59 protein-coding genes (1 of these 59 cut by a window edge) are annotated in these 57237 nt (G+C 47.3%); 25 read left to right on the top strand and 34 right to left on the bottom strand.

Annotation, left to right across the window (positions count from 1 at the left end):
* Positions 1-80: 80 nt before the first annotated feature.
* The 7 genes from V6B33_RS06680 to V6B33_RS06710 form a co-directional block, all read right to left on the bottom strand.
* Positions 81-1220, bottom strand: a complete 1140-nt coding sequence (locus V6B33_RS06680; RefSeq protein ID WP_334216957.1) for an acyl-CoA dehydrogenase — start codon at positions 1218-1220, stop codon at positions 81-83.
* A 45-nt stretch (positions 1221-1265) separates the two neighbouring features.
* On the bottom strand, positions 1266-2402 hold the full coding sequence (locus V6B33_RS06685) for an acyl-CoA dehydrogenase (RefSeq protein ID WP_334216958.1): 1137 nt from the start codon (positions 2400-2402) through the stop codon (positions 1266-1268).
* 49 nt (positions 2403-2451) lie between these two features.
* Positions 2452-3303, bottom strand: coding sequence for a 3-hydroxybutyryl-CoA dehydrogenase (locus tag V6B33_RS06690; RefSeq protein ID WP_334216959.1), 852 nt, complete (start codon positions 3301-3303; stop codon positions 2452-2454).
* Positions 3304-3663: 360 nt separating this feature from the next.
* Entirely contained in the window at positions 3664-4851 is a 1188-nt protein-coding gene (locus V6B33_RS06695; RefSeq protein WP_334216960.1) for an acetyl-CoA C-acetyltransferase, read from the bottom strand.
* Between the two features lie 362 nt (positions 4852-5213).
* Positions 5214-7328 (bottom strand): 4Fe-4S dicluster domain-containing protein, encoded by a 2115-nt coding sequence (locus V6B33_RS06700; protein ID WP_334216961.1) that lies wholly within the window; start codon positions 7326-7328, stop codon positions 5214-5216.
* 268 nt (positions 7329-7596) lie between these two features.
* Positions 7597-7956, bottom strand: coding sequence for a hypothetical protein (locus V6B33_RS06705; RefSeq protein ID WP_334216962.1), 360 nt, complete (start codon positions 7954-7956; stop codon positions 7597-7599).
* Between the two features lie 95 nt (positions 7957-8051).
* Positions 8052-8414 (bottom strand): hypothetical protein, encoded by a 363-nt coding sequence (locus V6B33_RS06710; RefSeq protein ID WP_442915480.1) that lies wholly within the window; start codon positions 8412-8414, stop codon positions 8052-8054.
* Positions 8415-8654: 240 nt separating this feature from the next.
* Here V6B33_RS06710 and cls point away from each other — a divergent pair, with 240 nt between their 5' ends.
* Both cls and uvsE read left to right on the top strand, forming a co-directional pair.
* Complete coding sequence (cls, locus tag V6B33_RS06715) at positions 8655-9860, top strand: cardiolipin synthase (RefSeq protein ID WP_334216964.1); 1206 nt, start codon at positions 8655-8657, stop codon at positions 9858-9860.
* 12 nt (positions 9861-9872) lie between these two features.
* Positions 9873-10826 carry a UV DNA damage repair endonuclease UvsE gene (uvsE, locus tag V6B33_RS06720; RefSeq protein WP_334216965.1) on the top strand — a complete coding sequence of 318 codons (954 nt, stop codon included), beginning with the start codon at positions 9873-9875 and terminating at the stop codon, positions 10824-10826.
* A gap of 184 nt (positions 10827-11010) precedes the next feature.
* Here the strand turns inward: uvsE and V6B33_RS06725 are convergent, their stop codons facing one another.
* The 6 genes from V6B33_RS06725 to speE form a co-directional block, all read right to left on the bottom strand.
* Positions 11011-11190 carry a XapX domain-containing protein gene (locus tag V6B33_RS06725; protein WP_334216966.1) on the bottom strand — a complete coding sequence of 60 codons (180 nt, stop codon included), beginning with the start codon at positions 11188-11190 and terminating at the stop codon, positions 11011-11013.
* Between the two features lie 118 nt (positions 11191-11308).
* Positions 11309-12979: an arginine--tRNA ligase gene (gene argS, locus V6B33_RS06730; RefSeq protein ID WP_334216967.1), complete on the bottom strand. Its 1671-nt coding sequence runs from the start codon at positions 12977-12979 to the stop codon at positions 11309-11311.
* A gap of 4 nt (positions 12980-12983) precedes the next feature.
* Complete coding sequence (locus V6B33_RS06735) at positions 12984-13433, bottom strand: DUF1934 domain-containing protein (RefSeq protein ID WP_442915482.1); 450 nt, start codon at positions 13431-13433, stop codon at positions 12984-12986.
* 402 nt (positions 13434-13835) lie between these two features.
* Positions 13836-13982, bottom strand: coding sequence for a hypothetical protein (locus V6B33_RS06740; RefSeq protein ID WP_334216969.1), 147 nt, complete (start codon positions 13980-13982; stop codon positions 13836-13838).
* 5 nt (positions 13983-13987) lie between these two features.
* Positions 13988-14860 carry an agmatinase gene (gene speB / locus V6B33_RS06745; RefSeq protein WP_334217076.1) on the bottom strand — a complete coding sequence of 291 codons (873 nt, stop codon included), beginning with the start codon at positions 14858-14860 and terminating at the stop codon, positions 13988-13990.
* Between the two features lie 86 nt (positions 14861-14946).
* Positions 14947-15777 (bottom strand): spermidine synthase, encoded by an 831-nt coding sequence (gene speE, locus V6B33_RS06750; RefSeq protein WP_334216970.1) that lies wholly within the window; start codon positions 15775-15777, stop codon positions 14947-14949.
* Positions 15778-16429: 652 nt separating this feature from the next.
* Here speE and V6B33_RS06755 point away from each other — a divergent pair.
* Positions 16430-18502, top strand: coding sequence for a transglycosylase domain-containing protein (locus tag V6B33_RS06755; protein WP_334216971.1), 2073 nt, complete (start codon positions 16430-16432; stop codon positions 18500-18502).
* Positions 18503-18563: 61 nt separating this feature from the next.
* Here the strand turns inward: V6B33_RS06755 and V6B33_RS06760 are convergent, their stop codons facing one another.
* From V6B33_RS06760 to V6B33_RS06770, 3 genes are all read right to left on the bottom strand, one after another.
* On the bottom strand, positions 18564-19025 hold the full coding sequence (locus V6B33_RS06760) for a GNAT family N-acetyltransferase (RefSeq protein ID WP_334216972.1): 462 nt from the start codon (positions 19023-19025) through the stop codon (positions 18564-18566).
* Between the two features lie 527 nt (positions 19026-19552).
* Complete coding sequence (locus V6B33_RS06765; RefSeq protein WP_334216973.1) at positions 19553-20059, bottom strand: YwhD family protein; 507 nt, start codon at positions 20057-20059, stop codon at positions 19553-19555.
* Positions 20060-20252: 193 nt separating this feature from the next.
* On the bottom strand, positions 20253-20936 hold the full coding sequence (locus V6B33_RS06770) for a site-2 protease family protein (RefSeq protein ID WP_334216974.1): 684 nt from the start codon (positions 20934-20936) through the stop codon (positions 20253-20255).
* 172 nt (positions 20937-21108) lie between these two features.
* Here V6B33_RS06770 and V6B33_RS06775 point away from each other — a divergent pair, with 172 nt between their 5' ends.
* A complete protein-coding gene (locus tag V6B33_RS06775; RefSeq protein WP_334216975.1) occupies positions 21109-21294 on the top strand; it encodes a 2-hydroxymuconate tautomerase in 186 nt (61 codons plus the stop codon).
* A gap of 328 nt (positions 21295-21622) precedes the next feature.
* Here V6B33_RS06775 and V6B33_RS06780 read toward each other — a convergent pair whose 3' ends face one another.
* The 3 genes from V6B33_RS06780 to V6B33_RS06790 form a co-directional block, all read right to left on the bottom strand.
* Entirely contained in the window at positions 21623-22132 is a 510-nt protein-coding gene (locus tag V6B33_RS06780; protein WP_334216976.1) for a YwgA family protein, read from the bottom strand.
* 90 nt (positions 22133-22222) lie between these two features.
* Entirely contained in the window at positions 22223-23524 is a 1302-nt protein-coding gene (locus tag V6B33_RS06785) for an HD domain-containing protein (protein WP_334217077.1), read from the bottom strand.
* A gap of 330 nt (positions 23525-23854) precedes the next feature.
* The gene (locus V6B33_RS06790; protein WP_334216977.1) at positions 23855-24079 is read right to left on the bottom strand and encodes a DUF1450 domain-containing protein; all 225 of its coding nucleotides are present in this window, start codon (positions 24077-24079) and stop codon (positions 23855-23857) included.
* Positions 24080-24535: 456 nt separating this feature from the next.
* Here V6B33_RS06790 and V6B33_RS06795 point away from each other — a divergent pair, with 456 nt between their 5' ends.
* Positions 24536-25345 (top strand): RsfA family transcriptional regulator, encoded by an 810-nt coding sequence (locus V6B33_RS06795; RefSeq protein ID WP_334217078.1) that lies wholly within the window; start codon positions 24536-24538, stop codon positions 25343-25345.
* 462 nt (positions 25346-25807) lie between these two features.
* Here V6B33_RS06795 and V6B33_RS06800 read toward each other — a convergent pair whose 3' ends face one another.
* Positions 25808-26650: a lipoate--protein ligase family protein gene (locus tag V6B33_RS06800; protein WP_334216978.1), complete on the bottom strand. Its 843-nt coding sequence runs from the start codon at positions 26648-26650 to the stop codon at positions 25808-25810.
* 335 nt (positions 26651-26985) lie between these two features.
* Positions 26986-27957, bottom strand: coding sequence for a phosphate acetyltransferase (pta, locus tag V6B33_RS06805; protein ID WP_334216979.1), 972 nt, complete (start codon positions 27955-27957; stop codon positions 26986-26988).
* A gap of 317 nt (positions 27958-28274) precedes the next feature.
* Between pta and hemQ the strand changes: the two genes are divergently transcribed.
* Positions 28275-29018 (top strand): hydrogen peroxide-dependent heme synthase, encoded by a 744-nt coding sequence (gene hemQ / locus V6B33_RS06810; protein WP_334216980.1) that lies wholly within the window; start codon positions 28275-28277, stop codon positions 29016-29018.
* 73 nt (positions 29019-29091) lie between these two features.
* Here hemQ and V6B33_RS06815 read toward each other — a convergent pair whose 3' ends face one another.
* Positions 29092-30012, bottom strand: a complete 921-nt coding sequence (locus tag V6B33_RS06815) for a LysM peptidoglycan-binding domain-containing protein (RefSeq protein WP_334216981.1) — start codon at positions 30010-30012, stop codon at positions 29092-29094.
* A gap of 300 nt (positions 30013-30312) precedes the next feature.
* Between V6B33_RS06815 and V6B33_RS06820 the strand changes: the two genes are divergently transcribed.
* Positions 30313-30735 (top strand): cell wall hydrolase, encoded by a 423-nt coding sequence (locus tag V6B33_RS06820; RefSeq protein WP_334216982.1) that lies wholly within the window; start codon positions 30313-30315, stop codon positions 30733-30735.
* Positions 30736-30771: 36 nt separating this feature from the next.
* Complete coding sequence (gene gerQ, locus V6B33_RS06825) at positions 30772-31284, top strand: spore coat protein GerQ (protein ID WP_442915483.1); 513 nt, start codon at positions 30772-30774, stop codon at positions 31282-31284.
* A 121-nt stretch (positions 31285-31405) separates the two neighbouring features.
* Here gerQ and V6B33_RS06830 read toward each other — a convergent pair whose 3' ends face one another.
* The 5 genes from V6B33_RS06830 to V6B33_RS06850 form a co-directional block, all read right to left on the bottom strand.
* Positions 31406-31777, bottom strand: coding sequence for a DUF423 domain-containing protein (locus tag V6B33_RS06830; RefSeq protein WP_334216984.1), 372 nt, complete (start codon positions 31775-31777; stop codon positions 31406-31408).
* A gap of 21 nt (positions 31778-31798) precedes the next feature.
* Entirely contained in the window at positions 31799-32092 is a 294-nt protein-coding gene (locus V6B33_RS06835; RefSeq protein ID WP_334216985.1) for a YwdI family protein, read from the bottom strand.
* Between the two features lie 227 nt (positions 32093-32319).
* A complete protein-coding gene (locus tag V6B33_RS06840) occupies positions 32320-32496 on the bottom strand; it encodes a uracil-DNA glycosylase (RefSeq protein ID WP_334216986.1) in 177 nt (58 codons plus the stop codon).
* Between the two features lie 86 nt (positions 32497-32582).
* Positions 32583-33257, bottom strand: a complete 675-nt coding sequence (locus V6B33_RS06845) for a uracil-DNA glycosylase (protein WP_334216987.1) — start codon at positions 33255-33257, stop codon at positions 32583-32585.
* 15 nt (positions 33258-33272) lie between these two features.
* A complete protein-coding gene (locus V6B33_RS06850) occupies positions 33273-34040 on the bottom strand; it encodes a DUF4230 domain-containing protein (protein WP_442915484.1) in 768 nt (255 codons plus the stop codon).
* Between the two features lie 148 nt (positions 34041-34188).
* On the opposite strand from V6B33_RS06850, the gene V6B33_RS06855 reads away from it, so the two are divergent.
* From V6B33_RS06855 to V6B33_RS06920, 14 genes are all read left to right on the top strand, one after another.
* Positions 34189-34539, top strand: coding sequence for a general stress protein (locus V6B33_RS06855; protein ID WP_334216989.1), 351 nt, complete (start codon positions 34189-34191; stop codon positions 34537-34539).
* 145 nt (positions 34540-34684) lie between these two features.
* On the top strand, positions 34685-35494 hold the full coding sequence (pdxK, locus tag V6B33_RS06860; protein ID WP_334216990.1) for a pyridoxine/pyridoxal/pyridoxamine kinase: 810 nt from the start codon (positions 34685-34687) through the stop codon (positions 35492-35494).
* A gap of 545 nt (positions 35495-36039) precedes the next feature.
* Positions 36040-36387, top strand: coding sequence for a YojF family protein (locus V6B33_RS06865; RefSeq protein ID WP_334216991.1), 348 nt, complete (start codon positions 36040-36042; stop codon positions 36385-36387).
* 16 nt (positions 36388-36403) lie between these two features.
* The gene (gene bshB2, locus V6B33_RS06870; protein ID WP_334216992.1) at positions 36404-37087 is read left to right on the top strand and encodes a bacillithiol biosynthesis deacetylase BshB2; all 684 of its coding nucleotides are present in this window, start codon (positions 36404-36406) and stop codon (positions 37085-37087) included.
* Between the two features lie 303 nt (positions 37088-37390).
* Positions 37391-38119: an ABC transporter ATP-binding protein gene (locus V6B33_RS06875; protein WP_334216993.1), complete on the top strand. Its 729-nt coding sequence runs from the start codon at positions 37391-37393 to the stop codon at positions 38117-38119.
* Entirely contained in the window at positions 38109-39125 is a 1017-nt protein-coding gene (locus tag V6B33_RS06880) for an ABC transporter permease (protein ID WP_334216994.1), read from the top strand. The genes V6B33_RS06875 and V6B33_RS06880 overlap by 11 nt, the downstream gene beginning before the upstream one ends.
* 29 nt (positions 39126-39154) lie before the next feature.
* Positions 39155-39802 carry a TetR/AcrR family transcriptional regulator gene (locus tag V6B33_RS06885; RefSeq protein WP_334216995.1) on the top strand — a complete coding sequence of 216 codons (648 nt, stop codon included), beginning with the start codon at positions 39155-39157 and terminating at the stop codon, positions 39800-39802.
* 161 nt (positions 39803-39963) lie between these two features.
* Complete coding sequence (locus tag V6B33_RS06890; protein ID WP_334216996.1) at positions 39964-40755, top strand: SDR family NAD(P)-dependent oxidoreductase; 792 nt, start codon at positions 39964-39966, stop codon at positions 40753-40755.
* Between the two features lie 525 nt (positions 40756-41280).
* Entirely contained in the window at positions 41281-41850 is a 570-nt protein-coding gene (locus V6B33_RS06895) for a sigma-70 family RNA polymerase sigma factor (protein WP_334216997.1), read from the top strand.
* A 2-nt stretch (positions 41851-41852) separates the two neighbouring features.
* Positions 41853-42071, top strand: a complete 219-nt coding sequence (locus V6B33_RS06900; protein WP_334216998.1) for a hypothetical protein — start codon at positions 41853-41855, stop codon at positions 42069-42071.
* 311 nt (positions 42072-42382) lie between these two features.
* Entirely contained in the window at positions 42383-43015 is a 633-nt protein-coding gene (locus V6B33_RS06905) for a D-Ala-D-Ala carboxypeptidase family metallohydrolase (protein ID WP_334216999.1), read from the top strand.
* Positions 43016-43033: 18 nt separating this feature from the next.
* Positions 43034-43582: an N-acetylmuramoyl-L-alanine amidase family protein gene (locus tag V6B33_RS06910; RefSeq protein ID WP_334217000.1), complete on the top strand. Its 549-nt coding sequence runs from the start codon at positions 43034-43036 to the stop codon at positions 43580-43582.
* A 48-nt stretch (positions 43583-43630) separates the two neighbouring features.
* On the top strand, positions 43631-43795 hold the full coding sequence (locus tag V6B33_RS06915) for a YvrJ family protein (protein ID WP_334217001.1): 165 nt from the start codon (positions 43631-43633) through the stop codon (positions 43793-43795).
* Between the two features lie 212 nt (positions 43796-44007).
* On the top strand, positions 44008-44958 hold the full coding sequence (locus V6B33_RS06920; protein ID WP_334217002.1) for a nucleoside hydrolase: 951 nt from the start codon (positions 44008-44010) through the stop codon (positions 44956-44958).
* A 195-nt stretch (positions 44959-45153) separates the two neighbouring features.
* On the opposite strand, the gene V6B33_RS06925 is transcribed toward V6B33_RS06920, so the two are convergent.
* Positions 45154-46248, bottom strand: coding sequence for a PQQ-dependent sugar dehydrogenase (locus V6B33_RS06925; protein ID WP_334217003.1), 1095 nt, complete (start codon positions 46246-46248; stop codon positions 45154-45156).
* A 59-nt stretch (positions 46249-46307) separates the two neighbouring features.
* The gene (locus V6B33_RS06930) at positions 46308-47177 is read right to left on the bottom strand and encodes an HAD family hydrolase (protein ID WP_334217004.1); all 870 of its coding nucleotides are present in this window, start codon (positions 47175-47177) and stop codon (positions 46308-46310) included.
* Between the two features lie 262 nt (positions 47178-47439).
* On the opposite strand from V6B33_RS06930, the gene V6B33_RS06935 reads away from it, so the two are divergent.
* The 3 genes from V6B33_RS06935 (at position 47440) to V6B33_RS06945 (ending at position 52131) form a co-directional block, all read left to right on the top strand.
* Entirely contained in the window at positions 47440-48960 is a 1521-nt protein-coding gene (locus V6B33_RS06935) for a BCCT family transporter (protein ID WP_334217005.1), read from the top strand.
* A gap of 245 nt (positions 48961-49205) precedes the next feature.
* Complete coding sequence (locus tag V6B33_RS06940) at positions 49206-50519, top strand: short-chain fatty acid transporter (protein WP_334217006.1); 1314 nt, start codon at positions 49206-49208, stop codon at positions 50517-50519.
* Between the two features lie 247 nt (positions 50520-50766).
* Entirely contained in the window at positions 50767-52131 is a 1365-nt protein-coding gene (locus V6B33_RS06945; protein ID WP_334217007.1) for a YjiH family protein, read from the top strand.
* Between the two features lie 311 nt (positions 52132-52442).
* On the opposite strand, the gene V6B33_RS06950 is transcribed toward V6B33_RS06945, so the two are convergent.
* From V6B33_RS06950 to V6B33_RS06970, 5 genes are all read right to left on the bottom strand, one after another.
* Positions 52443-53714: an ATP-binding protein gene (locus tag V6B33_RS06950; protein ID WP_334217008.1), complete on the bottom strand. Its 1272-nt coding sequence runs from the start codon at positions 53712-53714 to the stop codon at positions 52443-52445.
* Between the two features lie 232 nt (positions 53715-53946).
* The gene (locus tag V6B33_RS06955; RefSeq protein WP_334217009.1) at positions 53947-54888 is read right to left on the bottom strand and encodes an L-threonine 3-dehydrogenase; all 942 of its coding nucleotides are present in this window, start codon (positions 54886-54888) and stop codon (positions 53947-53949) included.
* Positions 54889-54975: 87 nt separating this feature from the next.
* Positions 54976-56166 carry a glycine C-acetyltransferase gene (locus tag V6B33_RS06960; RefSeq protein WP_334217010.1) on the bottom strand — a complete coding sequence of 397 codons (1191 nt, stop codon included), beginning with the start codon at positions 56164-56166 and terminating at the stop codon, positions 54976-54978.
* Between the two features lie 325 nt (positions 56167-56491).
* On the bottom strand, positions 56492-56839 hold the full coding sequence (locus tag V6B33_RS06965; protein ID WP_334217011.1) for a VOC family protein: 348 nt from the start codon (positions 56837-56839) through the stop codon (positions 56492-56494).
* Between the two features lie 218 nt (positions 56840-57057).
* Positions 57058-57237, bottom strand: partial view of an AhpC/TSA family protein gene (locus tag V6B33_RS06970; protein ID WP_334217012.1) — the 3' portion only. Its footprint extends 246 nt past the window's final position; 180 of the gene's 426 nt are visible here — the last part of the coding sequence; its start codon lies beyond the right edge, outside the window; its stop codon occupies positions 57058-57060.

The raw sequence follows: 57237 nt of genomic DNA on the forward strand, positions 1-57237 counted from the left end.
TGCTTCCGCCTGCCCCGTCCCCCAACGGAGCGGACGGATTATATGTGGTAACATACCCCGTTAATACTTCAATTCTATCTTTATTTCGTCACCATCCGGGAAATAACCAGACGCTGGATTTCCTGTGTGCCTTCATAGATCTGAGTGATCTTCGCATCACGCATGTAGCGCTCCACCGGATAATCCTTCGTGTAGCCATAGCCGCCGAAGATCTGGACTGCTTCCGTCGTCACCTTCATCGCCGTGTCCCCTGCCATCAGCTTCGACATGGCCGATTCTTTTCCGTATGGAAGACCTTCAGACTCAAGCCACGCCGCTTGGTAGGTTAATAGACGGGAAGCTTCGATCGATGTCGCCATATCAGCGATTTTAAAAGAGATCCCCTGATTCGCAGCAATCGGCTTGCCGAATTGCTCGCGCTCTTTCGCATAGTCGACGGACGCATCAAGCGCTCCCTGTGCAATTCCGACAGCTTGTGCCGCGATGCCGTTACGGCCGCCGTCCAGTGTCATCATCGCAATCTTGAAGCCTCCTCCTTCTTCACCAAGAAGATTTTCTTTCGGCACCTTGCACTCTTCGAACACGATTTCCGTCGTTGGTGACGAACGGATCCCGAGTTTCTTCTCTTTTTTACCGACCGAGAAGCCTTCGAAATCCTTCTCGACGATGAATGCACTCGTTCCGCGCTGGCGTGAAGAAGGATCAGTGAGTGCAAATACGATATAAGTATCCGCGATTCCGCCGTTCGTGATGAAAATCTTTGAGCCGTTCAATACGTAATGGTCGCCTTCCAAGCGCGCCGTCGTCTTCATTCCGCCTGCATCCGATCCTGAACCCGGCTCCGTCAACCCGTAAGCACCGATCTTTTCCCCTTGCGCCATCGGACGAAGATACTTCTGCTTCTGTTCTTCCGTACCGAATTTGTATACCGGCCAGCCTGCCAATGAAGTGTGGGCAGATAAGGTTACACCTGTTGACGCGCACACTCTTGAAAGTTCCTCGACCGCGATGCAGTAAGCAAGATAGTCGCTCCCGATCCCGCCGTATTCTTCCGGCCAGGGAATCCCTGTCAAACCAAGCTCCGCCATCTTATTGAAAATTTCCATATCGAAGCGTTCTTCCTCATCGCGCTCTGCAGCAGTCGGCGCCACCTCGTTACGTGCAAAATCGCGCACCATCTTGCGAATCATTTCATGTTCTTCAGACAACTTAAAATTCATGATCTCTTCTCCCATCTATGTTGGAATCTATTTATATAATTTTATTTAAACAAGCAGGTTCTTCCCGATAACCATTCTTTGGATCTCGCTTGTGCCTTCGTAGATTTCGGTCACTTTGGCGTCGCGGAAGTATCGCTCTACCGGGTATTCCTTCGAATAGCCATAGCCTCCGTATACCTGGATCGCTTCGGTTGCCACTTCGACCGCCGTTTTCGATGCGAACAGTTTGGCCATGGAGGCTTCTTTTCCGCAGGAAATCCCTTGAGAACGCAGGCTTGCTGCTCTGTACACCAATAATTTAGAACCTTCAACGGCAGTTGCCATGTCGGCGAGCTTGAATCCGATTCCCTGCTGGGCAGCGATCGGCTTTCCGAACTGAACGCGCTCTTTGGCATAAGCGGTTGCGTAGTCGAACGCTCCTTCCGCGATCCCAAGTGCCTGTGCTGCAATTCCGATGCGGCCGACATCAAGGTTCGCCATCGCGATTTTAAAACCTTCTCCTTCCTGCCCAAGAAGATTTTCTGCCGGCACTTTCATGTCTTCAAATGTAAGCTGAACCGTTCTTGATCCGTGAAGACCCATTTTGTGTTCGTCTTTCCCGATGATCAAACCCGGCGTTCCTTTATCAACTATGAATGCCGATACCCCGCGGCTTGCCTTCGTTGGATCGGTGACAGCGAAGACGATATATGTATCCGCTTCGCCCCCATTTGTGATGAACACCTTCGAACCGTTCAGTACGTAGTGATCACCGCGCTTTTCAGCTTTTGATTTCAAGCTCTTTGCGTCAGATCCCGCACTCGGTTCCGTCAAACAGAATGACCCTAAATATTCGCCGGATGCCAGCTTCGGAAGATACTTCTGTTTCTGTTCTTCATTTCCGAAATAAAGAATCGGATTGGTCCCCACCGATGTATGGACAGACAGGATGACCCCGATGGTTGCGCTTACTTTCGACAGCTCGTGAATGGCAATGATGTAAGAGGTGAAATCCATTTCCGAACCGCCGTATTTCTCAGGCGTCGTAATTCCCATCAGGCCAAGCTCTGCCATCTTATTTAAGATCTCCCGCGGAAAATGCCCCTCTTCCATCTTTTCCACAAAAGGCTGTATCTCTGTTTCAGCAAAATCCCGCACCATCTTGCGCATCATCTGCTGTTCTTCCGTGAATCGTAAATTCATGATTGTTCCCCTCCCGGCTGTTCGTATGCATGTATGTCGTTCCGCTGCCTTATTCGTAGGAATAGAAGCCTCTGCCCGTTTTGCGGCCGAGCCAGCCTGCTTTCACGTATTTTCTAAGAAGCGGGCATGGGCGGTATTTATCATCGCCGAATCCTTCGTGCAGTGTTTCCATGATGTAGAGGCAAGTATCAAGACCGATGAAATCAGCAAGCGTCAGCGGTCCCATCGGATGATTCATCCCGAGCTTCATCACTTCATCGATCGCTTCCTTGCTTGCTACACCTTCATATAGAGTGTAGACCGCTTCGTTGATCATCGGCATCAGAATCCGGTTCGATACGAAGCCCGGGAAGTCTTCCACCTCGACCGGCACTTTACTCAGTGATTTCGTCATATCCTCGATCGTTTGATATACTTCATCCGTCGTCGCAAGCCCGCGGATGATTTCAACAAGTTTCATCACCGGCACCGGATTCATGAAATGCATCCCGATTACCTGATGGGGACGCTTCGTCGCCGCTGCAATCTCCGTTATCGGAAGTGAAGACGTATTGGAAGCCAGAATCGCATGATCCGGCGCGATTTCATCCAGCTGGGCGAAGATCTTCGTTTTGATCTCCATGTTCTCAACCGCAGCTTCAATCACGATGTCAACATCCTTCGCATCGTTGATATCCGTCGAACCCGTCAGCCTGTTCAGTGCAGCTTCTTTATCCTCTTCGGACATTCTCCCTTTTTCCACGGAACGTGAAAGGTTCTTCGTAATGACGCCAATCCCTTTTTGAACAAATTCCTCTTTTAAATCATTTAAAAATACTTCAAACCCAGCCTGTGCACATACCTGGGCGATCCCGGAGCCCATCTGTCCCGCTCCGATGACCATGACTTTATTTATATTCATTGCTCTCTCCCCTTTGTTTGAAAAATTGCTTGTTTATGTTGGTTGGTTGTTGGTTGGTGTACCTGGTACAATTGTGGTTATTTGTACCAGGTACATCAGCCGCTGGTTGTACCTGGTACAAAACCGTTGAAATGCCGGGTGTGATGCTTTGTGCCAGGCACAGAAACCGTGGTTTGTTCCTGGCACAATGAGCCCCATTTGTTCCTGGCACAGACTAAACGTTCAAAATGGTGCCTGGCTCAGATGACCCGATTTGAGCCTGGCTCAATCACCCATTTCCGAGCCTGGTTCAAAACTGCCAAATCGAGCCAGGCACCCAGTACCAAAACCTCTACCAATCTACCAATTCCATCCCCGAACCTATTGCTTCGGCACCTCGATCATAATCGCATCTCCCTGGCCGCCTCCGGAACAGATCGAGGCAATTCCGATGCCTCCGCCGCGGCGTTTCAGTTCATATGCGAGTGTCAGGATGATTCGCGCACCGCTTGCTCCGATCGGGTGGCCTAGAGCGACCGCGCCGCCGTTCACATTGATTTTTTCCGGATCGAGACCGGCGATCTTGCCGCTTGTCAGTGCGACTGCTGCGAATGCTTCGTTTATTTCAAACAGGTCGATGTCGTCCAACGATTTGCCTGTTTTCTTCAATAACTCATTGATTACAAGTCCTGGTGTCTGCGGGAAATCCTTCGCTTCCACTGCAATTGCCGTGTGCCCAAGGATCGTCGCCAATGGTTTCTTGCCCTCTTTCTCTGCGCGTTCTTCACTCATCAGGATCATGGCTGCAGCTCCGTCATTGACTCCGGGTGCGTTACCGGCTGTGATCGTGCCGTCTGATCCGAATACCGGGCCCAATTTAGCCAGCACTTCATACGAAGTCTCCTTGCGCGGTGCTTCGTCACGGTCAACGACGACCGGATCCCCTTTGCGCTGCGGCACTTCCACCGGCACGATTTCTTCACCGAGTCTTCCTTCCTCTGCCGCCTGCACAGCAAGTTCATGGCTCCTTAGTGCCCAGCGGTCCTGATCTTCCCTTGTCAGTTCGAATTCCTTCGCTGTCGCGTTTCCGTATGTCCCCATGTGAACGTTATTGAAGCTGCAGGTTAGACCGTCATGAACCATCAGGTCTTTCACACTTGAGTCGCCCATTTTGAATCCCCAGCGTGCTTTAGGCAAAATATACGGCGCGTTCGACATCGATTCCATTCCTCCGGCCACGATGACCTCTCCGTCACCGGCACGGATGATCTGGTCCGCCATTGTTACGCTTCTCATGCCGGACGCGCACACTTTATTGATTGTTTCGGTCTTTACATTCCACGGGAGCCCGGCATGGCGGGATGCCTGGCGTGAAGGGATCTGCCCCTGCCCGCCTTGTAATACGGATCCGAGAATGACTTCCTCAACCTCTTCGCCGCTGACACCTGCCCTGTTCAATGCTTCCTTCACTGCAAAACCGCCGAGCTCGGAAGCTGTAAAACTGCTCAATCCGCCTCCAAACTTACCGAAAGGAGTTCTGGCTCCATCCAAAATGACCGTTTTTCCCATGTAAATCCTCTCCTTTTTTCTTTCAGTTTGAAATCTTATTTTTGTATACGCTTTCAAAAATCCGTTAAGTAAGATGTGGTTAGTATGTTCGTCAGGTATTTGTATGGGGCATTCTTTAACAAGCGGTCCCGCCAATTGACTGAACGCTCGCTCGACCAAACCCCAAAAGAGGAAGGGACAGATTTCGTCCCTTTTCACTACCTTCATTGTACTTCAAAATTGTGTAAAACGTAATGACTTTTTAGAAAGTTTTTATTTTTCATTTAAATTACTATTGTAGAAAAGTAAAGAGGAGTGAACCGCCATAATATGTGTGATGTAATTTCACTCCTCGTACAGTTCATGTTGATTTTACGTATGATTTAAGCCACAATCTCATCCTTGCGATCACCGCATACCGCTTTCTCAAGAAGCTCGGCGACGTCGAGTGTTGAAACGTTTTCCTCCACTTCCTTTGCTTTCGTTCCATCCGAAAGCATCGTCAAGCAGTATGGGCAGCCGGAACTGATGACGGACGGGCTGACGGCAAGTGCCTGCTCGGTACGGGAGACGTTGACGCGGTGGCCGGTGTCTTCTTCCATCCACATGAGCCCCCCGCCGGCTCCGCAGCACATTCCGGTCTCGCGGTTGCGTTCCATTTCAACGAGCTTCACGCCGGAAATCGATTTCAGGATTTCACGAGGAGGATCGTACACTTCGTTGTAGCGGCCAAGATAACATGAGTCATGGAATGTGATCGTCTCGTTCACTTCGTATTGAGGTTTCAGACGCCCTTCCTTCACCAGGTCATAGAGGAGCTCGGTGTGGTGGACGACTTCAGCTTCCAGTCCGAAGTCAGGGTATTCATTTTTGAAAATATTGTAGGCATGCGGGTCGATCGTGACGATTTTCTTGATTTCATGCTTCTCGAATTCAGCGATGTTGTTTGTCGCAAGCTCCTGGAACAGGAATTCATTCCCTAGACGGCGCGGCGTATCACCTGAATTTTTTTCTTTATTTCCTAAAATTGCGAACTTCACGCCTGCTTCGTTCATCAGTTTGGCAAATGAAAGTGCGATTTTTTGGCTTCGGTTATCGAATGAACCCATGGATCCGACCCAGAATAGGAATTCGAAGTCTTCACCCGCTTTTTTCATTTCTTTCACCGTCGGGATGTGAACGTCTTCTCTCGCTCCACGCCAGTTTTCACGCTCTTTTCGGTTAAGTCCCCACGGATTTCCCTGCCGCTCGATGTTCTGCATCGCACGCTGTGCATCTGCATCCATCTTTCCTTCCGTCAATACAAGATAACGGCGGAGGTCGATGATTTTATCCACGTGTTCGTTCATGACCGGACATTGGTCTTCACAGTTTCGGCATGTCGTACACGCCCAGATTTCTTCTTCCGTTATGACGTCTCCGATCAAAGATGGGCTGTATGCCGCACCGGCTGCCGCTTCTTCAGCCGCCTGTGTCGCACTTGCCATCGCCAGCTGATTGCCTTTTGTCCCGCTGAAAGCGAATGTCGGCACCCAAGGTTTTTTCCGGGTGACGGCTGCGCCGTGATTCGTCAAGTGATCACGCAGCTTCACGATCAGGTCCATCGGCGACAGCATTTTGCCTGTGCCGGATGCCGGACACATATTCGTACAGCGCCCGCATTCTACGCAGGCATAGAAATCAATCATCTGAGGCTGCGTGAATTCCTCTATTTTCCCCACCCCGAAGCTTTCTGCCGTTTCGTCTTCAAAGTCGATCGGCTTCAGTTTTCCAGGGTTGTCTAAGCGGTTGAAAAATACATTGGCCGGCCCTGCGATCAAGTGAGCGTGCTTTGATTGCGGCACGTACACAAGGAAGGCCAGCAGGAAAATCAGGTGGATCCACCATGCGATGTAGAAGACGACGATGGATGCTGTTTCCCCGATCGCTCCGAGTGCTCCAGCGATCAATGACGCCACCGGCTCCGTCCAGGCAAGCTCTTCACCATGCCAGATCAGGCCCATTCCATTTCCAAGGAGGACGGAAAGCATCAATCCGCCGATGAATAACAGAACGAGTCCAGATTTGAATCCTCGTTTTAAACGAACGAGTTTTTCCACGTATCGGCGGTGGAAAGCCCATACCACTGCAACCAGGATCATCAGTGTGACGAGCTCCTGGAAGAACGTGAAGGCTGGATATAACGGCCCAAGCGGTAAATGGTTACCCGGTGCCAGTCCTTTTATGATGAAATCGATCGCTCCGAATTGGACGAGGATGAAGCCGTAGAAGAACATGACGTGGATCGCTCCACTTTTCTTATCCTTCAAAAGCTTTTTCTGTCCGAATACGTTGACCATGATTTTTTCGAAGCGTTCCTTGAATCGTTTATCAAATTCAACTTTCTTTCCAAGCTTGATATATTCAATTCTCGTTTTGACCACATACACAAACAGACCCACTGCGTAAACGGTTACAAAAATGAACGCAAGCCAATTGAGAATGAGTAATCCATTCATCTCAAATCTCCCCCTTATTCGGTTCGTTTATGAACTTCCCCTTTGTTCAAACTTTTCAAACCAAATTAATATTCAGAATAATATCCATACTTCCATTATATAATGAATGAGCATTCAGTCAACGGTTTTTTTAAAACTAACGTCTAAACCGTCTCACCATCAAAATAATTCCTACAAATAAAAAAACCATCTTATGTAAGATGGGCAGCCACGTTCTGTGTATGGGGTTGAATGGTTTATGCAGTGGCTGTCCAGGGAACTCAACCGGTTACGTTTCATTGTCTGAGTCAGACTTTTGGAAGGTTTCGGAAATGGATTCTGTGGTTCCGTCGAAGCCGTCATGGATGGAAAGGTCGAGTGTGATGATCTCTTTTTGATCTTCCATTTGTTTATTCTTATCTACGGTATCTTTTTCTTCATTCCCGCTGGTGTTCTTTCCATGATCGCCTGATATTTGACTGTTTTCGGTCGCTGTCATGGTAACGCCTGCCTGCCCGCGCTGATTCGCTAAATTATTGTTGTTGTGATTCGTATTGTAAAAGTTGATGTTAATGACGAATTCCAGGACGACCCCGTTTTTTTTATAGTGGTAGGAAGCAGTCTTTTTCTTTTGTTGATTGTCTTCCATTTTTCTGTCTCCTCCTTTAGTAGTTTGACGAGTAAAAAAAAGCCAGGCTGCCTCTATGAATAGATTTTCAGTTGTTACGGCAGCCATCCATCTGCTTATTCCTCGCTGTCGTCTAAGCCGTCTTCAACCTCTTCTTCACCGCCGCCTGCATTGATGATTCCTTCTTCGATATCATTTTCCCCTTCATCTTTCGCGATTTGACCCATCTGGTTGGCATTTTGACCGTATTTCTTGGCGATCTGTCCGCCCTGGTTGACGTTCGTACCGCGTTTACCGCTGACTTGTCCGCCTCCGGTTGCTGATATATCAACTCCTGCCAATCCGCCCTGGTTGCCCAGATTATTATCGTTACGGTTTCTATTATCCACTCTATTTCTATCTTCAACCCTGTTTCTATTATCGAATTCCGGGTTATTTTTATTGATATTGTCCACATTTCTGTTAGCCAATGACTTCACCTCGCTTTCTTTACTAGTATTACTATATTCTTTTGTCGAAAAAGTGATTGAGCGCTTGTCCGGCTTTTTGAAAATGCCAGTCTGACAAGATTATGATTCCTGGTGTCAAATATTCGCCATGGTCAAAAAGTACCGCATATGGGTTTCGATTCACCTGTTTAAAGGGAATAGGAAAAAAGGTGCAACACAAGTCCAATTAACGGACATACTAATCCTATTGACTATGAGAGAGTGATACGAATGTGGCTATTTTATGCGCTGATCATCATCGGAATCCTGATTGCCTGGATGGTGGTCGATTTCAAATTGGGTCGAAGCCGATTCATTCGCACCCGCACAAGAAGAAAGTACGAGAATCGTTATAGTGATATATCTTTGATTTCCCGAGGGCCCGAATTATTCGATAAAATGTTTACGGATATCAAAAATGCGGAATCTTCTATTCATACCCTTTTTTACATTGTTCAGAATGACCATCTCGGGCACCGGTTCATGGATCTTCTAAAAGAAAAGGCGAAGGAGGGCGTGAAAGTCCGTTTGATGATGGACCAGATCGGGAGTTTCCATGTTCCGAAGTCTAAAGTACATATGCTGAGGAGTGTCGGTGTGGAGGTCGCATATTGTCAGACAATCAAGTTTCCTTTTCCATTTTTCAGCTCACAGCAGCGGAATCACCGGAAAATCACGGTGATTGACGGGACCTGTGGGTATCTTGGAGGCTATAATGTCGGGAAGGAATACATCGATGAAAACGATAAACCCGAACTGTCGCCGTGGCGGGATTATCATATGAGAATCGAAGGGGAAGGCGTCCGTGACCTTCAGACAGAGTTCTGTATCGACTGGCACCGTGCTACCGGGAAGGATCTAACCAACGACCAGATGTATTTTCCCCCATCCAGAAAAGGGAGCCTTAAACATCGCATTTTCCCTACCGAAGGGGTCAATATCGAACAATTTTTCGGTGAATTCATCGAGGAAGCGAAGGAATCAATCATGATCGGGACACCTTACTTCATACCGACCAATCATTTGATGGATAAACTGCTGAAGGCACTCGACCGCGGCGTGAAGCTGACGATCATCGTACCGAATCAGGCAGACCATGCGCTCGTGAAGGAAGCTTCCTTCCCTTATCTCAGGCAGCTGCTCGCCAAAGGGGCTTTAGTTTATCAATTCATGAACGGCTTCTACCATGGTAAAGTCATGGTCATCGATGATCACTTCTGTGATATCGGTACTGCGAACTTTGATCAGCGCAGCTTTTTTCTAAATCTCGAATTGAATAACTTGATTTATGACAAACATTTTATTGAAATAGTAAAAAAAGAAATCGATAAAGACATAAAGGAATCGGACAGGCTGACTGCCGGTGAGTTGGAGTCCGTTTCGTTCTTCACAAGATGTAAAGAAAAAGTTGCTTCTGCGATTTCAATTCTGTTATAAGGGGGGTTCAGCATGAGAGTCCGACTGGGGTTTGTAGCAAATTCCCTTGCACTGTGGGATTCAAGTCCTTCCAAAACGATGACATACAGGCGGTTCACCGAGCTTCCCGCGCAGGAACGGATGGAGAAGCTCATGGAAGTGACGCGGTTGAATCTTGCCCACACCAAGCGCATCTTGTATTATTGCGCAGCCCATGAGATCGAACTGTACAGACTTTCAAGCTCCATCGTCCCATTGGCGACGCACCCGGATGTAGAATGGGATTTCCTTTCGCCTTTTAAAGAAGAATGGAACGAACTTGGAAGTCTGATCAAGAGATTCGGCATCCGGGCGAGCTTCCATCCGAATCAATTCACGTTATTCACCAGTCCGAGGCAGGAGGTCACCGACAATGCGGTCAAAGACATGGAGTATCATTACAGGATGCTTGAATACATGGGTGTGGAGAAGCAATCGGTGATCAATATTCACATCGGAGGCACATATGGGGATAAGAAAGCGGCTCTTGACAAGTTTCACGAGAATGTGAAGGCGATCCCGCCCGAGGTCAAGGGGATCATGACGCTTGAAAATGATGACAAGACGTATAATGTCAGCGAGACACTTGCTGCCTGTCAAAAGGAAGATATTCCGATGGTGCTCGATATTCACCATCACGAAGCGAATCTCAGTGAACATCCGCTGGAAGAATATCTGGAGGATATCTTCCGTACTTGGGAAGGGCGCGATCTTGTTCCGAAGATTCATATCTCTTCTCCCAAATCGGAGAAAGCCTTCCGTTCCCACTCCGACTATGTCGACCCGGATTTCGTGAAGCCTTTTTTTAAAACATTGAAGAAATTCGGCAAGGACGTGGACTTCATGATCGAAGCCAAGCACAAAGACCTTGCCATGCTGAAGCTGATCGAAGACCTCTCCTCCATCCGCGGCGTCAAACGCATCAGCGGGGGTGTAGTGGAGTGGTGAATAGAAAAGCGGAGGCGGCTCGCTCAGAGGCGACAAGCATAAGACAGGGAAGCCACAAAGGCGCTCTTTTGCCTTTTTGGATGGCATGGCTTATGTCTCGAGCCTCTAGCCGCTGGAGCTGGACAATTATCGAAAAAACACAGACCCGTCCCAAAGTCAGAACGGGTCCTTTATGTAGACCTTGCTATTTAAAAATCGCTTCAATCCACGGCTGAACCGCCATGAACGCTTTGAATCCCAAGTAAATGCCGACAATCCCCGCTATTCCCGCCAAAGCAGGCGGCGCCGGGATCGGAAGCTTGAACAGGGCGAAGATGAACCCTACCAAAAAGCCGGTGACGATGGCCAGCACAACAGTCTTCATGAACAACCTCCTAATCGAATCTGCGATCTTTCTACATACTAGTATACGTTAAGCAGTAAGAAAATATCATAAAAGAAGGCCCGTTCCTCAACAAGTGAGGGACGGGCCTTCAGACGTTTTACATTTTTTCAGGAGCCGCTACTCCGATCAAGGCAAGTGCATTTTGAAGTGTTACACGTACAGATTTGACGAGTGCGAGGCGGGCCGTTGTAAGTTCACGGTTTTCTTCGTCGAGCACCTTGTTGGCGTTGTAAAAGCTATGGAACGCCGACGCCAGATCATTGATGTAGTTTGCGACACGGTGCGGCGTGCGCTTCTCAGCTGCATCGGCGATCATTTGCGGGAATTCACCGAGCTTCTTGAGAAGGTCGACTTCTTTTTCCGTTCCAATCAGTCTCAAATCTATGCGGTCTTCTGATGCCAAGCCCTGCTCTTCCGCCTGACGAAGGATGGAACAGATGCGCGCATGTGCATACTGTGCATAATACACAGGGTTTTCATTGGACTGGGACACTGCCAAGTCGAGGTCGAAGTCCATATGTGTATCCGCGCTTCTCATTGCAAAGAAGTAACGAACAGCATCCAGGCCGACTTCTTCCACAAGTTCACGCAGCGTCACCGCTTTACCGGTACGCTTACTCATCTTCATCTTTTCACCGTCTTTATAAAGGTGAACAAGCTGGATCACTTCAACTTCAAGCTTGTCGCGGTCAAAGCCTAGCGCTTCGACGGCCGCTTTCATACGCGGAATATACCCGTGATGATCCGCTCCCCAGATGTTGATCAGTACATCATGGCCGCGCTCGAATTTATCCTGATGATACGAAATATCCGGAGTCAGATACGTATACGTACCGTCGTTCTTAATCAACACACGATTCTTGTCATCGCCGAGTTCAGTGGAACGGAACCATGTCGCGCCGTCTTCTTCATATACGTGGCCATTTTCACGCAGTTTCGCAAGCGCAGCGTCGATTTTCCCGTTTTCATACAGGGATGTTTCAGAGTACCACACATTGAACGGTACACGGAACATTTCGAGATCCTTCTGAAGCTTGGACATCTCAACCTTCAAACCGTATTCACGGAAAAATTTGTAGCGTTCATTTTCCTCCGCCTCGGCATATTTGGAACCGTATTCTTCCGCAAGCTTCTTACCGATCCCGATGATGTCGGAGCCATGGTAACCGTCTTCCGGCATTGACGTGTCCTGGCCAAGTGCCTGGAAGTAACGTGCTTCCACTGATTTTGCAAGATTATGAATCTGGTTTCCTGCGTCATTGATGTAATACTCACGAGTCACCTTATAGCCTGCTTTATCAAGCACATTGCACAGGGAATCGCCGACTGCAGCACCGCGGGCATGCCCAAGGTGAAGATCCCCGGTCGGATTGGCAGAAACGAACTCCACGTTTATGCGCTCTCCTTTTCCTGCATCGGACCCGCCATACTCGTGATCCTGGTCGAGAATCAACGGAATCAGATCCGTCAAGTAATCGTTGTTCATAAAGAAATTGATGAACCCGGGTCCGGCAATTTCCATTTTTTCAATCGATGCCTTTGATTGGTCAAAGTTTGCCATGATGTCATCCGCGATCATCCGCGGTGCCTTTTTTGCGACACGGGCAAGCTGCATCGCCATATTCGTGGAATAATCACCGTGTGTCTTTTCCTTCGGTGTCTCAAGGATGATGTCCGGGATCTGATCCTCCGTTGCCAGATTCGCTTTCAGAACCGCTGCTTTGATTTCGGATTTCAAGTTTGCTTGCACTTTTTCGACGATATTCATGCGCCTATTCTTCCTCCTTAAAATGGATCGACATCTCATAATCCCCGACCGGGCTGCCCTGCATGTTCAGCTCATATGAAAGGTTGAAATCACCTTCCGTCTTCGTCAGGTTTTTTGTATGTGTAAGTTTTTTTGTCTTTGTCGTAAGCAAGAGTGTGCCGAGTTCGCTTTCATAGGAACCGTTCATCTCTTCTTCTTCGTTAAATACCATTCTCATTTTCACGGCACCGCTTCTTAAGATAAGTGCCTGTGTATCGGTGATCTTGACGATTGTATGGATGGTTCCTTCTTCCTGCACTTCATCATACTTCAGAAAAAAGGCATCTCCTTTTTCGTAGTATTGGCCGAATGAAACCAGTTCAAATGAGTCGCTGTCTTCACCGATTGTGATATTTGTTTTCAAGTGAATTTTGACAGGCGTGGATTCGTTGTTTAGTTCTGTCAAACCACTCACATCCTTTTCTTTTTTAGGGTCCGGGCTTGGAATGGATCCGCCCCTTTTGCTGGGCGGTCTTCCTTCTAACTAATTAAGTATAAGAATTATTGGGTGAAAATGCAATGAAAGGGGCGGAGTTTTGGGTTGGAAGTTTGTGATAGTGAGAGTGAACAGCAGTTTAGCGCGGGATACAGATATATAGCTTTAAATACCGCTTTTGATTTCCGTGGAAGACTTCGCTTTCCGCGGGCGAGCGGGGAGCCTCCTCGTCGCTGCGCTCCTGTGGGAAGAAAAGCGGAGGCGGCTCGCTCAGAGGCGACAAGCATATGGCGAGCAAGCCGGAAAGGCGCTTTTTGCCTTTCTGGCTTGTTTGACTTATGACCTCGAGCCTCTAGCCGCCGGAGCTGGACAGGTCTCACATTAGCTGCTTTTCCCGCAGGAGTCTTCGTCTTCCACTACAATCAAAAGCTGGATTCGGTTAATACTATTATTGGACTTTAAAGTTGAATCTATTGAATGTACATCCACTCCACTTTTCTCAATTGCAAAGGCAATCCTATTTTTCATAAAAGTTATTTCACCCAGCCTAATAGCATTTCACGGATGAGTTTGCTGGCTGTGTTGGCTGTTTGTTCGGATGGGTCGTAGATCGGGGCTACTTCGACGAGGTCGGCTCCCACTACGTTTACGCCGGAGTGTGCAATTGCATGGATGGATGCAAGCAGTTCCTTGGACGTGATTCCGCCGCAGTCCACGGTTCCGGTTCCGGGTGCGTGGGCAGGGTCAAGGACGTCGATGTCGATCGTTACGTACACCGGACGGCCTTCAAGCTTCGGGAGGATTTCCTTAAGCGGTTCGAGCACTTCGAATTTCGAGATGTGCATGCCGTTTTCTTTTGCCCATTGGAATTCTTCCTTCATACCTGAGCGGATTCCGAACGAGTATACATTTTCAGGTCCGATATGCTCGGCAATCTTGCGGATCGGTGTCGAGTGGGAAAGCGCCTCTCCCTCATATTCTTCACGAAGATCCGTGTGCGCGTCCATATGGATGATTGCCAGGTCAGGATTCTTCTTCGCCACGGCTTTCATCACCGGCCATGAAACAAGGTGCTCCCCGCCCATGCCGAACGGGATTTTCCCGTCGCTCAACAGCTGATCGATATAGTCTTCGATCATATCGATGCTTCGCTGCGGATTCCCGAACGGAAGCGGGATATCGCCGGCATCAAAGAATTTCACTTCTTCCAGCTCACGGTCAAGATAGACACTGTATTCTTCAAGTCCGATCGATACTTCACGAATGCGTGCAGGGCCGAATCGCGAACCCGGACGGTAGCTGACCGTCCAGTCCATCGGCATCCCGTAAAGCACAACAGAACTTTGTTCATATGAAGGATGGCTCTTTATAAACACATTACCTGAATAAGCTTCATCAAATCGCATCATATTCAACCTTTCCATATCGAAGGCGGACTCTGCGGCCAGTCCCTCGCTAGTTTAAAGCATTTAAGGGTGTTTGTAATTGATTATTATTTCGTCAAGTCTTTCACGAATTTAGGAAGCACGAATGCTGCATTGTGCAGTTCCGGTGTGTAGTATTTCGTCTCGATTTCGTGGAAACGCTCTTCCGGGACTTCAATTGGGTCGTGTTTTTTTGATCCGATCGTGAATGCCCACATGCCGCTAGGGTAGGTAGGGATATTCGCTGTGTACAAGCGCGTGACAGGGAAGATTTCCTTTACGTCACGCTGCACCTGACGGATCAAGTCCGCTTTGAACCAGGGGTTGTCACATTGAGCGACAAAGATTCCATCTTCTTTAAGAGCTTTTGAGATTCCCGCATAGAAGCCTTTTGTGAACAGATTTACTGCAGGACCCACAGGCTCAGTGGAATCAACCATGATGACGTCATATTCATTTTCACTTTTCGCGATATGCATGAATCCGTCGCCCACTTGAACATCGACGCGCTCGTTTTCAAGTTCGCCCGCAATTTCAGGAAGGTATTTCTTGGAGTATTCGATGACTTTCCCGTCAATGTCGACCAGTACGGCTTTCTTCACGCTCGGGTGCTTCAGCACTTCGCGGATGACTCCTCCGTCCCCGCCTCCTACTACCAATACGTTCTCCGGATTCGGGTGTGTGAACAATGGAACGTGAGCGACCATTTCGTGGTAGACGAATTCGTCTTTCTGGCTTGTCATGACCATTCCGTCAAGGAAGAGCATGTTGCCCCATTCTTCTGTTTCGGCCATTTCAAGGTATTGAAAATCTGTTTGTTCTGTATGTAAAGTCTTCTTGATTTTCATCGTGATTCCGAAGTTTTCTGTTTGTTTTTCTGTGTACCAAAGTTCACTCATTGTTTCTACTTCCCTTCTTGATTTCTTTTTTATAGGCTTTTAATCGCCGCTTTTGATTTCCGTGGAAGACTTCGCTTTCCGCGGGCGAGCGGGGAGCCTCCTCGTCGCTGCGCTCCTGTGGGAAGAAAAGCGGATGCGGCTCGCTCAGAGGCTACAAGCATATGGCGAGCAAGCCGGAAAGGCGCTTTTTGCCTTTTTGGCTTGCTTGACTTATGACCTCGAGCCTCTAGCCGCCGCAGCTGGACAGGTCTCCCCAGCTTCGCTTTTCCCGCAGGAGTCTTCGTCTTCCACTACAATCAACCGCTGGATCCGCTTTAAATCAACAATCATCTTTCTTATAAAGATTAAACATTCCAATCTCTAATAAAAATTTAAGTTTCTATAAAAACACGTCCACATAGGACGTCATTTTTATCCTTCCCTATCATGATAAATACAAACATGAGAAAAAGTATAGTGGAATCTAGTAAAAATTAAAAGTGAAATTTTTTCTATCTCTGCGACGTTTAAAAACTCCCTAAACCTTTCATACTGTTTATATACACTTGATGTCCGGTATAAAACCCGTCCCCGGCTGTTTTAAAGAGCAGAGGGACTGCCCACAGCAGCGATTCTCATAGAAAACTATTTTATCAAGAAGGCGGGAATAGGGATGGAATTAATCACTCGTTCTAGAATGGAGAAAACAAAAAAATATGTGAGAGCAGCCGTTATTCTGTCTGTGTTAGTTTCTATCCTTGTGCTGGCCGGCCTGATCGGTGTGCTTGTATATGCAAAGATTCAAGGGCCGCCGCCGCTTGCCGTTCCGCAATCCACCCTTCTGTACGGTGCTGACGGGAAGGTGATCGGAGAGACGAATACCGGGGAGAAACGGTACTGGGTGGAACTCGACCACATTTCACCCGCCCTCATCGAAGCGACGATTTCGATCGAGGACAAGAATTTCTATCAGCATTACGGATTCGATGTGAAACGGATCGCCGGTGCGGCACTGGCAGACCTAAAGGCAATGGCCAAAGTTCAGGGGGCGAGCACCATTTCCCAGCAGTACGCCCGCAATCTGTTTTTAACGCACGACAAGACGTGGAAACGAAAGATCTCCGAAGCACTCTATACGCTGCGGATCGAAATGAACTATTCCAAGAAGGAAATCCTTGAAGGCTACCTGAATACTATCTATTACGGGCACGGCGCTTATGGGGTCCAGGCTGCGAGTCAATATTATTTCGGAAAGGACGCAGACCGGCTGACCACGGCAGAAGCAGCCATGCTCGCGGGCGTTCCGAAAGCCCCTTCCTACTATTCTCCACTGAAATCGATGGAGAACGCCAAGAAACGGCAGGAGCTCATTCTCGATTCGATGAAGGAAGATGGATTCATCACGAAACAGGAAAGTGAGATCACGAAAGCGAAACCGATCAAAGTCACCGGTCATCATGCCCATAAAACCGTGGAAACTGCCCCTTATTTTCAGGATGTGGTGAAAAATATCCTCCGCACCGAACTTGGTCTGGAAGAGCGGACGATTGAAATGGGCGGTCTCAAGGTGTACACCACCCTGAATACGGAGCATCAGGAAATTGCTGAGAAAGTGGCTGCAGAGCAGATAGGGGAGGAATCCGACATCCAGCTCGGCTTCGTCTCGATGAATCCTGTGAACGGGTATGTCACTTCGCTGGTTGGTGGGCGTAATTACGAGGAAAGTCCTTTCAACCGTGCCGTTCAGGCGATCCGTCAGCCAGGCTCGACGATCAAGCCGCTTCTTTACTACTCGGCACTGCGGCAGGGCTTTACCCCTTCGACGACGATGAAAAGCGAGCATACATCCTTCACCTTTGACGGCAATAAAAAATATGCGCCTCACAACTACAATAATAAATACGCGAACGATGACATCACCCTTGCCCAGGCGATCGCACTGTCCGACAACGTCTATGCCGTGAAGACCCACCTGTTCATGGGGCAGGATACATTGACCGAAACGGCAAAAGAAACATTCGGCCTTACCACCCCGGTCAAAAAATACCCGTCATCCGCACTCGGGACTTCAGGTGCGAGGGTAATCGATATGGTGAACGCCTACAATCTGTTCGCCAACGGCGGCTATAAAGTGAAACCTGTCTTCATCACCCGTGTGGAAGACTGGTCCGGAAATATCATATATGAAAAAAAGGTGAAGAAGGAACAGGTCCTCGACCCGGATACGGCCTACGTCATGACACATATGCTGAGCGGGATATTCGATCCCAAGCTGAATGATTACTCGACCGTCACCGGTATCCAAATCCGGAAAGACGCAACACGCCACTATGCCGGAAAATCAGGCACAACCAATACGGATAACTGGATGATCGGCTTTTCCCCCCAGCTGACAGCCGGGGTATGGACAGGGTACGACAAAGGAAAGGATATTTCCCTGATAACCGATAAACTGTATGCGAAGAAAATATGGGTGGAATTCATGGAGGAGGCACTGAAGGACGAACCCGTCAAAGCATTCAAGCCGACCAAAGGTGTCGTCGGCGTGGCGGTCAATCCCCATAATGGCAAACTCGCCACGAAGGATTGTCCCGTCCAGCGCTTCACCTACTTTGTAAAAGGCACCGAACCGACCGAATATTGCACAGAGCATCTCGGTGGGCACAAGGAAGCACCGAAAGATAGCGCACCATCCAAGAAAGACAGCAAACCGTGGTACAAAAAGCTGACAGACTGGATTTTCTGATCATTGGTTTTAAATGGCCCGTCCTCCGCTTCACTAAGCAGGGGACGGGCTTTTCATATGGCTAAAGCTTCAATTTCATCCCCTCGTGGGTGGCGCTGAAGCCAAGCTTCTGATAGAATCGCAGAGCCTCGGGGCGCTGTTTGTCTGTCGTGAGCTGCACCAGGCTGCAGCCTCGTTCCCTTGACCGATCAATCGCCCATTCAATCATTCGTGTGCCCACTCCCTGACCGCGGACAGATGAAGACGTCCTTACCCCTTCAATCGTCGCTCTCCAGCTTCCCTGATGCGTCAGATAAGGAGTAAACGTTAGCTGCATGACGCCGATGACTTCCGCTTCACAACAGGCAACGATCAGTTCATTGTTCGGATCTGAGTCAATCGCCCGGAAGGCTTGCCCATAACTTTCCGGGAGCGGGAGGATATAGCGTTCCCTCCCTTTCCCGAGTGCATCATCCGCGAGCATTGCCACGATCGGATCAAGATCCTTTTTAGCTGCCATTCGAAACGTAAGCTGTTCTTTCATGTAAGCGCCTCCTTTTTTTCTAAATCCTTTCCTTCATACTACCCACCGGACTTTGATAAGAAAAGTAGAAGTTTATTATGAAAAGTCATAAACGGAGCTTATGCCAGGATATGCAGAGGGGATTTGCGCAGAGGCGGGTGGCATAAGACGAACCGGCTGCGCAGGCTCTCTTTACCTTTTTGGCCCGTTTGGCTTATGACATGTGCCTTTAAGCACTAGAGCAGCCGAAAAAAGCGCTGTCCGTTCTACCGGCCGGAACTGGGGATTCCCGAAGGAAAAACGAAAAACCCCGGGTTTGTGCGAACCCGGGGTTTTTCATGTCCTAGTTTATGTGCAAACTGTGCTTTAAGTGTACTTTTTTTCCAAGACAAGTACAAGATGTGAAAGTCACTTTCAAAAAAATGTCACACTTTGTTCACAAATGTCGAAATTCAGTAAAAAATAAAATTGAAAGCCCGACACTCAGTGCGTTAACGCATTGAGCAACGGGCTTTACTAGTCGAATCCTATACAGGGCTGTCGAAGGACTATTCTGCATTCAATGCCTGTTTCAGTTCAGGCTTTGAACGGTCCCACATGCCCTGGTCATGGGTCTTGAGGAAGGTTGTGAGGATCTCTTTTGATTTATCATCCATCTGCTCGACGATGATGTGGCGTTTGATTGACTTATCCATGTGATTCACGTGCTCGGGCATCGACTTGTAGCCCCTGCGCTTTTCACGGTTAACGACCAATTCGCACGCCGTCAATCCTGCATAATAGGGGCCTTCCTCCATGCGGTCGATCGTCACCCAGATCAGCCAGTACGGCTTGCCGCCCGCTGAATCGTCACGATTATTCGTGAACTTGATCCCTTTTTCAATCGGGCTGCGCGCATGCATCGCGCCGATTTCAATCGTCGCTTCCCCTCCTTCGACATCAACCATGACAGGAGAAACGTTATCAAGGCTCAGCGACCCGACTCCGTAGCCTCCGTGACCGTCTGTCGGATCACTTTTTATGATATTAAATCCGATGTTCTTTTTCTTTTCCATCGTTTTCACTCCTTTTTAGCTAAGCCTGTTTTCTAAAAGATTGTGGCTTACGTACAATATGAAGGTGACTAATTGAAATGCTTACTCGTGCTCTTTTCGAAAGTGAGCTAAGAAAAAGTCTGGAATAAATTAACGAAAATACACAAGTTCCGGTATTTTCTGGTGTGTAAAGCTACACAGTTTGCGAAAAAGCTTAGCTGAAGATTGAAAAGATCGTTCCAAAAATCGCACTGAACGCCTGGCCCGTCGCATTCATCCCTGTCTGCAGGAACGGCCAGATTGTATATTGATCAAGCGGGGTGATCACCAGGATCAAAAACAGCAGGATGCCGTATTGTTCATATTGACTGAGCTTCGCCCGCACGTGGGGCGGCGACAGATCCTCGATGATCCGGTACCCGTCAAGCGGCGGGAACGGCAGTAAGTTAAACACAAACAAGAGGATGTTCAACTCGACGATCATCTGAAGGAGATCGACAACAAATGGAGGAACCCCTCCACCGCTTACACCCACATAAAAATAAAAGATTCCGAACGCAATGAACGCGATCAGGAAATTACTGAGCGGACCGGCTGCCGACACCAGGATGCCCGCAAGACGCGGATTCTTGAACCGCGACCGCATCACCGGAACGGGCCTTGCCCACCCGAAGCCTGCTATCAATATCAAGATCGTACCGAACGGATCCAGATGCTGAACAGGATTCAGCGTCAGCCTTCCCTGGTCCTTCGCTGTCGTGTCCCCGAATTTGTATGCCACATACGCATGCGCAAATTCATGGACCGTGAACGCCAGAATCAACGCGATGACCACAAACGGAAGCTCTTCCAGCGAAAAGACCGAAACTGACTCAAATAAATTGCGAAAAGTATCCAAATGTATGTACTCCTTTAAAAATGTTTTACTTTCTTATTCAATAGTATACAGAAAAAGTCCTGCTCATGACTTTCATCATCAAAGCTTGCTTCCCCGCTCTTCCGGGATTACAGTAAAGAAGCAGGGTTCTACCCCCGATTGTATCAAAATCAGAGATAAGGAGCGAATCATAATGCCTTACATTACCGTTAAAATGCTTGAAGGACGTTCAGAAGAACAAAAGAAAGCCCTCGTCGAAAAAGTCACGCAGGCCGTGAGCGAAACAACCGGGGCCGCCGAAGACAAAATCGTCGTATTCATTGAAGAAATGACGAAAGGCCATTACGCCGTTGGCGGGAAGAGATTGAGTGATCAGTAGACTTCACAAAGATACACCTTTGAAGCAATGGCTTTGAGGGTGTTTTTTGTCGCAAGGAGGATATTAAAACGGGATACGGACGAAAATGGATGCTACCAGAATTTCAATATAAGGTAAAATCAGCATATATCAATAAAAGTCAGCATAAACACTATTTTTTCAGCATAAATGAAAAAAAGTCAGCATATAATCCGATTTGTCAGCATAAATCCGGAAAAGTCAGCACATCAGGCAGCCATACTTATATAACTCCAGCCTACTCCCGTTCAAAACCGGCGACTGACAAATAAAAAGACCGCCCTTCCTAAAAGAGCAGCCCCTCCATCCATTATTGTACGACTTTTACCTTCTTCAAACCCTCAATGTAGGCAAACGCCTCATCGATTTCTTCTTCGGTATACTTCTGCTTGCTTTTCAGTGTGAATACTTTTTCGCAAACCTCTTCCTTAGAAAGATTATCAAAGTATAAGACCGTTGAAACAAGCTCCAAAAAGCGTGCGGACTGGCCGTTCATATCGGTCAGGCAGTCCTTGAGGCTCGGGATATCTTTTTCATAGATTGAAAGGAATTCTTCCCCTTCTTTCGTGACGGTGTAACGATATTGATAATAGCCGCCTTTTTTCTCCCGCACTTCCGAGATGAAGCCCATATTGCAGAGCTCCTCCACGCGCAGGGTCAGCTCTTCTGAATAAGGGCCGTAGAAATGAAATTGGAATTTTTCCTGAAACGGGAAGGCCAGCTTCTTGGCAATGAAGATCATCTTCTGCAGCTTCTTCCTTCCCACCACTTCACCGGACGCTAAAAAGGCACTCATCAGTTTTGCATGTTCTTTCAACAATGTACGTCATCTCCTACTCCTAGTATTGCGTTTAGCAGATTCTCCATTGGCTTTGGTGTCATGACTGTTTTATTAAAAAACAGCGCATTTCTAAGATAGTTCCAGAATCGTGCGGATCTGTCTCTTTATATTCTTCTTCGTTGATTCGTCATATAGTAAATCCACTGGATAGTATAATTTATGGTCCGTTCTGCGTTTGCCCGAGATCGAATCCACGATATCCGATTCCCTCGAGAGCTCCCGAAGCTCATCATTTCTCATTAAAAGATGGATCGGAAGACGTTCTTCTTCCTCACCCGGCCGGTAGAAATCGTACGGGAGGTCCGAAGAGGAGTCCACCACCAGATAATAGTCGGGATCGATCCCCGCTTTTTTGAACAAGTTCTCGAGCTCACTGTGCTTCTTGTATTCCTTCGCAGGATCGAATTCCACGTATTTAAAGAGGTTGCGGTTCATGAACCGCTCGCATAAATCGCGCAGAATCACGTCTTCTTCTTCCTGCCAAATCTGAAAATAATACATGATCACCGATTCATCGAGCTTTAAGTAGTCTTGAAGTGCCACATCCCCGGTAAAAAGGGAGTAAAAATGAAGGGGCTTCTGCTTAAAAGAGTATCCCGTTTCATGAAGCGCCTTCGCCCTATGTAAGATCTTCGTCAGAATTACTTCTGCACTTCGCGTCACAGGGTGGAAATAAACCTGCCAGTACATCTGATAGCGGCTCATGATGTAATCCTCGACAGCATGCATCCCGCTCTGCTTGATCACGACCTGATCTTCACGCGGCCTCATTACGCGCAGGATCCGCTCCATATCGAAGTGACCGTAGCTCACCCCGGTAAAATAAGCATCACGCTGCAGGTAATCCATGCGGTCGGCATCGATCTGGCTTGAAATCAGGCTCACAACCAGCTTGTTTTCATACGTCTTCGCGATGACCTCCGCCACATGCTTCGGAAAATCCTTCCCGACTTTCGAGAGAACCCCATTCACTTCTGTATCGCCTAGGATGATTTCCTGTGTAAAATGCTCATGATCAAGGTGGAACACTTTTTCAAAGGAATGTGAAAAAGGACCGTGCCCAAGATCATGAAGCAGCGCGGCACAAAGAGACAGCAGACGCTCATCCTGATTCCATTCAGGGCGTCCGTCGAACACATCATCCACGATACGGCGGATGATTTCATATACCCCCAATGAATGGTTGAACCTGCTGTGTTCTGCACCGTGGAAAGTCAGATACGTCGTTCCCAGCTGCCTGACCCTCCGGAGACGCTGGAACTCCTTCGTTCCAATCAGATCCCAAATCACGAGATCCCTTACATGAACATACCGATGAACAGGGTCTTTAAATACTTTTTCTTCATGTAATTTCTGCTTGGAATACTCCATCATCTACCCTCTTCCTGCCTAACATATTTCTATTATAGCGACTTTGGACCCGGCATTCATCTCGAAATTTGTCGAAAAAAATATAAAAATGTCCCCTAAGCACATCACGCCGGGCACTCCATCTGCCTCAAAAAAATTTCAGCCATTTACACCATCTTGACAAAACATTTACCTTCTTACCCTAATTCTCTATTCCTTAAATACTTTCCTTTAACCCGCAGACGTAAACCTCATGACACAACACCATCCAAATAGAGCGGGACGGGCGTTTTGCGGATTATAAGGAAAAAGAAAAAACTCCCTTATAGGAAGTTTCTCGGATCAGAACGGTTATTTCTTTATTTTCTTTTGAATTTTTTCCATTAATTCTTCTTCCGTCAATGCCGCTACCGGACGATTATTGACAAAAGCGAATGTCTTTTTCCGTCCTGGACCGCAATAGGACTGGCACGCGATATCTATCGGCGCATCCGGGTCCATCTCGTTTAATTTAGGAATCAAGGTCTTTAAGTTCACAGCCTGACAATCATCGCAAACACGGAATTCGTTTGCCATCTGCCAACAACCCTTTCTATCTATTGAAATCAACGTCATTTGACTAAACATCGATTTCTAGAATACAGCTTTCGGAGGGGATTTGCAAGAGAGCATGATTTCCAGGTGGAAGGGATACATCTTTATAAGCCGCTAATGATTTCCATGGAAGTCTTCGCTTTTCTCGGGTAGCCCGTGAACCGCCTAATCGCAACGAAACTACCAGATTCAAAAATTTTTTAACATATTCGTATAAAAATCTATAAAACTGCCCATCCTTAATTTAACGAGGCAATTTAAGTAGGCTCTTTTCACATACTTTGTTGTTTTCACCGGTGTCAACTCGTTCCCTTTTCAGCTTGAAAATGAAAAGAGCACGATAACACACTCCGTTTAAACTGACTGAAACACGTACGAGAAACAACAATTTTTAAGAAAATTGCCTTTAAGTAAATTATGGGAGTTGAGATGAATATGATGAAGACCAGACAGGATGCCTGGACAGATGAAAATGATCTAATGTTAGCCGAAACCGTCTTGCGTCATGTGCGCGAAGGCAGTACCCAGCTGAACGCTTTTGAAGAAGTCGGAGATAAACTGAACCGCACATCGGCAGCCTGCGGGTTCCGCTGGAATGCAGTGGTCCGGCACCAATATGAGAAAGCTCTTCAACTGGCAAAAAAACAGCGCAAACAGCGCCACCGCTTACTGGGGAAAGATCAGGGCGGAAAGAAAAAGCTATTATACAAGCCGCCTACACCTTCATTTGAAGAACTGGATGCTATGTCTCTATCAATGGAGGAAGCGGAAGAGGAGATGGAATTCCAATTCGAAGATTATATCCCGGCAACCGAGCAGCTTTCACAGAACTCTGCCAAGACAGAAGTTGAAGCCTCTGAAGCCGTTGAAGAACAGACCGTCGCACCGCAGGCACCCGCTGCCCAGCATATCGTGAACCCAGCCGGTCTTCGCGGGGAAGTCACGCTTGAAAAAGTGATTGCCTTCTTGCAAAACATGGCACAAACCAGCATGAACTCGGATATCGTAAAAATCGAGAATCAGAGATTGAAGCACGAAATCGCTGAGATTAGAAGAGAAAACAAAGAGCTTGAAAAGAAAGTCTCCGAACTCGAAAACAATTCGGTCACAATGCAGGAAGACTACGAAACACTCATGCAGATCATGAACCGCGCTCGCAAACTTGTCCTGTTCGATGAAGAAGGCGAAGCGAAAGCACCGCGCTTCAAGATGGACCGGAACGGGAATTTGGAAAAAGTCGCAGAGTAACTGTTGTACGCGAGCCCCCCTTAAACAGGGTTCCCAAGCCAGTATGCCTTTTTATTAAAAGGGTGTGCTGGCTTTTATTGGTTTCATGGCAGTATACGGGGGTATTTTTCGTTCATTTCAGTGAAGGCTGTACATTTTTTGAGCGAAATGACAAGGTTTATGAGCGGAATTTTGGATATATGAGCGAAATCGCCCTGTTTATGCGCGATATGTCAAATTTATGAGCGAAACAGGATACCTCCTCCAAAAATACACCCTGACGTATCTGCCGCTTCACAAAACAATCCTCACACTCTACTACTATCAAAAATCACCCAAATCGGCTCCAGAGCACCACAAGACGTACGAACTGCTTCCAGAAAAGTTTCAATTTTTCAACAAAGATTACTATAGCTTGTACTTGGCCAACCAATAAAAAAAGACCAAATGTGCACAACGGCCATTTGATCTTTTTTTATTTGATTACCCTAAAACCTTTTCGTTCCGATCGACTACACGTCCATAATACATGTCGTACATCGTGTACTCTTCACCCTGGAGGGCACTCGAGTAAATTTCGCCGCTGAATTCCTTCAAGGATCGAAGGAAACGAAGCATTACATCCTGGACGGATAACTCCACCCCCAACAACTCGGCAAGCGACGCCATCACTTCGGGCTCGATTTTCGGGAAGGTGAACTTTGACTGCTCCTCCCGAAGACCTTTTTCATAAAAATTCCGGATCAACTCCGCCCGTTCTGAACCGCTTCCGTTTACACAAAGGTAAATCTGAACGGCCACCCCGTTCCGGATCCGCCTCTGTGAGATCCCGGCAAACTTCCGGTCGCGGATACTCAAGTCATAGCTCCCCGGACAGTAGGACCGGGTGATTTCCTTCGCTTCGATATTCATATCAAAGTCCCTGAACATTTCCTTTATCAGCAGCAGCATCGCATCATAACCGCGGTTGATATCGATCCCCTTTTCCGAATCAGGGAACACCAACGAAATATTGAGGACCCCCTCGTCAAGGACGACCGCCAATCCGCCTGAATTTCGAACGATATATTGATAACCCGCTTCCTCCAACACATTCAACGCATCGGCCAGAAACGGCAATTTCGTATCCTGAATGCCGAGCACCACCGTCTGATGATGGACCCATGACCGTGCAGCCGGATCCGATTGACCCGCCCCCACAGCCGTACACAGCGTATCATCCATCGCAAACGACTGCAGCGCCCCGAACATCGGCCCGAGGCTCGACTGATCAATCACCCTCCACCGATCCCGGCGAAGCAGTTCATATGCTTTATCCTTATCCATAACGCTTCTCCTTCACTGAAAACATGCGGGTTAATTATATCATAAAATGTGGTGTGGATTGAAAACCGGGGTGGGGAGGGGAAGTGGGTGTGGGTGCCAGGCACAAAAACCGTAGATTGTGCCTGGCACCAAGTAATGACGGATGTACCTGTACAAATCGACTCCATTGTACCTGGTACATTCCCTAGCCTGAACCTTGTACAGAACACAACTTTGTGCCAGGCACAAAAACGGTATTCTGTGTTTGGCACCCACTATTGAGCCAGGCTCAACCAAATCCCCCACCCACAAAAAAAGAACCGGACCCAAATTGAGTCCAGCCCTTCCTAAAGTCATTACAACGCCTGAGCAGCCGTAATCAATGCCAGCTTGTACACATCTTCCTCGTTGCATCCGCGGGAAAGATCGTTTACAGGGGCATTCAATCCTTGGAGGATCGGTCCTACTGCTTCGAAGTTTCCTAGGCGCTGGGCGATTTTGTAGCCGATGTTTCCGGCTTCGAGGCTTGGGAATACGAAGACGTTCGCGTTTCCTTGGATGTCTGCGCCCGGTGCTTTTTTCTCTGCAACGGATGGGACGAAGGCTGCGTCGAATTGGAATTCGCCGTCTACTGTCAGTTCAGGTGATTTTTCTTTTGCAAGTGTAACGGCTTGAACCACTTTTTCAGTCTCAGCCGATTTGGCCGATCCTTTAGTGGAGAAGCTCAACATTGCTACCTTTGCATCGATGTCGAACATTTCAGCCGTCTTGGCACTTTCCACCGCGATTTCCGCAAGGTCCTGGCTGTCAGGGGAAATGTTGATGGCACAGTCGGCGAATACGTATTTCTCTTCTTCACGAACCATGATGAAGACGCCTGATGTTTTGCGTACGCCTTCTTTTGTTTTGATGATTTGAAGGGCCGGGCGGACTGTGTCAGCCGTTGAATGGGCAGCACCGCTCACGAGACCGTGTGCTTGTCCGGTATATACGAGCATCGTTCCGAAGTAGTTGCCGTCGAGAAGGATTTTCTTTGCGTCTTCTTCGGTCGCTTTCCCTTTGCGGCGTTCAACGAAGCTTTTCACAAGGTCATCCATGCCTGCAAATGCTTCAGGGTCCACTAGCTCGCACCCATCAAGCTTGACGCCTGAGTTGGCTGCTGCAGCCTGGACTTCTTCGACATTCCCGATGACGATCGGAGTCAGCACACCGTCGCTTGCCAGGCGGGATGCTGCACGTAAAATGCGCTCATCCGTACCTTCCGGGAAGACGATCTTCAATTCTTTGCCTTTGATTTTATCTGTTAACGTTGTAAATAAGTTACTCAATAGAGGAACCTCCTTGTTTTACATTTCCACTCTTAGAATACTCTACTCTTATAGGAATTCAAGGAAAAGGATGAATGTTATCGGTTACACGACAAAAGTTTTTGTTTTCAAAAAATTCATCCTTGCACTGACTCTTCCTATACCCATTATGAATTGCGAACAACCCACTATGTAAACAACGTTTAGTGTGTTCCGATGAAGCGCTTCCTATCCTTCTAATTGTGCCATTTTAACGACAGTTGGGTTTCGGATTCCTCCTCCGTGACCAAACTATGATATAGTGAAATTGGATTAAGAACTATAAGGAGTGATTGAACATGGCAGAACCAGCACAAACATTGGATGGTTGGTATTCACTGCATGATTTCCGTGCGATGGATTGGACTTCATGGAAGATGCTTCCGAGCGAAGAAAGAGCGACGGCAACCGCTGAATTCCACCGCTTCTTGGATAAGTTAAATACCACTCAGGCTGCAAAAGAAGGCAGTCATGCCCTTTATACGATTGTCGGTCAGAAAGCAGACTTCATGTTGATGATCCTTCGTCCGACGATGGAAGAATTGAATGAGCTTGAAAATGAATTCAATAAGCTGAAAATTGCTGAATTCACGATTCCAACGTTCTCATACGTATCTGTTGTCGAGCTTGGAAACTACATGCCGACTGAAGGCGACCCATACGACAACCCTTATGTTCAGGAACGCATCTATCCGATCCTTCCGAAGGCGAAGCATATCTGTTTCTATCCGATGGACAAGCGCCGCCAAGGGAACGATAACTGGTACATGCTGCCGATGGAAGATCGCCGTTCCATGATGAAGAGCCACGGCATGATCGGCCGTCAATATGCAGGGAAAGTGAAGCAAATCATCACCGGATCTGTCGGTTTTGACGATTACGAATGGGGCGTTACGCTATTCGCCGACGATGTCCTTCAATTCAAGAAGCTCGTATACGAAATGCGTTTCGACGAAGTAAGTGCCCGTTACGGCGAATTCGGAGCTTTCTATGTAGGGAATCTTTTAGAAGAAGAAGGAATCGCGAAATTCCTTCATGTATAATAAATGATTTACAGCAGTCCATTTTGGAGAGCATTCTACTCCGGAATGGACTGCTTTTTTTCATTCTAATCCACTACTTTATTTCGATTGTGTTCAGCATCTTCAACATTTCCGGCACGATTCCTTCCGATTCCTCCGCATTTCGGAAGTGGATCGTAAACTTCAACAGAACACCATCCACTTTTTTCACAGCGATATTTGTCTGCACAGTGGAATCGTGTGCATGCAGCAGAAATTCTGCACCTTTGTAAAACGGCAATGAATGCTCAGTCGGGAGTTCGGTGACCTTCCCCAGAAGCTTGAGCTGATCTTGTGCATTCTTCTTAACAGAGCGGATATCTGTATCGGCCCCGAGCACCTCGACTCTGGTGAAATAATAATCGTCATTGGTCGATTGAAGGATGAATTTACGTGGCTCTTCCGACGTGTAATAGTATCCGATATAAGGTGTTAAACCGGGTATAATCTTTTCGGCATCATAGCCCGCAGATTGATCCGCTGTTGTCTTATTCACCTTCAGGACTTGACCGGCCAAAATCAGATTGCTCTGCAGCCCATTCCTGTTTTTCAGTTCTTCCAGCGTCAATCCATACTCCCTGCTGATACCCCACAATGTATCTCCTGCCCTTACCAATGCAAACGATGGTATTTCAAGCTTTTGGCCAATATAGATGGTATCTGAATACAACCGGTTCATATGCTTCAATTGACCGACCGTACTATTATGTGTTTTCGCCATGCTCCATAGCGTATCTCCTTTTTTGACGGTGACCACTTTATTGAAACGAAGCTTTTCTCCTGCATAAATCGTGTTGGAATCCAGATTGTTGCTCTCCTTCAATTGATCTACTGTCATCCCGTACTTTTGCGACAAGCCCCAGAGTGTATCCCCTTTTTGGATCAGATGGAAATTCGCTGCCCCAGTACTGGAAATCCCCAGCGCCGATATGGTCAAAGCCATGACAGCTGATTTGAAAAATGTGCTTTTTTTCATCGTAAAGCCCCCATAATGATTATTCTTGGTGTTTACCTTTTCCTTACTACTATTAGACGGCAGGATAAACGGCAAGTTACATGAAGATGAGCCCATTTTCAGCTGTTGATGAAGCCGGTTTATTCAGCTGGTGAACTATTGGGTTTATTCACCTGCTGAATCCATGTGATTATTCACCAGCTGAATCTTCGGCAAGATCTGATTTTATCTATTCTCCCCATTTATTAGAATATCTTTTCCCTTCCGGACATAGACATGAAATAGTGAGACAGAAAGCATCTTCTGAAGTGAGGTGGGAAGATGGCTGTAGTTCCTTTTAACGGGAAGGAAGTAAAGCTCCTCGCTCGATTGATGAGAGCTGAAGGCGAGGGAGATGGTCAGCTGGGAATGTTGATGGTGGGGAACGTCGGAATCAACCGGGTAAGGGTAAGATGTCTGGACTTTAAAGATATCAACACGATTCAAAGAATGGTGTTTCAAAGCCCGGGCGGATTTGAAGCCACACAAAAGGGATATTTCTATCAGCGGGCAAGGGAGAAAGACATCAACCTTGCCAGAAAAACGATCAACGGCAAGAGATATCATCCTGCTTCCAATTCGTTGTGGTTCTTTCGGCCGGAAGGAAGCTGTCCTGCCGAATGGTATAACCAAGCCAATTCAGGCCGCTTCAAATCACATTGTTTCTTTAATCCAACCAGGGCAGATTGTCCAAAAGCCTATTAACTTGGAGGCCCATTTTTCAAAAAAAATGAACAAATCATGATTTTCAAGGAGGTATATCACTTGTCAAATAATCAATACAACCCTTACCAAGGGTATACTCAAGCTGCTTATGATCCTTATCGGCAATATTATTCTGCAGGAATGCAGGGGCAGGGCCCTCAAGGCCAGCAAGGTCAGGCCCAATATATGCAAAATGCTCAAAACGGGGGACTCCAGGTCCCGCCTCCGCAAAGTGCGCAGGCACAATCGCAGGCCGTTCCTGGTATGCTTCCCGTGGAAGAGTCTTATATCGAGAACATCCTCCGCCTGAACAAAGGGAAAGTAGCGACTGTTTATGCCACATTTGAAAACAATACAGAGTGGAATGCGAAGGTATTCAAAGGAATCATCGAAGCCGCGGGCCGCGATCACCTCATCTTAAGTGATCCTCAGACGGGAACGCGCTACCTTATCCCGATGATCTATCTTGACTACATCACCTTCGACGAAGAAATCGAATACGAATACCCATTCGGGGCAAACGGCATGGCCAATTACTCACAGCGATAATCACCACCCTAAGTGTTCAAAATATCCTTTTGAACACTTATATTTTTGTGTTCGAAAATAATGCAGTGCGGGACGGACTTATGCACACACAAAAAAAAGACCGACTCCGGGGAGTCAGTCATTACATTGTTTTTGCTGCAAAAATCACCAGCAGGATCCACCCTGCAAGGAAGCTCACTCCGCCAAATGGCGTGACCGCCCCGAGGATCTTGATCCCGGATAAGCTGAGGACATACAAGCTTCCCGAGAATAAAATCGTACCGATCACCATCAGCCAGCCCGACCAGGACAGCAGTGAAGTCGGGGAAACGGTTCCCATCAGGACCCCGATGATGATGATGCCGATCGCATGAAACATTTGATATAGAACACCTGTATTCCATGTATCTATGTACTTCTTGTCGATCTTGCCTTCTAACGCGTGTGCACCGAATGCACCGAGACCAACTGATAAAAAGGCACTCAGCGCTCCAATGATGATGAATGTCTTCATCGTACTTCTCCTCCGCTCCTATTAAAAATCAAATAATGAGTCCCCATTAGCGCCATCGTCTGTCTCAAGCGGTTCTTCTTTCTGGATCGACACCGGCTTCTGGACAGGCTGCTGCTTAGGGGCATACGGGAGTGTCTGCTGAGGCTGTACTGGAGCATTGAAGCTCACTTCCTGGTTGTTCTCCTCGAGCAGGACTTCACATAATACTTTGATCGAATGTATATGCTCTCGAATCTGCCGGGCTTTATCGGCAGATTTTGCTTTTGCCAATTCTTGTTCCATCCTTTTCATGACGCTGTGATGAGGAATATTCATCCCGTGCCTCCTTTCACGTTCAAGAGCTTGCGTATCGTGATCATCTATACCATAATCCTAATTCTAAATCGGAGAATAATCAAATAGGTTCTTTGCCGGCTGATTTCAACAAAGGCATGTTAACCCCGCCTGAGCTTATGCAGGCACCGGCTTTTCTCTCACATCGAGCCTGTAAATCCAGCAGCCTTTTAACAGAGAACAAAATCAACAATTTCTTGAACAGCAGATTATTTCGATTTAGGCACAAACTTCAAACAAGGACTTCCCGATGACTGGAGGACGACCGTCGACGGCATCGCCTTCGTCTTGAAGCCGTACCCTTTGCAGCCCCGTGGATGTGCGGGTTCCCATGTCGTATAAAAATAGCGGCACCCGAAGCAGTTGATCCGCTTTTCATTTTTCACCACATTCTCCTCCTGCCGTTAAGCTGAAACCCCTCCCGCAATGAAAAGCAGAGGGGTTCATGGATGTTTCACGTGAAACACCCTCCTTATTCAATACACCAGTCGATCTCATTCATTCCCTGCTCTTTTAAAAATTGATTCGCTTGGGAATAAGGTCTGCTGCCAAAGAACCCCCGGTGGGCCGATAATGGACTCGGATGAGGGGCAGTGATGATTTTATGCCTTGACTCATCGATCAACGACCGTTTGCTTTGTGCCGGTTTTCCCCATAAAAGGAACACCATCGGCAATTTGCGTTCATTCAGAAGCCGTATCACTTCATCCGTGAATTCCTCCCACCCTTTTCCCCGGTGAGAGTGCGCCTTCCCTTCCTCGACGGTCAAAACGGTATTCAGCAGCAGGACCCCCTGTTCCGCCCATTTCACAAGCGAACCGTGATCCGGAATGCTGCAGCCGATATCATCCTGAAGCTCCTTGTACATATTGCGCAGAGACGGCGGCACTTTTATGCCTTTTTTGACAGAAAAACTGAGTCCCTCTGCCTGATCCGGTCCATGATAGGGATCCTGTCCCAAGAGGACGACCTTTACATCCCTATAGGCGGTATAGTGGAACGCATTGAATAGATCATGCATGGACGGATGCGTATCCGACGATTGATATTCTCTTTTCAACCACTCTCTTAACTTCAAATAATAGTCTTTCTGAATCTCTTCCTCCAGAATCCGGGACCAATCATTTTGAAAAATAGCAGGTGACAATGTGAGACATCCTTTCTAGTCCTGATACGTAATATTCACTTTATACCCCAATTGTTCAAAGAAACCCTTCAGCGATTTTTCGGCATTTTTCTCAGCTGCCTGAAGAATGCCTTGTTCAATCGCTTCTTGACTGATCAGATCTTTTGCCACATCTGCCAGTGCAAAGCCTTCATTCCAGTCCACGTCATTTCTGAATATCCCTTCAACGGAGAACGTTTTGATATGTTCCGTATCGATGGATGGTTCTTGAAGAATCTCGGCCCGGGGCAGCGTCAGCTGGATCTGTTTCTTCTCTTCATCGACTACTATATCGTTTTTATCAATCTGCTGTAAATCGACGCCGGCCAGCACCGTTCCAGGCACCACCATCAGCAATTCCCGCTTCGTACCCGGGATATCAGCACCGATATCCTTTCCGAACAGCTGATTATCCTCCTGTTCAATAACCGCTTTCACAAACCCTTGTGCGGTTGCGAGCGAGCTCATCTCCTGGATCCGCTCCACAAACGAACCCCTCTCCTCTGTAAAAGTGGACCCCCCCAGCCAGGAATACATGCCAATCGCGGTCCCTCCCACCAGTACAATGATCAGAAGCAGGATAAGCAGAATCCGATTCTTCCAGAAAGACAGAACCGACGTCATCAGTTTCCATGATTTCCTGTTGCTTCTGCTTCTATGATTAACGGCCACCGCAGCACTCGTTTCTCTTTCGTTCGCCTTTAACTCTTCCAAAATCCCTTCCATTTGCCTGATCTTTTCATGTTGATTACTCAAATACTTCACCTTCCTTACTCTCTATTATAAGAAAACCTGTCGAATCTTGGAAACAATTAATCTATCAAAATTAATTGCTAGATTATGGAAGTTTTAATCTGTGTGCAGCGGGAACAACACTAACAAGATCAAAATAACAATTGGAGGTTGAAATTTTATGTATAAAGTAGAAGTTGTAGAAAACGTGGTAGGAGCGAAAACGAAAATCGAAACCTTATCATCGGAAGGCTACACAAAAGACGATATTTATGTGTTTGCCCATGACAAACACCGCTCAGAGGATATTACGCACGGAACAGGTACAGAGTCCATCGGAGTGAAAGAGCAGGGAATGATCGAAAGCATGGGGAACCTGTTCAAAAGCCGCGGAGATGAACTTCGTTCGAAAATGAAAGCTGTAGGCATGAACCAGACAGAAGCAGACACCTACGAAGAAGAACTCGACAAGGGGAAACTGGTCATTGTCGCATCCAAAGAAGCAAGAGCAAATAACGCTAGCCCGTTCTAAATCAAACTGAAGGCCCGCCCACACAGCGTTGAGGGACGGGCCTTCTTCGTGCTTGAAAAAGAAAGAAAATTTGTCATTCCGCACGCAGTATTATATTCTTAATTCAGACTAAAATAGAATCGAAAACAATAGGAGGTACTCATCCATGTCATTGAAAAAAACCCTTACAATCGCCGGATCGGATACGAGCGGAGGAGCCGGCATCCAGGCGGACCTGAAAACATTCCAGGAACACGGAGTCTACGGAATGACCGCGCTGACGACCGTCGTCACGATGGATCCCAATAACCATTGGCACCACAGTGTTCACCCGCTTTCAATCGATACGCTCGAAGCTCAGCTGGAGACCGTTCTGTCTGTCGGAATCGACGCGATGAAAACCGGCATGCTCGGAACCGTCGAAATCATCGAGCTTGCTGCCAGGAAAATCGACCAATTCGGACTGGATAAAGTCGTCATCGACCCTGTTATGGTATGCAAAGGAGAAGACGAAGTCCTGAATCCAGAAACGACGGATGCCATGAGGGAGCACCTTCTTCAGCGCGCGACCGTCGTCACGCCAAACCTGTTCGAAGCAGGCCAGCTCGCTCAGACCGGACCGATCAAAACGATCGACGGCATGAAAGAAGCGGCAAAGAAAATCCATGACCTCGGAGCGAAGAACGTTGTCATCAAAGGCGGCAAGCAGCTGCAGCACGACAAAGCACTCGACCTGTTCTATGACGGCAGCGAGTTCACCCTTTTAGAAGAAGAAAAAGTGGAAACGACATACAACCACGGCGCCGGCTGCACATTCGCCGCAGCCATTACATCAAACCTTGCCAACGGCCAGGATGTGAAAGAAGCCGTCGAAAACGCAAAAAAATTCGTCACAGCCGCAATCAAACACGGCTTCAAGCTGAACGAATACGTCGGCCCTGTCATGCACGGAGCTTACAACCGTTTGGAGAACTAAATTGAGGTCCGGGGTGCCAGGCACAAATTGGATGATTTGTGCCTGGCACCCTTTTTTGGTTGGAGTTTTTTTATGCCGTTGCTAGGAGGCCTGGATATGAACTGCGGATGAGAGAATGAAGATTTTTCGACAACTGGCGCAATTATTTGGAAATCGGCTCAAGAATTAATGAATATCCGGCGCAATAAAATTCAAAAGTGGCACAATCAATATTAATATAGTTATATTCCGTTGATGAAGAAGGGATTTCTACTTTTCTTATCTAGCGAATTTATAAAAACGTCATGAAATGGGATGATTTCCAGCATAATCAAGGATTAAATCAGTAAAAATAAACAAATATGTCTATTTCAATCCCTTCCTCCCGACTTATTTTCCCCCAACTCTTAGAAAACCGCATAACTACCCAATGATTCGCCCGACCCGATTTCCCTTGTCACTCCGCCAATCCCCCCGCACAAACAGACTTTTCGCAATCACGGAAAAATTTTAGTAAAATAGAACATCATACACAAATTCTTTTCTGTACCTAAGGAGGAAATGGAATGGAACCGATCAGGATCGCTGACGCGCAGGGATTGATCAATCAATTTGCCCGCCAGGATGTCTATATACATTTGGAAACGACGAACGGGGCATACGCCGCCCACTTCAACGAAGGATTCTTCAACGCCGGAGCCTATATCCGTAACGCAAAAGTCAATTATGAGCACGGTAAAATTATCGGGGACGGACCTTTCCGCGTCGGATTGAAGATCGAGCTCGGCTGGATCTATGCCGAAGGCCTCACCCACTACGAGATGGATGAGCACGGCCGGCTGCTGATGGCAGGCCACGGTGCAGACGGAAAGCTTGCAGTGGCACTCGAAATCAGCCCCAATCCATTTAACTGAGAAAGGAGAGACCTCAATGGAAAAAGAAAGAAGAGTACTTGTGATCTTCCCGCATCCGGATGATGAAGCATTCGGCGTGTCCGGTACGATTTCAACGCATATAAACAACGGAACCCCCGTTACGTACGCCTGCCTCACATTGGGTGAAATGGGGCGCAATCTCGGAAATCCACCGTTTGCAACAAGGGAATCGCTGCCCCTTATCCGTAAAAAAGAATTGAAAAAAGCAGCTGAAGCGATGGGCATCAAAGACTTGCGCATGATGGGTTACCGCGACAAAACTCTCGAATTTGAAAACGACGAAAAACTCGCGAACATGGTGACGGAATTGATCGAAGAACTTGACCCTTCCTTGATTATCAGCTTTTATCCGGATTACTCAGTTCATCCCGATCATGAAGCAACGGCAAGGGCTGTCGTACGTGCCGTCCGTCGCCTTCCGAAAGGATCACGGCCGAAACTGCACTGTCTCGCCTTTTCCAAGAACTGCCGCGAAGAACTTGGCGAGCCTGATATTATCAACGACATCACATCAGTAAGAGATCAAAAGATCGAAACATTGAAAGCCCATATCTCCCAGACCGCCTGGATGCTAAAAGATCTCGAAAAAGGTCTTGAAACCAACGATCCCGAAGCATTAAAATGGGTCACCGTCGAAAACTTCTGGAGCTATCAATGGGAGAATGACAAGGTCGATTGATGAATTACCGGCAAAAAGCAATATGTTTTGGAAACTGAATGCATTTATTTAAGCATGGAATCTTTTATGAGGTTTCATGCTTTTTGTGTTGCAGCAAAACCTGACTCATGCCGTTTATAGATTGGTATTTCATCATAATTTTTCAAAAACGGTGTAAATTTTAGTAAACCAAAATTATTTCTTCAAACTTATCAAACTTAACAAATGAGTGATTACTCACTTTACAATCCCGCCCAAACCATTTATATTAAAAGTGAGTAATCACTCACTATTCCACATCAACCATTCGAAAGGTGTGAAATCATGGACGCAATCATACAGGTTAGCAATCTTTCAAAATCATTTAAAACCCAAGATGTCCTTAAAGGCGTATCGCTCGATATTGAGCAAGGTGAGATCTACGGGCTTCTCGGTCCGTCCGGATCCGGAAAAACGACACTGATCAAGCTCATGATCGGGCTTGAGCTCCCGTCAAGCGGGAGTGTCACGTTCAAGGGAAGCAGGCTGAAAGCGAAGAAGTTGTATCCTTCCATCGGCTATATGTCACAGTCCGATGCCCTTTATCAGGACCTGACGGCGAAGGAGAATCTGGCTTTCACAGCTTCTCTTTACGGTCTCAAAAAAGCGCAGCGGGAACAGCAGATTGAAAAAGTGATGGAGATGGTCGACCTGCTCCCCCACTTAAATAAGCCGGTCCACCAGTTTTCAGGGGGCATGAAAAGAAGGTTGTCGCTTGCGATCGCACTTCTGCATGATCCCGAGGTCCTGTTCCTTGATGAACCCACAGTCGGAATTGACCCGGTGCTGAGAAAAGAGATTTGGGACGGATTCCGGAAGCTTAAGGAAGACGGGCGGACGATCATCATCACAACGCACGTCATGGATGAAGCGGAGCGCTGTGACCGGCTTGGCCTCCTCCAGCATGGGGAAATCATTTCGAGCGACACGCCGGCTGCGATTAAAACACAATACGGTGTGGGTTCAATCGAAGAGGTCTTTTTGAAAAATGGAGGTGTTTCCGTTGAGAATTAGAGGATTTGTCGTTCGTATCATCAGGCAGCTTTTCCGGGATAAACGGACGCTTGCACTGATGTTTTTGGCTCCGATTTTGATTTTGACGATGCTCTCGCTTGTGTTTTCTTCAGAAGATTACGAGCCGAAGGTGGCTATCGTCGATGTCCCTAAGCCTCTTGAAGCGAAACTGGATGTCAGCGGATTTGAAAGCTATGAACATAAAGATGAAGCACTTGAAGCGATGAAGGACGGCGAGTTGGACGGATATGTCACGTTCGACGATCCCTCCACACCAGACATTGTGGTGGAAGGAAGCGACCCGTCGGTCAACGGGGCCGTGATGAAAAAGGTTCAGACACTCTTTCCTTCTCAATCTTTGAATCTATCGGATCGGGTGACTTTTCTATACGGAAATGAAGAGATGGGGATGTTTGACTCATTCGGGCCGGTTCTGCTTGGGTTCTTCGTGTTCTTCTTCGTATTTTTAGTAAGCGGGGTTTCTTTTTTAAGAGAACGAACGACGGGCACGCTTGAGAGGCTGCTGGCTTCACCGATCAAGATTTGGGAAATGGTCGTCAGCTACGTCTTAGGATTCGGGATTGTGACGCTCTTGCAGGCAGCGTTGATTTCCTGGTATGCCATCTATATTCTCGACATGATGATGGCCGGCAGCTTCTTTAACGTATTGATTGTCATCGTGCTGCTTTCATTTACTGCGTTGACGCTCGGAATATTGCTGTCCGCTTTTGCCAAGAATGAGTTGCAGATGATGCAGTTCATCCCGATCGTCGTGGTCCCGCAGATCTTCTTTTCCGGATTGTTCAATCTCGACACGATTTCAGAATGGCTCAGCTGGATCGGTCCGATCACGCCGCTTTATTATGCAGCCGATGCACTCCGCGATGTGATGATCCGGGGGTTCGGGTTCACTGACCTGCTGATCGATCTGGCTGTCCTTGCCGGATTTTCCCTGCTGTTCATTACGCTAAATGTTGCAGCCCTAAAAAAATACCGTAAAATATAAGATACAACGACTACGTTAGGGGTTTATCCATGTCTGAAGAAAAAGATATCTTTAAACAATTATTCGAACAGGAAGAACCGTTCACGGAGAAGCAGCAGAAGATCGTGGAAGCCGCGATCGAGATGTTTGCCGACAAAGGCTATGCCTCCACCTCCACGAGTCAGATCGCCAAGAAAGCAGGCGTAGCAGAGGGAACAATTTTCCGTCATTATAAAACAAAGAAGGACCTGCTTCTTTCGATCGTTTCTCCGACGATGGCAAAGTTGATCGCACCTTTCGTGATCCGTGATATCAACAAGGTATTAGACGCCAAATACGAGCACTACGAAGATTTTCTGAGAGCGATGATCCTGAACCGACAGGAATTCCTGAAGGATAATATGACCGTCTTTAAAATCCTGATCCAGGAGATTCCCTTTCATCCTGAACTCAAAGAGCAGTTCAAGGAGCATATCGCCCGTAAAATCTTTGATAAATTCACTTCACTTGTCGATCACTACAAAGAAAAAGGCCAGATCATCGACCTCCCGTCTCCGGCAGTCGTGCGCTTCTCGGCCACCAGTATTTTCGGTCTGCTTCTCGTCCGCTATGTATTCCTGCCTGAAGAAGAATGGGATGACGAAAAAGAGATCGACATGACGGTGCAAATGATCATGAATGGTGTGGGGAAAGAATAAGGATGACAGGAAAGAGCTCCGTTTAGCACCGGAGCTCTTTTTGTTATACTTTTCCCGTGGCCAGACAATGATCCCCTCTCATGGGACGGTGCTTAAAATGAGGTCGTTTTACTCCTCTTCCTCACGGGTAAGGTACTTATATAGGAAGAGGAGGTTATACGATGAACTTTCCATTTCACAAAAAGACTTTAGAAGGACAGCACATTTTAATCACCGGGGCCACCGGTGGAATCGGATCTGCGGCCGCAAAAGCAGCCGTTGCTGCCGGTGCCCGCATCACCATAACGGGCAGGAATGAAGAGAAACTGAATGACTTGATGAAGGAATGCGGCGAGGATAACGCGTTCGCCGTCAAAGCGGACCTGACCACTCCGCAGGCACGTGACCAGCTGGTTGAGTTTGCCGAGAACGAATTCGGCCCGTTCACCGGTCTCGTCAATTCGGCTGGAATCGGCGGCGGGGATATCGTCGAAAACCTGTCGGAAGACGATTTGCGGGGTACCATGGAGCTCAATTATTTTGCACTGGTCGAGCTCACACAGCACATCTATAAGGGAATGAAAGAGAAACGGAACGGGGCGATCGTTAATATTTCCTCCCTTTCCGGCTTGAGAGGCACGCACGGCAATGCGGCATACAGTGCATCCAAGTTCGCCGTGATAGGCTTTACTCAGGCGTTCGCTCTTGAAGCCATCGAGCATGGTGTGCGTGTCAATGCGATCTGCCCGGGCTATGTAGATACCGAAATGGGCAGGAATGCCATCAAATCCAAGGGTGAGAGAAATGGCCGCAGCTACGAGGAGCAGCTGGAGCTTGCCAAAGACAGCATCCCCTCCGGCCGGCTGACTTCCCCTGAAGAAGTGGCGAACACCATCGTCTATTTATTGAGTGATGCAGCAGCGAACATTGTCGGCGAGTCCGTCAAGATCTCCGGCGGCAGTGTGATGCGATGAATTTTGTGATTGAAACCCGCCGCTTTATCGTCAGCGGCGGGTTCATTTTGTATAATCCGAGCTAATCAGACGAGGTTAAAACCATTCTGGCAGCGGATAGTTTAATATGAATGCCGTTTTTCATCGAAATCCTACTGGTTTCCATCCAATTCCCGGCTTTTTATTTTCAACTTTGGGACACTTATTTTCAACTTCGCACAATATATTTTCAACTTTCAGCATTTATTTTCAACTTCGCCTCATTTATCTTCAACTTTCCTTCACCACTAACTTTCAACTCCCGCCACACGCGCCCTTTACACCCCCACCCCTAACTATTCCTCCCTTTTCAGGAAAAATTAGTGCATTCCTCCCTTCATAAATAAACCGGCATATGGTTTAATGAATAGTACATTGGAACGATATTAATCGATGAGGTTGTCATTTTTTTGATAGAGGTTTCTTTATATACTAAAAGCAGGAATCGCATCCGCCGCTTTTTTTTTAAACATTTAACCGAACATACGTTCTAATGGTGGTGAAAAAATGGACTCATTAAAAGAAAGATTTTATCGTATCTATCCTGATTTAAAAGGAAATAAAGCAGTGGAATCGTTTATGACCCAGCCCGAACACCAGGAACTTCTGAAAGAATTTTTGACGTCACCCAGCCCTTCAGCGGAGGATTGTCTGAACGAAGCATTTAAGGCTCATTACTTTGGAATTCGATTTACTTCCTATGTAAGTTCATCCCTATATTTTCATAGCGTCAATTTTGATAAAAAAATCCGTCTGCACCGTGGCCGGCAGCTGTTGACCCTCGACCAGCCGCTCGGGGGGGATGAAGATGGATCATTTAAAGACATGATTCCCGATTCCGGGGAACACCTCACATTACCTGAACAATCCCTGGAAGATGCAATCAGTGACGATGCGCTGTTGGCTGCATTCATAGGACTGACGGACAGACAAAGGGAGATCCTGGACCTTGCCTATGTGAAAGAAATGAATGATACAGAGATTGCTTCAGCCCTCGGGGTTTCGCAGCAGGCTGTCTCCAAATCCCACAGAAATGCTTTGACAAAATTAAGAGAACAATTGCAGAAAGGAGCATGAGAATGAACGCACTTTATGAGATGGTGAAAGAAGCGAAAGATAACTCGCTTTATGAGGTGAACGTGGTCCGCACCTTTGAGCCCAAGATCAGGAAGTCGCTGCATTTGACGCAGCAGGAAAACCGTGAAGATCTTGAACAGGAACTAAAGATCAAAGTGATCACCTATGTCCGTAACTACTCCCTTGAAGATGTGCCCGGATTATTCGATTTAACAAAATAGCCGCGCCGGCACTCGTTGAAATGAAGCTCAACGCCCTAATAAAAATGGACAAGCAAACGCGCCCCCCTCGTGTTTGCTTGTCTTTTTTCGTCCCAGAAAAAATTTCATATCAAAGGTTGTCATTTCCCGCCCACCCTCTTCTTTATAGAGTGTAAGGCAAACAAAACGGAGTAAGCGCGGCAGGGATGGCCCTTCTTACTCCGCATCCCTTTTGGCTGTCTCACCACTTAAGCCCTTCCCGCATCGCAATAAAGCGGTGCCGGGCGGGCCTTCAATCAAAAATCCACTAAACCTGAGGGAGAGATGTTTGTATGAACTGGACGAGAACAATGAGAAATGGTGATTCGGGCAGTGATGTTAAGGAACTTCAAATCCGCGTGGCGGGCTGGGCTTCTGACACAGCTTCACAGACTAAAGTGACGGTTGACGGGGCTTTCGGTCCGGGTACAGAAGCAGCCGTCAAGCGATTCCAGCGTGCTTACGGATTGTCTGTTGATGGAGTTGCCGGTCCACAGACCCACAATCAGCTGAATGCACTTGAAAGCAGCGACGGATCCACTGCCAATTTCAATTTCAGTGAATTCCACTCCAAAGACGGCAGCGGTTTTTCAGGCGGGAAAGTCGGCTCGAGTCAGGTAAAGGAAAATGTACGCCGCTTGATGTACAAGCTGGAAGCTCTCCGCAAGAAGCTTGGCAATGCGCCGATCACCATCAATTCCGGCTTCAGGAGCATCAATCACAACAGCAATGTCGGCGGGGCTTCGAACAGCATGCACCTGTACGGGGTGGCAGCCGATACTGACCCTTCAGGCAAGACACCTTCCCAAACAGCAGAAATGGCAAAAACCTGCGGATTCAGCGGGATCATCAAATACAATACCTTTGTCCATGTCGACAGCCGCATCGAGTACCCATACGGATCTCAATTCTGGTATTGGGCATAAGAAGGGAGGATGATAAGCATGCCAAAGATCGTACTTGACCCCGGCCATGGCGGAAATGACCCCGGAGCAACCGGAAACGGACTTCAGGAAAAGCAGCTGACATTGACCATCGCTTCAAAGGTACGGACACTTCTGGAAGAACAGTATATCGTCGACGCCACCTTGACGCGTTCGACAGACGTCTACGTCGGATTATCAGAGCGGGCCCAGTTTGCAAATGGACTTGGAGCCGATTACTTTGTCTCCTTCCACCACAATGCCGGAGGGGGAACGGGGTTTGAAAGCTACATCTATCCCGGCACGTCCGGCTCTGAAACGGGTCGGCGCCAGGATGTCGTCCATTCAGAGATGATGAAATTCTATGCAGGGTACGGCCTTCGGGACCGAGGACAGAAAGAAGCCAACTTCGCCGTCCTGAGGGAAACCGCGATGCCGGCGATTTTACTCGAGAATCTGTTCATCGACCATGCAGGCGATGCTTCTTATTTAAAAAATTCCACATTCATTCAAGGATTGTCGCAGGCCATAACTTCAGGGATTGCAAAAGCAATGAATCTGCAGCCATAGACTTTCTAGACCACTGTTTCAAGCAACCATTCGTAAGGAGGTCTTGCAATGGAATATTCTGTGTTCATTCAATTATTGGGCAATTTCGGTTTTCCGATTGCAGTCACCCTTTTTCTGCTCGTCAAACTTGAAAAGAAACTTGAACAACTCGAACTTGCCATCCACGCCCTATCCAAAGCCTTCTCCAAACAGGAAGGCAAGGAAGATAAATAGAGCACGAAAAGGAGAGAGAGCCGCAATGGTTCTCTCTCCTTTTTTTATGATATTAAAGGGTTCAGAGCTGTTGCACAGAGTCTGACAGCGGTGTCTATCATGAAGTAAAGAAGGTAGAAAGTACTGTTTTACTAGATTTACAAATGAATCTAGTACTTTCAAACATGCAGGCCGTCCTTCTCTATCATATGAAGTAAGAGGAGGTGAAATAGATGAAAAAAATCATATTGTTTGCCGATACCGGCATTGACGATGCCATGGCACTGATTTATGCCTTGCAGCATCCCGCCATCGACTTGATGGCCGTCGTTGCCGGTTACGGAAATACAGACCGTGACCGGAGCGCGCGGAATGCCGCCTACCTGCTGAAACTTGGAGGGCGCACGGATATCCCGGTCATTGCAGGAAGCACCCGTCCGTTAAGCGGGGACACACCGGTCTTTTTCCCTGAAATCCACGGAGAAGAAGGGCTTGGCCCCATCTCTCCACCCATGTCCCCGGAACCATTTCAGCGCAGAACCAATTTCACTAGATTGTTTCAGCTGATCAAACAGAATCCGGATGACATCACGATTGTCAATGTCGGCAGATGTACGTCGCTGGCGATTGCCTGGTATTTAAGTCCGGAAGTGATGAATCTTGTGAAGGAGACGTATATCATGGGCGGCGCCTTTCTGGAGCCCGGCAATGTCACCGAAGTCGCAGAAGCGAACTTCTACGGAGACCCCCAGGCGGCCGACTTTGTCTGCCGGAACGCCCCGGGACTTACCATTATTCCTCTCAATGTCACCCGCGACGCGCTGCTGACCCCGGCTTTGACAGATTTCATAGGTTCGCGTGCAGATACCCCGCTGCTGCAAATCATCAAACCGATTCTCGACTTCTATTACGAAGCCTATCAGCAGCTCGAGCCAGGCATCGAAGGTACGCCGCAGCATGATCTTTCCGCGGTCATCGCCGCCCTCGAACTACCCGGCATTTTTACTTATGTGAGTAAACAAGTGAAGGTAGAGGATGAAGACGGCTATGCGGAGGGACTCAGTATCGCCGATTTCCGTCCAGGGGTTCAGGAATGTACCGGCGCCGGCTGTGCGAGAGTGGCAGTCAGTATGGATATTGGTGCCTTCACAGCAAATGTCCTGGATATCCTGACGAGGGATTGACCCCGGCAAGCCCGTGAACAGAACCGCTTTCCCCCTAAGAAAAGCGCAAGCGCCCCGGTCAGCCCCTATAAGTGTTGGAGGGCATTCCGATAAAGTCGATCTTTGACTCTACACGCCTTGAGGGGCCAGACGCACTGGAGCAGGATTAAAATAAGCCTCCTTCTGTAATCATTACAGGAGAAGGCTTTTTTCAAGTTATTCTTCCAACGCAAGAGAATTCAAATCCACTTTATAGAGTTTATCATCATATTCCTTCGGGATTCCGCGGCCGTCAGTATTATTCGTCACAAAATACAGGGTATCCCCTTCCACGAGCACGTCCCGGATCCGGCCATACCCTTCAATCAGATTTACAACCTCATTCGCTTCCGGATCGAATCGTTTGACCGCATTCCCTGCAAGTGTGGCAAAGACCAGCTTATTCTTCCAAAAATCCGCTCCAGACGGCGCCCAGGAGGGTTCCCCTGAGTTGATGAGCGGGGTTATCATCCCTTCCCCGGTTTCATCCCCTGTAATGACCGGCCATCCATAGTTCTTTCCGGCCTGAAGGAGGTTCACTTCATCATAGCCATTTGGCCCGTGCTCTGTACCGTACAATTTCCCATCTGCACTCCAGGCAAGGCCTTGCGGGTTGCGGTGTCCATACGAATATACGGGAGAGTCTCCGAACGGATTATCATCTGGAATGCTGCCGTCCAGGTTCAAGCGGAGAATCTTGCCTCCGAGGAAGTTCAGTTCCTGTGCTTTTTCTTCCCGCGTGGCGTCTCCCGTTGTGATATACAGCTTTCCATCCGGTCCGATTTCCAGCCGTCCTCCATGGTGATACTGTGCCCCGCTAGGGATCTTGTCGAGAAGCACCTCTTTTTCATCCCAGGAATCCTCCAACCTTTCAAGCACCACCACCCTGTTATAAGGTGTCCCGTCTTCCTCATTATAGGTATAGTAAGCAAATGCCTGCTTATTGTCATTGAAATCCGGGTGAAGCACGAGACCCATGAATCCTGCTTCCGGCTGACTGGCTAGCGGCTCGGATAGGTTCACCTTCACCTCCGCCTGTCTGCCGTCGCTGATTTCAACCATTCCCCCGGTGCGTTCCGTGAGATAGAAATCCTCTCCATTCTTTACGATTGACCATGGGATGGAGAGGTTATCGGCCAATACCTTATGTTCGGTCCCGCGTTTGCTGACTGATCTGCTTTCTTCCTCTTGTTGTCCTGATCCGCATGATGACAGAATGAGCAGAAGTCCGATTATCACGATCATCCTTCTTTTGATAAACATCATTCTCATGGTTCACCGGCTCCCTTATCTTTTTTACATCAGTATGGGCAATCCGTGGCAGGTTCAGACTATTTCACTGGAGATTGGAGCGCTTCCCTGATGGCTTTGGCCACCCCGTCTTCACGGTTCATGGCCGTTTGGTACGCACAGAATTCCTTCACTTCAGGGAGTGCATTCCCCATCGCGACCGGTCTTTCGACTACTTTCATCATCGACAGGTCATTCAGGTTATCGCCCATTGCCATGGCTCCTTCGGGTGAAAGACCTTTGTCCTTCAATACTTTCTGCAATGCGACGCCTTTCTGGGCATCGATGCTGTTCACTTCCAGATTCTCTTTACCTGATGAGCTGACCGCAATCCCCTCTATCGTTTTCAATTTTTCACCGGCTGCATTCAGCTGATCATCATCAAAGGAGAAAACGAGGAATTTATAGACAAGCTGTGAATCGTCGTTAAATAATGTCCCATAGTCCTCCACGAGTTTTATATGACCTTTTTCAAAGCGTTCACGTGCGGATTGCCTTACTTGCTCTTCCTTTACCGCAGGGTTTGCTGTCGTAAAAATATCGACGATCAGCTCGATGCCCATCTCATAGTTCTCGGTATACGTGCCTTTATCTGTATAGACTTCGAAGTAAATACCTGTCTCATTCAGGGCTGCTGCGATTTCCTTCGCATGTAATGACGGAATGCCCGACTGGTAAATGATTTTTCCTTCCTTGCTGCGGACCTCGGCCCCATTCACACAGATGATATCACAGGAAATACCGGCATCCTGCAGGACGTATCGTGCTTCTTCATAAGAACGCCCCGTTGCAACGATGACTTCAATCCCCTGCTGCTGCGCGTCAAGAATCGCCTGTTTATTCACTTCACTGATTTCCTGATTTTCGTTTAATAATGTACCATCCATATCGGTCGTAATGCTTGTGATCATAATCCGTCACCTTTCATCTCTGTGATTTTTCACGGTTGAGTTGTTATTATTTTATCCAGCTGCAATGCGCAGATTCAAATGCCAGTCTCGTTCTGCTCCGGCTTTTGTTAATTAGCATTGTACCAAACTCGCGGCAATTTTTATAATCATCGCCTTTATACAGTATATTTGAATGTTCATGCATATCCTGCCCGTCCATAGGGTATAAAAGAATAGGCAAGTCTGCTTATATGCTGCAATGGATTAGAGGAGGAGTTTTATTTTGGAAAATAATCGGACATCCTTAAATAAAGTTTTCTGGATATCTGCCATCATCATTACTATTCTAGTTGTATTTGGTGCCGTATTCCCGAAGGTTTTTGCTAAAGGGGCAACGGCTGCATTCGGTTTCACTACATATGCGTTCGGATGGTTCTACTTATTATCTGTATTAATTTTTGTCGCATTCCTGCTTGTACTGGCGATTAGTAAATATGGGAAGGTCCGCCTTGGCAGGGACGATGAGCGGCCGGAATATTCGTTCTTCACCTGGGTGGGAATGCTGTTCTCCGCTGGATTCGGGATCGGCCTTGTATTCTGGGGCATTGCTGAGCCGATGAGTCATTTCTTTAAATCCCCGCTGCCCGGCACGGAAGCCCAGACGGAAGAAGCCGCGCGCATCGCAATGGGGTATTCGTTCTTCCACTGGGGCGTCAGCCAGTGGTCCGTCTTTACCGTGGTAGGGCTGATCATTGCTTATTTCCAATTCAGAAAAGGGGAAAACGGATTGATTTCAACATCCTTATCTCCTATGTTCGGACGCCGCAAGAGAGCGAAAGGAATCAAAAATACCATTGATATACTGGCAGTCATTGCAACCGTCATGGGAGTGGCTACTTCACTGGGACTCGGGATCCTGCAGATCAACGGCGGATTAAATACCGTGTTCGGCCTGACTGAAAGTACCCTGTCACAGCTATTGATCGTAGCCGTGCTGTTGATTCTTTACCTGACTTCTTCAACGACGGGTCTCGACAAAGGAATCAAATGGCTGAGTAACTTGAATCTTTCACTGGCCCTGCTTCTTATGCTCTTTGTCTTTATTGCCGGTCCTACCGTCTTCATTCTCAATACGTTCACCCTTGGAATCGGAGACTATATCACGAATTTCATCCGGTACAGCCTTCGCCTCACCCCATACCAGGGAGGAACATGGGTCCAGGACTGGACCATTTTCTACTGGGCCTGGGCGATTGCCTGGTCCCCTTTCGTCGGTGCCTTTGTCGCAAGGGTCTCGAGAGGACGTACGATCCGTGAATTCATCTTCGGGGTTCTCATTATGCCGCCGTTCATTGCCCTGCTTTGGATTGCGGTATTCGGCGGTACTGCGCTCCACTTTGATTTATTTAGAGGGACGTCGATTGCAGAAGCGGTGAATAAAGATGTCACTTCTGCGCTGTTCACGACATATGCAGAATTGCCATTCACGATGTTGTTGAACGTCACGTCCATCCTTTTGATCTTTACATTCTTGATTACGTCGGCCGATTCGGCCACATACATCCTGAGCAGCATGACAACAGATGGAAGACTGAATCCGCCGATGCTCGTCAAAATCGTCTGGGGTGTCCTGATCGCGTCCATCGCTGCCGTCCTTCTCCTATCCAGCGGACTCGAAGGACTGCAAACGGCATCACTTGTATCCGCCCTGCCATTCACGGTCATTCTGTTACTCATGTGCTTCACCCTCTTCAGACTCCTGAGGAAAGAAATACCACGAAAACCAAAAGCAAATAAGAAATAATCCAAACAGGATGGAAATGCCCAGAATTTCTTGTAAAGAGATTCTGGGCATTTTTTAATTGTTATAACTTGGATAGTATTCAGGTGGTTTCCTCAATAATACGATGATCATTTCCTCCACCTCATAAACGCTATCCAACAAATTATAAGAAAATTTATAAATTTGAAAGGGTTTTCATATAACATTATAGAAGAATAGGAATGGGATGGTTTTATAGTTAGTAAAGACAAAGGGGAGGAAATGTGTTGAAAGCACTTATTTCATTATCAAACAAGATCATGCAGAGATACCTGCCTGATCCGTTTCTGTTTGTGGTCATCTTAACCCTCGCTGTATTCGGGTTGGGGCTGATCTTTACAGATAGTACAAGCATTCAGATGGTCCAGTTCTGGGGAGAAGGATTCTGGGGTCTCCTCGCATTTTCCATGCAGATGGTGCTGGTGCTCGTGACAGGTTATGTCCTCGCAAGCAGCCCGATCTTCAAACGGTTCCTCGGCTTCCTTGCCTCATTCGCAAAATCGCCTGGTTCCGCGATTGTCATCGTGACGGTCGTTTCCATGATCGCCAGCTGGATCAATTGGGGATTCGGACTGGTTATCGGTGCGCTCTTTGCCAAAGAGCTTGCGAAGCGGGTGAAGGGCGTGGATTACCGCTTGCTTATTGCAAGTGCTTATTCCGGGTTCGTCGTCTGGCATGCGGGCTTCTCAGGCTCGATCCCGTTATCGATTGCAACGGAAGGCCACCCGTTCCAGGATTTGATCGGTGTCATTTCCACAAGCGAAACGATCTTTGCCCCCTTCAATCTCATCATCGTAGCCGTATTATTCGTCGTTCTGCCGATTACAGCCAGGATGTTGATGCCGTCTAAGGATGAAACGATCACGATCGATCCCTCCTTATTCAATGAGACCGCTGCAGGGGTTGAAGAAGGGGCTCTCACGCCTGCTGAAAAAATGGAAAACAGCATGGTGCTTTCCATGATCATCGGTGTTCTCGGTGTGATTTTCCTTGGTTATTATTTTGTGAAAAACGGGTTTGCACTCAATTTGGATATTGTAAACTTCTTGTTCCTGTTCCTCGGTATCATTTTCCACGGGACACCGAAACGTTTCCTGGCGGCCGTGCAGGAAGCGATCAAAGGGGCAAGCGGAATTGTCATCCAGTTCCCTTTCTATGCAGGAATCATGGGGATGATGACCGCTTCCGGCCTTGCCGTCGTGATGTCAGAGGCATTTGTATCGATTTCGAATGATGTGACATTCTATTTCTTCGCCTTCATCAGCGCGGGAATTGTTAATTTCTTTGTACCGTCCGGCGGAGGACAATGGGCTGTCCAGGCACCAATCATGCTGGATGCCGCCCAAACACTGGATGCCTCGGTTGCAAAAACAGCGATGGCTGTCGCCTGGGGAGACGCTTGGACGAATCTGATACAGCCGTTCTGGGCATTGCCGGCACTCGCGATCGCCGGATTGAAGGCGAAAGACATCATGGGCTATTGTGTATTTATCCTGGTCGTCAGCGGGATCGTCATTTCGCTCGGATTACTATTTTTATAGAAAAGAAGGAACTATTCCGGCTAAAAGCGGCCGGCATGCCATCTGTATAATTGGTTTCACTAGTAAAATAGTGGTTTACCCAAAATGGACACTGGGTATAGTTTGAATTGGCATATATAAGAGAAAAAATGTATAAAAGGAAGCGTTTACCTGATTACGAGTGAAAAATTCAGGTAGACAAACTTATATGTATACATTAAAATGAATAATGTTGCATTTAGATTACAACAACATCAGAGGTGAAAATATGAATCAGCAACGATATCCGCTAGTCAGTCATTTACGATTTATCATACCTTCCTTATTAGGAATAATCTTATTCATCATCCCGATTCCATTGGAAGGTGAAGATGGAATTACCATTCCTATCGCCTTACTGTCAGGATGGCTTCAAGAGCAGATTGGAACGTTTGTACCTGCCATTATGACAGGATTAATCCTCTTAACTGTTCTCGGTACGTTCATCACGAAATTCGCACAACCGGCATTCATTAAGAAATCGCCATTTTTCCATAGTCTTTTTAATGTCCCGATCGTTTGGGTCATCGTCCGGGTGATGGGAGCCGTATTTGCCATCATGACCCTGTTTAAATTAGGACCTGAATGGGTCTGGTCCGATGCAACCGGTGGACTCTTGTTAAGTGCCGAAGGGCTTCTCACTATCTTATTCTCCGTTTTCTTGTTTGCCGGCTTATTCCTGCCATTATTATTGAATTTCGGCTTATTGGAATTATTCGGGGCTTTATTGACGAAAGTGATGAGACCGATCTTCGGCTTGCCCGGCCGTTCCTCCATCGACTGCCTTGCCTCCTGGTTAGGAGACGGGACGATCGGAGTCCTGCTTACAAGCAAGCAATATGAAGAAGGCTATTACACAAAGAGGGATGCAGCCGTCATCGGGACGACGTTCTCTGTTGTATCCATTACGTTTTGTTTGGTCGTCATTTCGGAAGTGGGATTGGGAAGTTACTTTATTCCATTCTACGCAGCCGTTTCTTTATCCGGACTGGTTGCAGCAATTGTCCTTCCGCGTATCCCGCCTTTATCCAGAAAGCCTGATACGTATTACAATGATCAAGAAGGAAAGGACACGATGGAGGTCATTCCTGAAGGATACACTCGTTTCGGTTATGGATATACGTCCGCACTCGCTCAGGCGAAACGCAACAACAGCGTGACGAAATTCTTTGCAGATGGAATGAAGAATGTTCTTGATATGTGGATGGGGGTTGCACCTATCGTCATGGCAATTGGGACGACGGCTCTCATTGTCGCAGAAAACACGCCATTCTTTGAGTGGATCGGGGTTCCGTTCATTCCAATATTGGAGCTTCTGCAGATTCCAGAAGCGGAGGCAGCATCGAAATCCATCCTTGTAGGATTCGCGGATATGTTCCTGCCTGCCATCTTTGCTTCGGGGATTGAAAGTGAATTGACTCGATTTGTCATTGCTTCGTTATCTGTAACACAGTTGATTTACATGTCGGAAGTCGGCGGATTATTGCTTGGTTCTAAGATTCCGGTGGACTTCAAGGACCTTGTGATCATCTTCTTGCAGCGTACGTTCTTGACGCTGTTGATTATTGTGGCGATTGCACATATGATATTTTGATTGATGAGGCCAGGTTCCGTTTTGGAGCCTGGTTTTTTAATGTGAGAATTTCTTTAATGCTGTTGTTGACTCTTAATGCCGCTAATGATTTCCCTGGAAGACTTCGCTTTCCGCGGGTAGCTCGTGAGCCTCCTCGTCGCGATCGCTCCTGCGGGGTCTCACATAAGCTACTTTTCCCGCAGGAGTCTGCGTCTTCCACTCCAATCAACCGCTGGAACGGTTAATAAAACAAACAATTTTAAAAATAGTCGTTATTAAGATCCTCCGATGAAAAAGACTGACGCATTCTTATACGCCAGCCTTCATATTTTTTATTCTTTACCCGAGTATCCAGGAAGCACCACGTCTACTTTTGTACCTCTATTGACTTCTGATTCGATATGCAGGCTGCCTTTGTGGTCCTGGAGGATTTTTTGGCTGATTGTGAGGCCGAGGCCCATTCCTTTTTCTTTCAGGGTGAAGAAGGGTTCGCCGAGGCGTTTCAGGCGTTCAGGAGGAATCCCCGCCCCCTGGTCCACGACGGATATTTTCATGTGATCACCGTCTGTTGTGCAGTCTATCGTGATGTCTCCTTCCATCATGGCATCAATGGCGTTTTTGACGATATTGATCAGAACTTGAATGATCTGGTTTTTGTCCCCGCACACCATTATTGGGAAGTCCGGGTGATGTTCGTGAATGGTGATTCCTTTCAGGAGGGATTCGTGCCCCATCACTTTTGTGGTGTAATCAAGGACATCCCTCATATCAAACGGTTTGAATTCCCGCATTTGCGGCTTGGACAGGATGAGCAGTTCCCCGACAATCTGATTGATGCGGTCCATTTCGGAGGACATAACCGACAGATAGCTTTCAGATACATGTTCGTTTTCTTCGAGCAGTTGAATAAATCCTTTGATACTGGTGAGCGGATTCCTTATTTCATGGGCAATCCCGGCTGCCAGTTCTCCTACAACGGAAAGTTTTTCTTTTCTTAAGAGCATCTCCTCAGCCATTTTCTGCTGCGAAATATCCCTTCCGATGATGACGAGTCCTTTTCGGCTTCTGTCACCGTGATATAACGGCACTTTTATCACATCAAAGGTTTTAAACTCGCCGCTCGGAAGGGAGAAGCTCTCTTCGCATCTCGTCACATTTTCCGATTGCCACGACTGTTCATCGGAATCGATGCAATAGTCAAACGCCTCCTTGAAAAACGGGACCAATTCTCCCAAGTCACGATCGGTTTTTCCAATATAGTCGATGTCCTCAAGGTTATACAGCTGCCTTCCGAATTGATTGACCTTCAGCCACCGTCCCTCCCCGTCTTTAAAGCAGACGAAGTCAGGCAGTGCGTGAAGGAGTGTCGATAATTGGTTCTCTTCTTCTATTAGATGTTGATAATCACCAAAGAATGTCTTTGATCTATTCCTCATTATTAACAGGATGGAGATACCGGCAGTCAATATGATGATGGAAGCGGCGATACTCCATGGTTTCTCCAAAAACAGCACAGCCAGAAGCTGAAGGATGAATAGCAGGCTGATGAGGGCCGCCAGATGATTGAATTGTTCTCGTTTAAAATGCAGCTTGTTCTCTTTCATGACGCCACCTGCGCGATCTTTTTTCTTTTATCGTACCATACGGCCTAATTTTCTGTTAATCCTAATTGTCCGATTCTCTGGTTCTTTACCATTGGAGTGAAAAACCACTAGGCAGTCCTGCGTTCATCAGTACTAAACCGTGTGCCGCTGCTTTTCGTCACATTCCACTTTGCAGCCTAAAAAAAATCGATCCTCTCAGCGATTCAGCTGATGAAGATCGATCTTTGAATGATTAGTTCTTTTTTAGTTTATCGAGCATGTCGGCTGTCATTTTGGCGAGATCGAAGTTTGTTTTGAAGCCCCACTCGGCTTTGGCAGCGCTTGAGTCAATCGCATCCGGCCAGCTTTCGGCTATGGCCTGGCGGACAGGGTCAACATCATAGTCGAGCTTGAAGTCAGGCTGGTGGACGCGAATGGCTGCTGCGACCTCTTCAGGTGCGATGCTCATGGCAGAGACGTTGAATGAGTTGCGGTGCTGAAGCTTTGAAGGATCAGCTTCCATCAGGTCGATGATCGCCTGAAGTGCATCCGGCATATACATCATATCCATATGGGTACCCTCGCCGATGTAGGAAGTGTACGCATTGTTCTTAATAGCTTCGTAATAAATCTCAACCGCATAATCCGTCGTCCCTCCGCCCGGAAGCGTTTCATAGGAAATTAAGCCGGGGAAGCGCAGTCCTCTTGTATCTACGCCGAACTTGTGGAAGTAGTAATCGGATAATAATTCACCTGATACTTTATTGACGCCGTACATCGTGGTCGGACGCATGATCGTATCCTGCGGTGTTGAATCTTTCGGTGTACTTGGACCAAACGCTCCGATCGAGCTTGGTGTAAAGAACTGGCAGTCCAGTTCTCTCGCCGTTTCAAGAGCATTCACCAATCCGCCCATATTCAGGTTCCAGGCAAGCATCGGCTTCTTTTCTGCGGTTGCCGATAGTAGAGCGGCTAAGTGAATGATGGTATCGACATTATTACTTTTCGCAATATCAAACATTTTCTCTGCATCCGTTACATCCAGTTTCTCAAATGGGCCGTTGTGTACCACATGGCTGTCCGTTTCACGGATATCCGTTGCTATGACATTATCCGGGCCATATACACTTCTAAGCTTTGCCGTCAGTTCAGAACCGATTTGACCCAATGCTCCTGTTAGTAAAATCTTTTTCATTCCATTTCCTCCTGCTAAGAAAGCACACAGCCGGGTGATCGAAGGACCCGTTCATCCGGCATGGTACCGTATATTCCAATGTCTGGTTTAGATAATACCCATTTCTTTGCCGACTTTCTCATATGCGGCAACAGCCTGGTCAAGCATCTCTTTCGTATGAGCCGCAGATGGCATGTTTCTCACACGGCCCGTTCCCTTTGGTACAGTCGGGAAGACGATTGATTTTGCGTAGACACCCTCTTCATATAGGCGTTTACTGAAGTCCTGTGTCGCTTGCTCTTCCCCGATGATGACCGGTGTGATCGGAGTTTCGCTGTCCCCGATGTCGAAGCCCAGTTTCTTAAGCTCTTCTTTCAGATATGCGCTGTTTTCCCACATCTTATCCTGCAATTCCGTGCTGTTCATCAGAAGATCCAGCGCTTCTGTACATGCAGTCACATCCGCCGGAGTCAAAGAGGTTGAGAACAGGAATGGGCGGGAGCGCACTTTCAACCAGTCGATCAGGTTCTGTGTACCTGCCACATATCCGCCGACTACACCGATTGCTTTTGAGAGGGTACCCATTTGGAAATCGACTTTATCCTGCAATCCGAAGTGCTTCACGGTTCCTGCGCCTTTTCCAAGTACACCGGATCCATGGGCGTCATCTACGTAAGTCATGATATCGAATTCTTCCGCGATTTCCACGATTTCAGGGAGTTTACAAACATCTCCGTCCATGGAGAATACGCCGTCCGTGATGATCATGATTTTATTGTATTGACCGGATTTCTTCGCTTCTTCCGCCTTCGTGCGAAGATCCTCCATATCTGAATGGTTGAAACGGAGGATCTTGGCTTTTGAAAGACGGCAGCCGTCAATGATGGACGCGTGATTCAGTTCGTCTGAAAGAATCGCATCGTTCTTATCCATGACCGCTGAAATCGCCGCCATATTACAATTGAAGCCCGATTGATAAGCAATCGCTGCTTCCGTCCCCTTGAATTTGGCAAGCTTTTCTTCAAGTTTCACATGCAGATCGAGTGTCCCGTTGATCGTACGCACGGCGCCCGAGCCGACACCGTATTCTTTGATCGCTTCAATCGCCACTTTTTTCAGGCGCTCATCTGTCGCCAGCCCTAAATAGTTATTCGAAGAAAGGTTCACAAGCTTCTTTCCTCTAATTGTGATGACAGGTCCGTTCGCACTTTCCAACGGATCGATTTCATTGTACATTCCCCGTGATTTTAAATCTTCCAGGTTTTCTTGTAAAAAAGAATCGAGAGTTTTACTTGTCATAGGAAATTCCTCCTTATTTATGTAAGCGCTTTACACACAATTGTCCACTCCAAAAACACAGTTTATATCGACTTTTCCTAGATATTACCTTGTTTTCAATCTACATTATAGTTTAACATGTTTTTTCATGATGGACAAAAAAATTCACATATTCAATCTACCTTTTCTAGTGTTCCCGATAAATGAAAAAAACTGCAGTTTTTTGGTGAACTGCAGTCTTTTTCATGGTTAAAGTATGGCTGTTGAATGCCGCGATTGATTTCCGTGGAAGAATCCTCTTTTCACGGGCAGACTGCAACTTCAATTGCAAATGAATGACAACACATCATTTCTCCCAAAGCTCGATCAATCGGCCTTCAGGATCTTCAATCCAAATAAACTTTCCAAATTCACCAGCCTCTTGTTTTTTTGCGAGAGGTACACCAATTTGTTCTAGATGCTTAATAGTCTCGTTTAAATTATGCACCTGGAAATTCAGCATCACTTGTTGTTCTGTTGGAAAATACTCATCATTCTCGGTAAAGAAAGAAAAGATAGTCTCATTACCGGATTGGGGTTTTATCACAGTCCCATTCCAATTTTCTATATTAAGCATCAACACTTCACTGTACCATTTTTTTATACTTTCAATATCCTTCGTTCTCCAAAATATCCCTCCGAAACCTTTTATCATCGTATCCAACTCCTGTCTGTTATTAATTTTTCAGCTATTCGGTTACATTAGATATTCGAGATGTATTGTTAAGTTCCTGTTTCTCATCTCTTTAGAACAAAAAATGCAGTTCAATTAAGGGTACACGATGACTTTTGTACTCCAAAATGGAACTGCTTTTATTCATGAAAGCCTTCATCTTTTTCTGATTGTTTCGGTTTACCTTCAAAAGCTATTTTTTATAAATTCAAATCAATTTTATTCAACAAATCATCAATGCTTGCATGATCTTCTGGCAACTGATCCACATGCTTCCAGACGACTTTCCCTTTTTCATTATAGAGAAGTGTGGCCCCCTGGATAAAGACATCCTGGGTTTTCATCGATTTCTGGACAAATTTCTTCTGCCCCTGTTCATC

It is taken from the genome of Mangrovibacillus sp. Mu-81, from assembly GCF_036867415.1.
Taxonomy (GTDB): Bacteria; Bacillota; Bacilli; order Bacillales; family Bacillaceae_B; genus Rossellomorea.

What these genes read in the sequence shown, in the direction of transcription:
- argS (WP_334216967.1), bottom strand. Translation starts at nt 12,979, where the DNA reads ATGAATATCGTCGAAAAAGTGCAAGCAAACTTGAAATCCGAAATCAAA.
- V6B33_RS06705 (WP_334216962.1), bottom strand. Translation starts at nt 7,956, where the DNA reads ATGGAAGACAATCAACAAAAGAAAAAGACTGCTTCCTACCACTATAAA.
- speE (WP_334216970.1), bottom strand. Translation starts at nt 15,777, where the DNA reads ATGAGTGAACTTTGGTACACAGAAAAACAAACAGAAAACTTCGGAATC.
- cls (WP_334216964.1), top strand. Translation starts at nt 8,655, where the DNA reads ATGTGGCTATTTTATGCGCTGATCATCATCGGAATCCTGATTGCCTGG.
- V6B33_RS06900 (WP_334216998.1), top strand. Translation starts at nt 41,853, where the DNA reads ATGAACGCACTTTATGAGATGGTGAAAGAAGCGAAAGATAACTCGCTT.
- V6B33_RS06695 (WP_334216960.1), bottom strand. Translation starts at nt 4,851, where the DNA reads ATGGGAAAAACGGTCATTTTGGATGGAGCCAGAACTCCTTTCGGTAAG.
- V6B33_RS06785 (WP_334217077.1), bottom strand. Translation starts at nt 23,524, where the DNA reads ATGGAGTATTCCAAGCAGAAATTACATGAAGAAAAAGTATTTAAAGAC.
- V6B33_RS06800 (WP_334216978.1), bottom strand. Translation starts at nt 26,650, where the DNA reads ATGGATAAGGATAAAGCATATGAACTGCTTCGCCGGGATCGGTGGAGG.
- V6B33_RS06925 (WP_334217003.1), bottom strand. Translation starts at nt 46,248, where the DNA reads ATGAGAATGATGTTTATCAAAAGAAGGATGATCGTGATAATCGGACTT.
- V6B33_RS06830 (WP_334216984.1), bottom strand. Translation starts at nt 31,777, where the DNA reads ATGAAGACATTCATCATCATTGGAGCGCTGAGTGCCTTTTTATCAGTT.
- V6B33_RS06905 (WP_334216999.1), top strand. Translation starts at nt 42,383, where the DNA reads ATGAACTGGACGAGAACAATGAGAAATGGTGATTCGGGCAGTGATGTT.
- V6B33_RS06820 (WP_334216982.1), top strand. Translation starts at nt 30,313, where the DNA reads ATGGCTGTAGTTCCTTTTAACGGGAAGGAAGTAAAGCTCCTCGCTCGA.
- V6B33_RS06685 (WP_334216958.1), bottom strand. Translation starts at nt 2,402, where the DNA reads ATGAATTTACGATTCACGGAAGAACAGCAGATGATGCGCAAGATGGTG.
- V6B33_RS06875 (WP_334216993.1), top strand. Translation starts at nt 37,391, where the DNA reads ATGGACGCAATCATACAGGTTAGCAATCTTTCAAAATCATTTAAAACC.
- V6B33_RS06855 (WP_334216989.1), top strand. Translation starts at nt 34,189, where the DNA reads ATGTATAAAGTAGAAGTTGTAGAAAACGTGGTAGGAGCGAAAACGAAA.
- uvsE (WP_334216965.1), top strand. Translation starts at nt 9,873, where the DNA reads ATGAGAGTCCGACTGGGGTTTGTAGCAAATTCCCTTGCACTGTGGGAT.
- V6B33_RS06700 (WP_334216961.1), bottom strand. Translation starts at nt 7,328, where the DNA reads ATGAATGGATTACTCATTCTCAATTGGCTTGCGTTCATTTTTGTAACC.
- V6B33_RS06910 (WP_334217000.1), top strand. Translation starts at nt 43,034, where the DNA reads ATGCCAAAGATCGTACTTGACCCCGGCCATGGCGGAAATGACCCCGGA.
- V6B33_RS06790 (WP_334216977.1), bottom strand. Translation starts at nt 24,079, where the DNA reads ATGGCAAACGAATTCCGTGTTTGCGATGATTGTCAGGCTGTGAACTTA.
- V6B33_RS06960 (WP_334217010.1), bottom strand. Translation starts at nt 56,166, where the DNA reads ATGACAAGTAAAACTCTCGATTCTTTTTTACAAGAAAACCTGGAAGAT.
- bshB2 (WP_334216992.1), top strand. Translation starts at nt 36,404, where the DNA reads ATGGAAAAAGAAAGAAGAGTACTTGTGATCTTCCCGCATCCGGATGAT.
- V6B33_RS06930 (WP_334217004.1), bottom strand. Translation starts at nt 47,177, where the DNA reads ATGATCACAAGCATTACGACCGATATGGATGGTACATTATTAAACGAA.
- V6B33_RS06950 (WP_334217008.1), bottom strand. Translation starts at nt 53,714, where the DNA reads ATGAAAGAGAACAAGCTGCATTTTAAACGAGAACAATTCAATCATCTG.
- gerQ (WP_442915483.1), top strand. Translation starts at nt 30,772, where the DNA reads ATGATTTTCAAGGAGGTATATCACTTGTCAAATAATCAATACAACCCT.
- V6B33_RS06740 (WP_334216969.1), bottom strand. Translation starts at nt 13,982, where the DNA reads ATGAAAAATAGGATTGCCTTTGCAATTGAGAAAAGTGGAGTGGATGTA.
- V6B33_RS06895 (WP_334216997.1), top strand. Translation starts at nt 41,281, where the DNA reads ATGGACTCATTAAAAGAAAGATTTTATCGTATCTATCCTGATTTAAAA.
- speB (WP_334217076.1), bottom strand. Translation starts at nt 14,860, where the DNA reads ATGCGATTTGATGAAGCTTATTCAGGTAATGTGTTTATAAAGAGCCAT.
- V6B33_RS06815 (WP_334216981.1), bottom strand. Translation starts at nt 30,012, where the DNA reads ATGAAAAAAAGCACATTTTTCAAATCAGCTGTCATGGCTTTGACCATA.
- hemQ (WP_334216980.1), top strand. Translation starts at nt 28,275, where the DNA reads ATGGCAGAACCAGCACAAACATTGGATGGTTGGTATTCACTGCATGAT.
- V6B33_RS06965 (WP_334217011.1), bottom strand. Translation starts at nt 56,839, where the DNA reads ATGATAAAAGGTTTCGGAGGGATATTTTGGAGAACGAAGGATATTGAA.
- V6B33_RS06765 (WP_334216973.1), bottom strand. Translation starts at nt 20,059, where the DNA reads ATGGAAAAGAAAAAGAACATCGGATTTAATATCATAAAAAGTGATCCG.
- V6B33_RS06760 (WP_334216972.1), bottom strand. Translation starts at nt 19,025, where the DNA reads ATGAAAGAACAGCTTACGTTTCGAATGGCAGCTAAAAAGGATCTTGAT.
- V6B33_RS06955 (WP_334217009.1), bottom strand. Translation starts at nt 54,888, where the DNA reads ATGAAAAAGATTTTACTAACAGGAGCATTGGGTCAAATCGGTTCTGAA.
- V6B33_RS06690 (WP_334216959.1), bottom strand. Translation starts at nt 3,303, where the DNA reads ATGAATATAAATAAAGTCATGGTCATCGGAGCGGGACAGATGGGCTCC.
- V6B33_RS06920 (WP_334217002.1), top strand. Translation starts at nt 44,008, where the DNA reads ATGAAAAAAATCATATTGTTTGCCGATACCGGCATTGACGATGCCATG.
- V6B33_RS06890 (WP_334216996.1), top strand. Translation starts at nt 39,964, where the DNA reads ATGAACTTTCCATTTCACAAAAAGACTTTAGAAGGACAGCACATTTTA.
- V6B33_RS06915 (WP_334217001.1), top strand. Translation starts at nt 43,631, where the DNA reads ATGGAATATTCTGTGTTCATTCAATTATTGGGCAATTTCGGTTTTCCG.
- V6B33_RS06865 (WP_334216991.1), top strand. Translation starts at nt 36,040, where the DNA reads ATGGAACCGATCAGGATCGCTGACGCGCAGGGATTGATCAATCAATTT.
- V6B33_RS06945 (WP_334217007.1), top strand. Translation starts at nt 50,767, where the DNA reads ATGAATCAGCAACGATATCCGCTAGTCAGTCATTTACGATTTATCATA.
- V6B33_RS06775 (WP_334216975.1), top strand. Translation starts at nt 21,109, where the DNA reads ATGCCTTACATTACCGTTAAAATGCTTGAAGGACGTTCAGAAGAACAA.
- pdxK (WP_334216990.1), top strand. Translation starts at nt 34,685, where the DNA reads ATGTCATTGAAAAAAACCCTTACAATCGCCGGATCGGATACGAGCGGA.
- V6B33_RS06885 (WP_334216995.1), top strand. Translation starts at nt 39,155, where the DNA reads ATGTCTGAAGAAAAAGATATCTTTAAACAATTATTCGAACAGGAAGAA.
- V6B33_RS06680 (WP_334216957.1), bottom strand. Translation starts at nt 1,220, where the DNA reads ATGAATTTTAAGTTGTCTGAAGAACATGAAATGATTCGCAAGATGGTG.
- V6B33_RS06725 (WP_334216966.1), bottom strand. Translation starts at nt 11,190, where the DNA reads ATGAAGACTGTTGTGCTGGCCATCGTCACCGGCTTTTTGGTAGGGTTC.
- V6B33_RS06755 (WP_334216971.1), top strand. Translation starts at nt 16,430, where the DNA reads ATGGAATTAATCACTCGTTCTAGAATGGAGAAAACAAAAAAATATGTG.
- V6B33_RS06835 (WP_334216985.1), bottom strand. Translation starts at nt 32,092, where the DNA reads ATGAATATTCCTCATCACAGCGTCATGAAAAGGATGGAACAAGAATTG.
- V6B33_RS06795 (WP_334217078.1), top strand. Translation starts at nt 24,536, where the DNA reads ATGAAGACCAGACAGGATGCCTGGACAGATGAAAATGATCTAATGTTA.